The 56,431-nt window shown below is 41.3% G+C and carries 61 protein-coding genes and 1 tRNA gene (1 of these 62 cut by a window edge); 34 read left to right on the top strand and 28 right to left on the bottom strand.

From position 1 onward, the window contains the following. Positions 1-161: 161 nt before the first annotated feature. Positions 162-671: a ribosome biogenesis factor YjgA gene (yjgA, locus tag AB6T38_RS16315; protein ID WP_372548315.1), complete on the bottom strand. Its 510-nt coding sequence runs from the start codon at positions 669-671 to the stop codon at positions 162-164. An 88-nt stretch (positions 672-759) separates the two neighbouring features. Between yjgA and pmbA the strand changes: the two genes are divergently transcribed. Next, positions 760-2,091: a metalloprotease PmbA gene (pmbA, locus tag AB6T38_RS16320; RefSeq protein WP_372548316.1), complete on the top strand. Its 1,332-nt coding sequence runs from the start codon at positions 760-762 to the stop codon at positions 2,089-2,091. Positions 2,092-2,202: 111 nt separating this feature from the next. On the opposite strand, the gene arcA is transcribed toward pmbA, so the two are convergent. The 8 genes from arcA to AB6T38_RS16360 form a co-directional block, all read right to left on the bottom strand. Continuing rightward, positions 2,203-2,907 carry a two-component system response regulator ArcA gene (gene arcA / locus AB6T38_RS16325; RefSeq protein ID WP_348492301.1) on the bottom strand — a complete coding sequence of 235 codons (705 nt, stop codon included), beginning with the start codon at positions 2,905-2,907 and terminating at the stop codon, positions 2,203-2,205. A gap of 62 nt (positions 2,908-2,969) precedes the next feature. Then, entirely contained in the window at positions 2,970-3,497 is a 528-nt protein-coding gene (locus tag AB6T38_RS16330) for a YfiR family protein (protein ID WP_372548317.1), read from the bottom strand. A 3-nt stretch (positions 3,498-3,500) separates the two neighbouring features. Continuing rightward, on the bottom strand, positions 3,501-5,144 hold the full coding sequence (locus AB6T38_RS16335) for an ATP-binding protein (protein WP_372548318.1): 1,644 nt from the start codon (positions 5,142-5,144) through the stop codon (positions 3,501-3,503). 164 nt (positions 5,145-5,308) lie between these two features. Beyond that, positions 5,309-5,671 (bottom strand): hypothetical protein, encoded by a 363-nt coding sequence (locus tag AB6T38_RS16340; protein ID WP_372548319.1) that lies wholly within the window; start codon positions 5,669-5,671, stop codon positions 5,309-5,311. Continuing rightward, positions 5,665-7,083, bottom strand: a complete 1,419-nt coding sequence (gene glgA, locus AB6T38_RS16345) for a glycogen synthase GlgA (protein WP_372548320.1) — start codon at positions 7,081-7,083, stop codon at positions 5,665-5,667. The genes AB6T38_RS16340 and glgA overlap by 7 nt, the downstream gene beginning before the upstream one ends. A 159-nt stretch (positions 7,084-7,242) precedes the next feature. Continuing rightward, positions 7,243-8,283, bottom strand: a complete 1,041-nt coding sequence (locus AB6T38_RS16350) for a methyltransferase (protein ID WP_372548321.1) — start codon at positions 8,281-8,283, stop codon at positions 7,243-7,245. Then, positions 8,283-9,002, bottom strand: a complete 720-nt coding sequence (gene trmB, locus AB6T38_RS16355) for a tRNA (guanosine(46)-N7)-methyltransferase TrmB (RefSeq protein WP_372548322.1) — start codon at positions 9,000-9,002, stop codon at positions 8,283-8,285. The genes AB6T38_RS16350 and trmB overlap by 1 nt, the downstream gene beginning before the upstream one ends. Before the next feature lie 142 nt (positions 9,003-9,144). Continuing rightward, positions 9,145-9,855 (bottom strand): alpha/beta fold hydrolase, encoded by a 711-nt coding sequence (locus tag AB6T38_RS16360; RefSeq protein ID WP_372548323.1) that lies wholly within the window; start codon positions 9,853-9,855, stop codon positions 9,145-9,147. A gap of 77 nt (positions 9,856-9,932) precedes the next feature. Between AB6T38_RS16360 and mutY the strand changes: the two genes are divergently transcribed. The 3 genes from mutY to AB6T38_RS16375 all read left to right on the top strand — a co-directional run bounded on the left by mutY (position 9,933) and on the right by AB6T38_RS16375 (position 11,540). Continuing rightward, positions 9,933-10,994: an A/G-specific adenine glycosylase gene (gene mutY / locus AB6T38_RS16365; RefSeq protein ID WP_372548324.1), complete on the top strand. Its 1,062-nt coding sequence runs from the start codon at positions 9,933-9,935 to the stop codon at positions 10,992-10,994. Between the two features lie 21 nt (positions 10,995-11,015). Beyond that, positions 11,016-11,288 (top strand): oxidative damage protection protein, encoded by a 273-nt coding sequence (locus AB6T38_RS16370; RefSeq protein ID WP_348492310.1) that lies wholly within the window; start codon positions 11,016-11,018, stop codon positions 11,286-11,288. Between the two features lie 176 nt (positions 11,289-11,464). Continuing rightward, positions 11,465-11,540: transfer RNA gene (locus AB6T38_RS16375), tRNA-Phe, on the top strand. A 284-nt stretch (positions 11,541-11,824) separates the two neighbouring features. Here the strand turns inward: AB6T38_RS16375 and AB6T38_RS16380 are convergent. Next, entirely contained in the window at positions 11,825-12,778 is a 954-nt protein-coding gene (locus tag AB6T38_RS16380) for an NAD(P)H-dependent flavin oxidoreductase (RefSeq protein ID WP_372548325.1), read from the bottom strand. Between the two features lie 380 nt (positions 12,779-13,158). Between AB6T38_RS16380 and AB6T38_RS16385 the strand changes: the two genes are divergently transcribed. Next, the gene (locus AB6T38_RS16385; RefSeq protein WP_372548326.1) at positions 13,159-14,148 is read left to right on the top strand and encodes a PEP-CTERM sorting domain-containing protein; all 990 of its coding nucleotides are present in this window, start codon (positions 13,159-13,161) and stop codon (positions 14,146-14,148) included. 173 nt (positions 14,149-14,321) lie between these two features. Next, complete coding sequence (locus AB6T38_RS16390) at positions 14,322-14,879, top strand: DUF5655 domain-containing protein (RefSeq protein ID WP_372548327.1); 558 nt, start codon at positions 14,322-14,324, stop codon at positions 14,877-14,879. 345 nt (positions 14,880-15,224) lie between these two features. On the opposite strand, the gene AB6T38_RS16395 is transcribed toward AB6T38_RS16390, so the two are convergent. From AB6T38_RS16395 to AB6T38_RS16415, 5 genes are all read right to left on the bottom strand, one after another. Then, positions 15,225-17,054 carry an amidohydrolase family protein gene (locus AB6T38_RS16395; RefSeq protein ID WP_372548329.1) on the bottom strand — a complete coding sequence of 610 codons (1,830 nt, stop codon included), beginning with the start codon at positions 17,052-17,054 and terminating at the stop codon, positions 15,225-15,227. A 22-nt stretch (positions 17,055-17,076) separates the two neighbouring features. Beyond that, positions 17,077-17,820: an ABC transporter permease gene (locus AB6T38_RS16400; RefSeq protein ID WP_372548330.1), complete on the bottom strand. Its 744-nt coding sequence runs from the start codon at positions 17,818-17,820 to the stop codon at positions 17,077-17,079. Continuing rightward, a complete protein-coding gene (locus AB6T38_RS16405; RefSeq protein WP_372548332.1) occupies positions 17,817-18,713 on the bottom strand; it encodes an ABC transporter ATP-binding protein in 897 nt (298 codons plus the stop codon). The genes AB6T38_RS16400 and AB6T38_RS16405 overlap by 4 nt, the downstream gene beginning before the upstream one ends. A gap of 110 nt (positions 18,714-18,823) precedes the next feature. Further along, positions 18,824-19,999 (bottom strand): dipeptidase, encoded by a 1,176-nt coding sequence (locus tag AB6T38_RS16410; RefSeq protein ID WP_372548333.1) that lies wholly within the window; start codon positions 19,997-19,999, stop codon positions 18,824-18,826. A gap of 42 nt (positions 20,000-20,041) precedes the next feature. Next, on the bottom strand, positions 20,042-20,707 hold the full coding sequence (locus AB6T38_RS16415) for a glutathione S-transferase family protein (protein WP_372548334.1): 666 nt from the start codon (positions 20,705-20,707) through the stop codon (positions 20,042-20,044). Between the two features lie 218 nt (positions 20,708-20,925). Here AB6T38_RS16415 and AB6T38_RS16420 point away from each other — a divergent pair, with 218 nt between their 5' ends. Continuing rightward, positions 20,926-21,597, top strand: a complete 672-nt coding sequence (locus AB6T38_RS16420) for an SOS response-associated peptidase (protein ID WP_372548335.1) — start codon at positions 20,926-20,928, stop codon at positions 21,595-21,597. A 16-nt stretch (positions 21,598-21,613) separates the two neighbouring features. Here the strand turns inward: AB6T38_RS16420 and AB6T38_RS16425 are convergent, their stop codons facing one another. Beyond that, positions 21,614-22,816 (bottom strand): NnrS family protein, encoded by a 1,203-nt coding sequence (locus AB6T38_RS16425; protein ID WP_372548336.1) that lies wholly within the window; start codon positions 22,814-22,816, stop codon positions 21,614-21,616. Between the two features lie 119 nt (positions 22,817-22,935). Between AB6T38_RS16425 and AB6T38_RS16430 the strand changes: the two genes are divergently transcribed. The 9 genes from AB6T38_RS16430 (at position 22,936) to ppk2 (ending at position 28,480) form a co-directional block, all read left to right on the top strand. After that, on the top strand, positions 22,936-23,364 hold the full coding sequence (locus AB6T38_RS16430) for an Rrf2 family transcriptional regulator (protein ID WP_372548337.1): 429 nt from the start codon (positions 22,936-22,938) through the stop codon (positions 23,362-23,364). 52 nt (positions 23,365-23,416) lie between these two features. After that, entirely contained in the window at positions 23,417-23,875 is a 459-nt protein-coding gene (locus tag AB6T38_RS16435; RefSeq protein ID WP_372548339.1) for an isoprenylcysteine carboxylmethyltransferase family protein, read from the top strand. Between the two features lie 151 nt (positions 23,876-24,026). Further along, a complete protein-coding gene (locus tag AB6T38_RS16440) occupies positions 24,027-24,290 on the top strand; it encodes a hypothetical protein (protein ID WP_372548340.1) in 264 nt (87 codons plus the stop codon). Between the two features lie 291 nt (positions 24,291-24,581). Continuing rightward, on the top strand, positions 24,582-24,872 hold the full coding sequence (locus tag AB6T38_RS16445; RefSeq protein WP_372548341.1) for a hypothetical protein: 291 nt from the start codon (positions 24,582-24,584) through the stop codon (positions 24,870-24,872). A 95-nt stretch (positions 24,873-24,967) separates the two neighbouring features. After that, positions 24,968-25,558, top strand: a complete 591-nt coding sequence (locus tag AB6T38_RS16450; protein WP_372548342.1) for a class I SAM-dependent methyltransferase — start codon at positions 24,968-24,970, stop codon at positions 25,556-25,558. A gap of 70 nt (positions 25,559-25,628) precedes the next feature. Continuing rightward, positions 25,629-26,069 (top strand): OsmC family protein, encoded by a 441-nt coding sequence (locus AB6T38_RS16455; RefSeq protein WP_348492350.1) that lies wholly within the window; start codon positions 25,629-25,631, stop codon positions 26,067-26,069. Between the two features lie 63 nt (positions 26,070-26,132). Continuing rightward, entirely contained in the window at positions 26,133-26,792 is a 660-nt protein-coding gene (locus AB6T38_RS16460) for an NADPH-dependent FMN reductase (RefSeq protein ID WP_372548343.1), read from the top strand. 125 nt (positions 26,793-26,917) lie between these two features. Continuing rightward, entirely contained in the window at positions 26,918-27,334 is a 417-nt protein-coding gene (locus AB6T38_RS16465; protein ID WP_372548411.1) for a GFA family protein, read from the top strand. Positions 27,335-27,706: 372 nt separating this feature from the next. Beyond that, positions 27,707-28,480, top strand: a complete 774-nt coding sequence (gene ppk2, locus AB6T38_RS16470) for a polyphosphate kinase 2 (protein ID WP_372548344.1) — start codon at positions 27,707-27,709, stop codon at positions 28,478-28,480. 26 nt (positions 28,481-28,506) lie between these two features. On the opposite strand, the gene AB6T38_RS16475 is transcribed toward ppk2, so the two are convergent. The 4 genes from AB6T38_RS16475 to AB6T38_RS16490 are packed head-to-tail and all read right to left on the bottom strand — an operon-like array spanning position 28,507 to position 30,802. After that, positions 28,507-28,965: a hypothetical protein gene (locus tag AB6T38_RS16475; protein WP_372548345.1), complete on the bottom strand. Its 459-nt coding sequence runs from the start codon at positions 28,963-28,965 to the stop codon at positions 28,507-28,509. Between the two features lie 5 nt (positions 28,966-28,970). Then, positions 28,971-29,585, bottom strand: a complete 615-nt coding sequence (locus AB6T38_RS16480; protein ID WP_348492356.1) for a hypothetical protein — start codon at positions 29,583-29,585, stop codon at positions 28,971-28,973. Next, positions 29,578-30,138, bottom strand: coding sequence for an RNA polymerase sigma factor (locus AB6T38_RS16485; RefSeq protein WP_372548346.1), 561 nt, complete (start codon positions 30,136-30,138; stop codon positions 29,578-29,580). The genes AB6T38_RS16480 and AB6T38_RS16485 overlap by 8 nt, the downstream gene beginning before the upstream one ends. A gap of 28 nt (positions 30,139-30,166) precedes the next feature. Further along, a complete protein-coding gene (locus AB6T38_RS16490; protein WP_372548347.1) occupies positions 30,167-30,802 on the bottom strand; it encodes a TonB family protein in 636 nt (211 codons plus the stop codon). A gap of 528 nt (positions 30,803-31,330) precedes the next feature. On the opposite strand from AB6T38_RS16490, the gene AB6T38_RS16495 reads away from it, so the two are divergent. From AB6T38_RS16495 to AB6T38_RS16510, 4 genes are all read left to right on the top strand, one after another. Further along, a complete protein-coding gene (locus AB6T38_RS16495) occupies positions 31,331-34,192 on the top strand; it encodes a tetratricopeptide repeat protein (RefSeq protein ID WP_372548349.1) in 2,862 nt (953 codons plus the stop codon). A gap of 27 nt (positions 34,193-34,219) precedes the next feature. Beyond that, positions 34,220-35,104: a DMT family transporter gene (locus tag AB6T38_RS16500; protein ID WP_372548351.1), complete on the top strand. Its 885-nt coding sequence runs from the start codon at positions 34,220-34,222 to the stop codon at positions 35,102-35,104. A 117-nt stretch (positions 35,105-35,221) separates the two neighbouring features. Next, positions 35,222-36,064 carry a hypothetical protein gene (locus AB6T38_RS16505; RefSeq protein ID WP_372548352.1) on the top strand — a complete coding sequence of 281 codons (843 nt, stop codon included), beginning with the start codon at positions 35,222-35,224 and terminating at the stop codon, positions 36,062-36,064. A 70-nt stretch (positions 36,065-36,134) separates the two neighbouring features. Then, entirely contained in the window at positions 36,135-37,064 is a 930-nt protein-coding gene (locus AB6T38_RS16510) for a hypothetical protein (RefSeq protein ID WP_372548353.1), read from the top strand. A gap of 22 nt (positions 37,065-37,086) precedes the next feature. Here AB6T38_RS16510 and AB6T38_RS16515 read toward each other — a convergent pair whose 3' ends face one another. Next, the gene (locus AB6T38_RS16515; RefSeq protein WP_372548354.1) at positions 37,087-38,451 is read right to left on the bottom strand and encodes a S8 family serine peptidase; all 1,365 of its coding nucleotides are present in this window, start codon (positions 38,449-38,451) and stop codon (positions 37,087-37,089) included. Positions 38,452-38,584: 133 nt separating this feature from the next. Between AB6T38_RS16515 and AB6T38_RS16520 the strand changes: the two genes are divergently transcribed. From AB6T38_RS16520 to rplI, 6 genes are all read left to right on the top strand, one after another. After that, positions 38,585-39,082 (top strand): RNA polymerase sigma factor, encoded by a 498-nt coding sequence (locus AB6T38_RS16520; RefSeq protein WP_372548355.1) that lies wholly within the window; start codon positions 38,585-38,587, stop codon positions 39,080-39,082. Further along, positions 39,079-39,822: an anti-sigma factor gene (locus tag AB6T38_RS16525; RefSeq protein WP_372548356.1), complete on the top strand. Its 744-nt coding sequence runs from the start codon at positions 39,079-39,081 to the stop codon at positions 39,820-39,822. Before AB6T38_RS16520 ends, AB6T38_RS16525 begins: the two co-directional genes overlap by 4 nt. Positions 39,823-39,860: 38 nt before the next feature. Beyond that, a complete protein-coding gene (locus AB6T38_RS16530) occupies positions 39,861-40,385 on the top strand; it encodes a hypothetical protein (RefSeq protein ID WP_372548357.1) in 525 nt (174 codons plus the stop codon). Between the two features lie 195 nt (positions 40,386-40,580). Next, positions 40,581-41,003 carry a 30S ribosomal protein S6 gene (gene rpsF, locus AB6T38_RS16535; RefSeq protein WP_348492367.1) on the top strand — a complete coding sequence of 141 codons (423 nt, stop codon included), beginning with the start codon at positions 40,581-40,583 and terminating at the stop codon, positions 41,001-41,003. Between the two features lie 11 nt (positions 41,004-41,014). Continuing rightward, positions 41,015-41,242, top strand: coding sequence for a 30S ribosomal protein S18 (gene rpsR / locus AB6T38_RS16540; protein WP_008843478.1), 228 nt, complete (start codon positions 41,015-41,017; stop codon positions 41,240-41,242). A gap of 28 nt (positions 41,243-41,270) precedes the next feature. Beyond that, positions 41,271-41,723 carry a 50S ribosomal protein L9 gene (rplI, locus tag AB6T38_RS16545; protein ID WP_372548358.1) on the top strand — a complete coding sequence of 151 codons (453 nt, stop codon included), beginning with the start codon at positions 41,271-41,273 and terminating at the stop codon, positions 41,721-41,723. A gap of 538 nt (positions 41,724-42,261) precedes the next feature. Here rplI and AB6T38_RS16550 read toward each other — a convergent pair. Further along, positions 42,262-43,167, bottom strand: a complete 906-nt coding sequence (locus AB6T38_RS16550) for a hypothetical protein (RefSeq protein WP_372548359.1) — start codon at positions 43,165-43,167, stop codon at positions 42,262-42,264. A gap of 270 nt (positions 43,168-43,437) precedes the next feature. Between AB6T38_RS16550 and AB6T38_RS16555 the strand changes: the two genes are divergently transcribed. From AB6T38_RS16555 to dnaB, 4 genes are all read left to right on the top strand, one after another. Then, positions 43,438-44,004 carry an RNA polymerase sigma factor gene (locus AB6T38_RS16555; protein ID WP_372548360.1) on the top strand — a complete coding sequence of 189 codons (567 nt, stop codon included), beginning with the start codon at positions 43,438-43,440 and terminating at the stop codon, positions 44,002-44,004. Then, entirely contained in the window at positions 43,997-44,503 is a 507-nt protein-coding gene (locus AB6T38_RS16560; RefSeq protein ID WP_372548361.1) for a hypothetical protein, read from the top strand. The genes AB6T38_RS16555 and AB6T38_RS16560 overlap by 8 nt, the downstream gene beginning before the upstream one ends. A gap of 80 nt (positions 44,504-44,583) precedes the next feature. Continuing rightward, entirely contained in the window at positions 44,584-45,534 is a 951-nt protein-coding gene (locus AB6T38_RS16565; protein WP_372548362.1) for a DUF4097 domain-containing protein, read from the top strand. A gap of 388 nt (positions 45,535-45,922) precedes the next feature. Further along, on the top strand, positions 45,923-47,311 hold the full coding sequence (gene dnaB / locus AB6T38_RS16570; protein ID WP_372548363.1) for a replicative DNA helicase: 1,389 nt from the start codon (positions 45,923-45,925) through the stop codon (positions 47,309-47,311). Positions 47,312-47,455: 144 nt separating this feature from the next. Here dnaB and AB6T38_RS16575 read toward each other — a convergent pair whose 3' ends face one another. The 5 genes from AB6T38_RS16575 to rsd all read right to left on the bottom strand — a co-directional run bounded on the left by AB6T38_RS16575 (position 47,456) and on the right by rsd (position 50,658). Next, on the bottom strand, positions 47,456-47,647 hold the full coding sequence (locus tag AB6T38_RS16575; RefSeq protein ID WP_372548364.1) for a hypothetical protein: 192 nt from the start codon (positions 47,645-47,647) through the stop codon (positions 47,456-47,458). A 68-nt stretch (positions 47,648-47,715) separates the two neighbouring features. Beyond that, on the bottom strand, positions 47,716-48,897 hold the full coding sequence (locus AB6T38_RS16580) for an OmpA family protein (protein WP_372548365.1): 1,182 nt from the start codon (positions 48,895-48,897) through the stop codon (positions 47,716-47,718). A gap of 83 nt (positions 48,898-48,980) precedes the next feature. Continuing rightward, positions 48,981-49,412: a secondary thiamine-phosphate synthase enzyme YjbQ gene (locus tag AB6T38_RS16585; RefSeq protein ID WP_372548366.1), complete on the bottom strand. Its 432-nt coding sequence runs from the start codon at positions 49,410-49,412 to the stop codon at positions 48,981-48,983. Between the two features lie 332 nt (positions 49,413-49,744). Continuing rightward, positions 49,745-50,176 carry a transcriptional repressor gene (locus AB6T38_RS16590; protein WP_372548367.1) on the bottom strand — a complete coding sequence of 144 codons (432 nt, stop codon included), beginning with the start codon at positions 50,174-50,176 and terminating at the stop codon, positions 49,745-49,747. 20 nt (positions 50,177-50,196) lie between these two features. Further along, positions 50,197-50,658 (bottom strand): sigma D regulator, encoded by a 462-nt coding sequence (gene rsd / locus AB6T38_RS16595; RefSeq protein ID WP_372548368.1) that lies wholly within the window; start codon positions 50,656-50,658, stop codon positions 50,197-50,199. A 224-nt stretch (positions 50,659-50,882) separates the two neighbouring features. On the opposite strand from rsd, the gene nudC reads away from it, so the two are divergent. The 3 genes from nudC to AB6T38_RS16610 all read left to right on the top strand — a co-directional run bounded on the left by nudC (position 50,883) and on the right by AB6T38_RS16610 (position 53,662). Beyond that, on the top strand, positions 50,883-51,704 hold the full coding sequence (gene nudC, locus AB6T38_RS16600) for an NAD(+) diphosphatase (protein ID WP_372548369.1): 822 nt from the start codon (positions 50,883-50,885) through the stop codon (positions 51,702-51,704). Between the two features lie 363 nt (positions 51,705-52,067). Further along, the gene (hemE, locus tag AB6T38_RS16605; protein WP_372548412.1) at positions 52,068-53,141 is read left to right on the top strand and encodes a uroporphyrinogen decarboxylase; all 1,074 of its coding nucleotides are present in this window, start codon (positions 52,068-52,070) and stop codon (positions 53,139-53,141) included. Beyond that, on the top strand, positions 53,141-53,662 hold the full coding sequence (locus tag AB6T38_RS16610) for a hypothetical protein (protein WP_372548370.1): 522 nt from the start codon (positions 53,141-53,143) through the stop codon (positions 53,660-53,662). The genes hemE and AB6T38_RS16610 overlap by 1 nt, the downstream gene beginning before the upstream one ends. Positions 53,663-53,792: 130 nt before the next feature. Here AB6T38_RS16610 and queG read toward each other — a convergent pair whose 3' ends face one another. Beyond that, on the bottom strand, positions 53,793-54,944 hold the full coding sequence (queG, locus tag AB6T38_RS16615) for a tRNA epoxyqueuosine(34) reductase QueG (RefSeq protein WP_372548371.1): 1,152 nt from the start codon (positions 54,942-54,944) through the stop codon (positions 53,793-53,795). Between queG and AB6T38_RS16620 the strand changes: the two genes are divergently transcribed. Then, positions 54,938-56,431, top strand: the 5' portion of a protein-coding gene (locus AB6T38_RS16620; RefSeq protein ID WP_372548372.1) for an NAD(P)H-hydrate dehydratase. The gene runs 24 nt beyond the window's last position; the window shows 1,494 of its 1,518 coding nt (coding positions 1-1,494); its start codon is at positions 54,938-54,940; the stop codon falls past the right edge of the window. The genes queG and AB6T38_RS16620 overlap by 7 nt on opposite strands.

Consider the following 56,431-nt stretch of genomic DNA (forward strand, 5'->3'; position numbering starts at 1 on the left):
TTATCATCAGATTTGTAGCACGGGCTTCAGCCCGTGGGGCCATGCCAATTGCGCGGGGCTAAAGCACCCGCCTACAGGTTGAGATTCCGATTATTGCGCGGGCTAAAGCACCCGCCTACAGGTTGAGATTACCATTGTTGCGTGGGGCTAAAACACCCAGCCTACATAAATTCTTTTAGATATTGAAACAAATCCCGTGCGGCTTTAGGCGGCTTGTTTGTTTCTTGCTGTTTTTTCGCTTGGCGAGACAACTGTCTTAATTTTTGGCGGTCTAACTCTGGGTGTTCGTTCATTAGGGCATCAATGCCTCTATCACCCTGTAGAACTTTATCTCTAGCTTCTTCCACATGATGAAATTTGCTGGTTTGTTGTCGATGAGCCAACTGCAACTGGTCAAGGGCTAATTGAATAGGTTGGGTGTCTCGATGACGCATCAATTTACCAATTAACTGCAATTGACGGCGGTAACCATCTTTTTTCTTATTAATTTTGCGGGCTAACTCAACTGCCTCGGCCAGCTCTTCATCCATGGGGATTTTGGCTAACGAAGCTGCGCCTAGTTCAACGAGTGCTTCCCCCAATTTCTGGATAGCAAGGCTTTCCTGCTTCAATTGGGTTTTGCTCTTAAATTCTTGTTCTGGACCGTTTTCGGTGAAATTCGTATCGCTCATGATAATGTCTTTAATGTTACACTATGCCAATTGTAACCCAGCTAATACCGCACAGCATTAAAAGTTGTGAAAAGAAAGTGAGTCTTATATGCAAATGGAGCAACAATTAGCCCAAATTCAACAAGCAGTTGAAGATGTTTTGGCATTGGCCAAGCAAAAAGGGGCCAGTCATGCGGAAGCTAGCATGTCTAAAGTCGAGGGGATTTCGGTATCGACTCGATTAAAAGAAGTAGAAACGGTTGAGTTTACCAACGACGGTGGATTGGGCATTAGTGTCTATTTTGGTCAGCGTAAAGGCAGTGCGTCCACCGCAGATTTAAGTATTAGTGCGCTAACCCTTGCAGTGGAAAAAGCCTGCGAAATCGCTAAATATACCAGTGAAGACCCTTTTTCTGGTCCTGCGGATGAAGCCCTAATGGCCTATGATTATCCTGACTTGGATATGTATCATCCCATTGAGCTTGATACTCAACACGGCATACAGCAAGCCATTTTAGCTGAAGAAGCTGCCTTAGGCTTTGATCCTCGAATTACCAATTCAGATGGTGCCTCATATAACGCCAATATTGGTATGAAGGTCTATGGTAATAGTCATGGTTTTATTGGTGGTTATCCAAGTAGTCGTTACAGTCTAAGTTGTGTCGTTATTGGAGAAGATAACGGCGATATGCAGCGCGACTATAGTTACACGGTTAATCGCCAAGCCGGCTTGTTGACTCCTGCAGAGCAAGTAGGTAAAGAAGCTGCTGAATTTACCCTTAGCCGATTAAATGCGCGTAAATTGAAAACCGCGAAAATCCCAGTTATTTTCCATCGCGATGTGGCAGCAGGTTTACTTGGACATTTTGTCAGTGCGATAAGCGGCGGTAGTCTATTCCGTAAGTCCTCTTTCTTGCTAGATAGTTTAGGTACTCAAGTTTTACCAAGTTGGTTTGAAATACAAGAGCGTCCACATATTAAGTCAGGGCTTGCCAGCTCACCTTTCGATAACGAAGGTGTGAAAACCGAAGATATGACTATCGTTAATAAAGGTGTGTTAGATCATTATTTGTTAACTAGCTATTCAGCTCGCAAATTAGGTATGAAAACCAATGGTCACGCTGGTGGCATACATAATTGGTTGATTAAACACACCGGTCATAGTGATGAAGCCTTACTAAAAGAAATGGGTACAGGGCTACTAGTAACCGAATTGATGGGGCAAGGCGTAAACATTGTTACCGGCGATTACTCTCGCGGTGCTGCAGGTTTTTGGGTAGAAAATGGCGTGATCCAATATCCGGTTCACGAAATCACTATCGCAGGCAACTTAAAAGATATGTTGATGAACATTTCTGCCATAGGATCAGTGGCTGAAACTCGAGGGAGCATTCATACTGGCTCAATCTTAGTCAGTGAAATGCAACTGGCGGGTAGTTAATAATAAAACAAAGCCGTCATATAGTTGTCGTGCTTTATGGTTAGTTTCTCAGTAAACAATAAAAAAGGGCTAAAAAGCCCTTTTTTGTTTATATATTATTAGCTAAGCTAATTACATGTCTACAGAACCACAGAAACGGTAACCTTCACCGTGAATGGTAACAATCAAGTCTTCAGAGTTCACTTCTGATTCGAAATGTTTACGTATACGACGAATTGTTACATCAACAGTACGGTCATTAGGACGCAGTTCACGACCTGTCATTTCCATAATCAACTGCTCTCTGGTTAAGATCTTTCCTGGATTACTAAGGAACAAATGTAACGCGCGGAATTCACTACGAGGAAGACGGAATTCGTTTTGACTAGGTGAAATTAAGCTACGGCTGTCGCCATCCAAAATCCAACCATTAAAGCTAACACGACTTGGTAAATCGTCATCTTCATTATTGCTTAAGGTTCTATTTAAAAGATTTCGTGCACGAATAGTCAGCTCTCTAGGGTTGAACGGCTTAGTTAGATAATCATCTGCACCAATTTCCAATCCTAAAATGCGATCAACATCGTTGTCTCTACCAGTTAAGAATATTAAACCAACATTTTTACGGTCTCTAACTTCGCGAGCGAGAATTAGGCCATTTTTTCCTGGCAAATTAATATCCATAACCACTAGGTTAATGTTGTTATTTTCGAAAAAGTCATGCATTTCGCTGCCATCTTCAGCTTCGAATACATTGTAACCTTCCGCTTCAAATAAGCTTTTTAAAGTAGTCCTTGTTACTACTTCATCTTCAACGATTAGTATATTGGGCGTCATTGTTTTTATCCGTTTTATTTCAATATAATTAGTTTAACAGAAAATATCTATTAATCAGGCTATTATCCAGTGAAATTTGTATACTTTAGTAGTCTAGCGCTAAATTTTACAGGTGAATTAGCATACTGCTGTTTATTAATGTAGATTTTTATCTTGCCATCCTCTTCTACAAGGCTAACCAACCCCCCATTGTTGAGAAAATTGATAGTTTCCCCAATAGTGACAATAGATAAGCTGGTTTGTTTCAAATCTTCTTCTAAAATTTTTGATTCACGAGTTTTATCCACAAATATGTAGTTACAACGTTGCTCAAGTGCCGAAGACAAACTGTCTACGGGTTGTAAATCTATTTGTTTTTTGTCGCGGGTTAATAACTCTGATTTTTGTAGCATTAAATAGTGCTTCTGTGGGGCTTGCTCAATCAAGCAAAACTTCAAACTGGTATATCTTTGTTGCCATTCCGAGTAATTAACAACATGCAAAAAGAAGGTCGATCGTATGGACGTTGGCGAAACATCAAAGTCATTATTTTGTGCGTAGACAATCGTACTCCAGGTAACAATAATGAAAATGATTATTCTGCTGATCATAAACTAAAATCCTTTTGGCAAAGCTGCGGAGTCGATTCTTTTCACTGGGAAAAGGATTATAAATTCAACGCCTTTGTCTTCTTCATTGGTGATGGTGATAGAGCCATTCAATGCTTGGGTTATTAAGTTATAAACTAAATGCATGCCTAAACCACTGCCTCCTTGGCCTCGTTTAGTGGTTACAAAAGGATCAAAAATACGTTTTTTAAGGGGTTCCGGAATACCTTTTCCGTCATCTAAATAACGAATTCTAATTTTATTTTCTGAGGCCATATCGATATAGATATCAATTCTACCTTTATCGGTAAATTCAAAGCCATGAATGATTGAATTCATCACTAAGTTCATAATAATCTGGTTTATTGGGCCCGCTTTGGTTTCTATATATAGATCTGTAGGACAATGAATATCAATTACGTGATTGTATTTTTTTAGCTTCGGACGCATAGACATCAATATTTCATCGATTAACTTTGCCACCGAAAATATTCGATTATTTTCGCTTGACTGATCAACCGCCACTTGTTTAAAGCTGGAAATCAGTTCAGCTGCTCGGTTTAAATTACGATAAATGATATTAAGGTTTTCTTGCCCCTCAGTTATGAACTTCGACAGGGTGCTGGCTTTTAAGGTTTTAGCTTCGAACTCAGTTTCAATATGATTAAGCCGATCTAACATCATTGTAGAAGCTGTAACACCTAAACCAATTGGCGTGTTAACTTCGTGGGCAACACCTGCAACCATATCTCCAAGGGATGCCATTTTTTCATTTTGGACCATCTGCCTCTGGAATTGATGCAGTTTTTCTAATGTTTCAATAAGCTCTTGATTGGCCTTTTTCAACGCCACTGTTCGTAGTTGTACCTTTTCTTCTAGGCTGGCATGCAGTTTCTGTTGTTCTTCTTCAGCAAAGTCCCTTTCTTTCAAATAGTGCTGGGTGCGATCGAGCATATCATTGAAAGCAGAGCCCAATATATCCAGCTCTTTAATGTTGGTTACCTCTGCACGCCCTTTGTAATCTCGTTGCCTGGATACCCGTTGTACTATTGCTGCAAGGTTAATTATTGGTGTGGCTAAGGTTTTTTGTAGACGTAATGTCAGTAAATAACAAATTACCAGTATGACTACCAGTGCCGCACAGGTAGTTAATATTGAGCTGGCAATTAAGTCGTTCAATATTTTTGCGGATACACGTAGATAAACATATCCCACTACATCATTATCTATTTCGATTGATTTTACATACTCAAATGCATCTTTTGTTTGAGTGGGCGTTGTTAAAGCGTCAAACCTATCCCACATCATAGGAGTAGGAGCTTGATCGGGACGGTTGTAGCTGGTGAAATAGGTAGGTTCTTGCCCCTCTACTTTTTTGTATATGTAAACAGCCTCAACAAAGTCTGCAGCTTTTAAAATTTGTAAATTTTCTTTCTCAATTGACTCGTCATCGAACTCTAAACTAGTCATTGCATTGTTACTGATAATTTCAGCGTAAAGTACAACCTGCTGAATGAGTTCATTTTTGTAATTAGTGATTTGATTAATTAAAGAAATACTAGAGGTAACAACGAGGGCTAACGTTGTGATGGCCATAACCACCCAAACAATCAGGGTTTTTAAAGATAAGTTTTTTCCGCCAGTTAGCATAAAGATAATCAGTCTTAGTTTGTGGCAATTTTATCACTAAGGATTATAGTGATATAAATTGTTTTAAAAGAAAACACTTAGTCCAATAAAAGTGGAAAGATTTAAATAGCTTGGGCTAAACATGTATTTTTATCAGTTATTTCTCCATAACTGTACTTAACTAACTACTTCCGAATTACTTCAAGTAGCGTTTTTTCATCGATATTTAATTTTACGGATGCTCTAGTTAGTGCGACCATTTGATCCACTTTGCCTGCATCATCACTTGCGGCTATGCGTAATGAGTTAAAATCAGCCATACAAATACACAGCATTTCTCCCTCTTTTACCTCAAATTGTGGGATATCAACGGGAGATCGCTTATACAAAATGTTAGGGCACACGCTAGAACGTTCAGGCAGTTGAATACACTGATCAGGCATGTTTTCTTGTGCATTAACCGTAAAAATCAAGCAACAAGAAAACGAAATCGCCAGTAAAAGACGGTTTAACTTACCCACTAGACAGAGGCTAATATTTCTCAGCATGACTTATAAAGCGCCTCATATTCCAAAGCGGCTTGATGCCAAGTAAATCGTGTGTTCATCCCTCTTAATTTCATTTGATTGAAGCCATCAGGGTATTCATAAAAATGGAGTAGTGCCCGATATATACAACCAAGCAAAGCAGAACTATCTGGGTGTTCAAATACGAATCCAGTGGCAACATCTGGTTGATGAATAACATCAATCACCGTATCTTTTAAACCGCCCACAGCGCGAACAATAGGAATAGTCCCATATGCCAAACTGTACATTTGATTTAAGCCGCAAGGCTCAAACAGTGACGGCATAAGGAAGAAATCACTGCCTGCTTCTAATAGATGTGCCAACTCAACACTGAATGTTTCGATGAAAATGAACTTATCAGGGTGTATTTGCGCGTGTCTATGCAGCACTTCACTTATAGAAGGGTCACCTGTTCCAACAATGAGGAGTTGTACATTGTGTTGTAATAGATCTTCTAGAATGGGCAATATATAACCGAAGCCCTTTTGTTCGGTCAAACGGCAAACCATACCAATTAAAGGCACGTTGGCTTTTTCAGCAAAACCTGCGGTTTCTTGTAATTTGCGTTTACATTCAGCTTTTCCAGCCGGGTTGTTAACATCGAAATTAGCTGGAAGATATTGGTCTGTAGCAGGATCCCACTGACTGTAATCACAGCCATTTAATATCCCTGAAACATCGTTTCGTCGAGCCGAGAATTCGTTATACAACATGTGACTGCCCAAGGTTGTAAGTAGTTCCTGTGCATAGTTGGGACTCACAGTATTAATTTTATCCGCGTAACGGATGCCAATTCGAAGAAAGTTTAGCGCATCTCCATCTAATTGGCTGTGCAGCGCATCATGATGGCTAACATAAGGGATTTCATCCAAGCGATGAGTACCGTGAAAAGCACCATTGTGGATAGTTAACACCGATTTACTGTGGGCAAAAAATCCACTGTTATCGGTTTTCAAAAAGTATGGAGTTAAGGCTGTGTGCCAATCATTACAATGCACAATATCCGGTTGGAAATGGATCGCGCGACTGGTTGCTAACGCGGCATCAGCAAAAAACGCGAAACGTTGTGCGTTGTCGGCAAAAGCATGATAACCGTCAGTATAAAAACCGTCTCGATGAAAATACTCAGGAAAATCTACACAAAAAACAGGTACATCTTGAATATGTATTTGGCGAACATTAAATGAATACGTTTTGTTACTGGAAACAATACCTTCGGAGGCAATTATTGGCGCATCAAATTTATCAGCTAATAACTTATAATAAGGCATCACTATGACGACATCATGCCCTAATTTTTTTAATTCTATGGGCAATGCTTTTGCCACATCAGCCAAGCCACCTGTTTTAGCTAAATCTTCTACTTCTGAAACAACAAAAAGAATCTTCAATATTTATTTCTCCAATTCGTAAACTTGTGAACAACGCTAGTGTTATTTTAGCTCAGATAGCAGGTTACATGGCCACCTAACTGTGTAGCAAGGGACAAGCCAGTATCGGGTCGTCACCTCAGTTGCTCTAGATAATTAGTTTATACTAATAACTGTATTCTATTTTTGCACTCTGTAAAGGTTAAATTTTGATGTTTGTGCCACTGTGGAAAGCGTCGGTAGCGAATCTTTAATGATATCTGGGTAGGGTAAGAAGCGATTGGCTACCAACATCAATGTGCCTTTAGGAAGCAAAGCAAACTTCACTTCTTTAATAAATTTGTCAGTGACGCTGTAATCAGTTTTTATCCCAGTATGAAAAGGTGGATTAGTTAACACAGTATCAAATTTGTGACTTACCTCTGCTAAACCATTGGAGGCGATCACAGTACCTTTAAGATTATTAGCTTCCAAACTGAGTTGGCTACAATAAATTGCTAAGGCGCTTACGTCGCTTAATGTAAGGGTTATCTCAGGGTTATTCTTTGCCGCAAAACAGCCTATTACTCCTGAACCACATGCAAAATCTAACACTTTTCCCGAGAGCTTTTCAGGTAAGTTTTCAATTAACAGTTTGCTGGCTGGATCTAGTGCTCCTGCGTTAAAGATGCCGGGCAGGAAAGCAATTTTGCATTGAGTGTTGTTGACTTGAATTTCTTTGTATTGAACAAAGTTTTCAACATCGAAACTGTGACTATCTTCTATGAGTGCGCAGTACAAACTGCAATGGCGAGCTGAGTCGATTTTGTTTATGCGTTGAGAAACTTTGGCAAACAACTTATCGGCACTCTTAATACCGGATTTATTTTCTCCAACTAAATAGATATTCCCACCAGCTTTAACGCATGCCGCCATGTTGGCAATTAAAAATGCCGCCTGTTCTTTCGACTTAGGCATGTAAATCACTGCGCCATCAAAGGGTTCGTTATTTGACCCTTGCTTATTTAATGCAGTTGCAACAACGGGGTAGTGTGCCGAAAATAGGTGCTTGTTATTTTTGGGGCATTGCTGAAATACATCATAAAACTGATGGAAGCCCAATATGTCTGGATTATCTAAGGCTGCAAAAATATCAGCTTCAGGTGGGTTAACAAATACCCATTTCCCTTGCTCGAATATTTCTTTGTTACGCACCAATACTTGGCTGGTGGGAGATAACATTAGTTTACCCTCGCAAACATCAGATCCCACACACCATGGCCAAGACGATGACCACGTTGCTCAAATTTGGTTAGTGGTCGGTTATCAGGTCGAGGCACATAATCTTGATTTTCTGACAAGTTTTTAAAACCCTCGGCAGCCTGCATCACTTCAAGCATGTGCTCAGCGTAGTTTTCCCAATCCGTAGCCATATGGAAAACACCATCGAGTTTCAATTTGGTACGTAGTTTTTGGACAAATTCAGGTTGAACTATTCTGCGCTTGTGATGACGTTTTTTGTGCCAAGGGTCAGGAAAGAAAAGCTGCAATCTATCAAGGCTTTCATCGGCAATACAATCGGCGAGTACCTCGACCGCGTCATGTTCGAATACCCGTAAGTTTGTGACACCCTGCTCATTGGCTTCTGCCATACAAGTGCCCACACCAGGCCGGTGAACTTCAATGCCAATAAAATCCTTGTCTGGTTCATTGGCCGCCATTTCAACCAAGGACTTGCCCATACCAAAGCCAATTTCTAGCACAACAGGCGCACTGCGACTAAAGACTTCGGTAAAATCGAGTTTCCCATCTGCATGCATCAACCCCATGGTGGGCCAAAACTCTTCAAGGGATTTAGCTTGCCCCTTAGTCAAACGACCTTCTCGTTTAACAAAGCTGCGTACTTTTTGAACGTATACGCCTGCTGCTTCGGCTTCTTCTTGAGTTTTAAATTGGCTCATGCAAATGTTATCTCTTATCTATAAAATGATTATCTAAAAAGTGTGTGCTAAAAACGCGCGGTATTTTACCTCAGAATCAACATCTGCACTAGCTGAAACCTTGTCATTACAAAGGTTGAGGCAAATTACTGGCTTATCAATTTTAGCCTAGTAGTTTGCTCAACTGTTTTGCCACCTCATCGGGTTGAGCAATAAGCATCATATGCCCAGTAGCGTCGATCTGATTATAATCCGCCTTTGATATTGAAGTTGCTAATTCTTGTATTGGTTTCACGGGGGCTACTTGATCCAATTCCCCAGCAATAAAGTGTAGTGGAAAGCGACTAGATTGCAGTTGTGTAGATAAATCAGGTCGTGGCGTTGTGGATTGTATGTGGGCTTTTAACACGCTAGGGCCGAGATCGCTCTCCATCTCTTTTACTATATTGACTAAATCGGAATTTTGCATTTCGGTTGGCGTAAAAAAATGAGCCAGTCTAGCGCTGTTCATGGCAACTGGCTTTTTGTTCTCTATGGTTTTAATCAGCCTTTTACGTTGCTGAATTTCCTGAGCACTGAGCCCGTTTGGACAGTATCCAACGAGTGTTAGCGACGCGATTTTATCTGGGAATTGCAAGGCTGTTAAGGCGGCAATGTAGCCACCCATAGAATAGCCGACCAAATGTACTTTGGATTCAAAGCTATTGATACGATCAGCACTCAAGGCTTGCATCTGCTCTAACGTATCAGCCCACTGCAAGGGCACATAGCTACGCTGGGCGATACTCAGTTGTTTCCACACCGGCATCCAAATCCGTTCATCGCATAAAGTACCGGGAAAAAATATAGTGGGAGTGGTTATTTCAAGCATCATTAATCTATTTCAATAAAATTCTAGTATGATCATAACAAAACCAGTGCGTGAAAACCGCTAAATCAATCAAAGGTAATATGCAAAGTTCAACAATTGACTCGACGTTTAGTCAAAAACTGCTTACTTGGTACCATCAACATGGTAGGAAGGACCTACCTTGGCAACAGGATAAAACCCCGTATCGAGTTTGGGTGTCTGAAATTATGCTGCAGCAAACTCAAGTGAAAACGGTCATTCCGTTTTACCAACGTTTCATGCAAAGGTTTCCCGATGTGCTAGCACTTGCGAATGCACCTGTTGATGATGTTTTACATCTGTGGACAGGGTTAGGTTATTACGCACGGGCTAGGAATTTACACAAGGCCGCGCAGACTGTTCGCGATCTCTATTCCGGTGAATTTCCAGACACCTTAGAGGGCATGGTATCTCTGTCTGGAATAGGACGTTCCACCGCAGGCGCTGTGTTGTCGATAGCCAGTGGCAAACCTATCAGTATTCTCGACGGTAACGTTAAGCGTGTACTTACCCGTTATTTCGGGATCCATGGATGGCCAGGCAGCAAGGCAATCGAGCAACAGCTATGGCAATACGCAGATGATTTAACACCGAACACGGACACTGGGCTGTATACGCAAGCCATCATGGATTTGGGCGCAACTTTGTGTACCCGTTCTAAACCTAACTGCGATGCCTGTCCGGTGCAAACAACCTGTTTGGCTTTTGCCCAAGGTGCTCAAGCTGAGTTACCCACTAAAAAGCCGAAGAAAACTACGCCGGTGCGAACCACAGTTATGCTATTACCCATCTGGCAGGGGCAGGTACTTATATATAAACGTCCCGCTTCGGGAATTTGGGGAGGGCTATTTGGCTTATATGAAGCAGAATCTTTACAAGATGCCCAAAGCAAAGCCCAAAACTTAGCCTTAGGCGATATCCAGATTGAACCACTTGAAGAATTTCGTCATACCTTTAGCCATTTTCACCTTGATATTACACCAGTATTGATGCACCTAAATAAACCACCCGCTGGAAGAGTTGAAGAACAAGAAACCCTTTGGTATGACTTAAATTCACCCGCAAAAGTGGGATTAGCTGCGCCAACCCTTAAACTTTTTAGTACACTACGGAAAAATCTTTAATAGAAATTTTGGAATAGCATTATGAGTAGAACAGTTTTCTGTCAAAAACTTCAAAAAGAAAGTGATGGGTTGGATTTCCAACTATATCCCGGCGAAATCGGTAAAAAAATATTCGATAACATTAGCAAAGAAGCTTGGGCTGAATGGCAAAAAAAACAGACTATGCTGATCAACGAAAATAAGTTGAATATGATGGAACCCCAAGCTAGAAAGTTTTTAGAAGAGCAAATGGTTGGCTATTTGTTCGAAGGAAAAGAACCTGATATCGAAGGGTACGTTCCACCTTCAGCGTAAATTAAACTAAAATACTGATTAAATAGAGGCCTATTTGCTGGGTTTTCGAGCAAACAGACCATAAAACTAAAAATTTATTAAAAATCGGTTGACTTGATAGCCAAGAATCCGTTTAATACGCACCCACGGCGCTACCAAGTATACTTTTTAGTGCTGTGATTTGACGTAAAGTCAGTGCCTCGATAGCTCAGTTGGTAGAGCAGCGGATTGAAAATCCGCGTGTCCCTGGTTCGATCCCGGGTCGAGGCACCATTTATTCCAAGAGCCCTGCATGAAAATGCGGGGCTTTTTCGTTTCAGGGGAAGAGTCGAACCAGTGCCACGCGTCGTGTCCCGCTGCTGCGCGTGCGTATCGATCCCGGGTCGAGGCACCATTTATTCCAAGAGCCCTGCATGAAAATGCGGGGCTTTTTCGTTTCAGGGGAAGAGTCGAACCAGGGCCACGCGTCGTGTCCCGCTGCTGCGCGTGCGTATCGATCCTGGGTCGAGGCACCATTTATTCCAAGAGCCCTGCATGAAAATGCGGGGCTTTTTCGTTTAACCGCTTTTTACAAGAGCTGCTAAACGGCCTGTGACTTCACCATACTCAGCAAGAGTTTCATCGAATATTTGTTTTATGGATTTTGTTTCTTTAATGCGTCCTGCAACTTGTCCTGTCAAGGCTATTCCGGCCTCTAGATCGCCACCAAAATATACCGCTTGTGTGTCTTGGAATTCGCTGAAAATACTTGGTGAACCTTCTTTTAAAATCCGGGTTGAACGCTCGGTGCGCAGTGCTCTTAACGCGGGACCAGGTCCTTTGCGGTTTAAAAACAGAGTGTCAGTTGAATCAGCTGCAATAATCGCGTCTTTCCAGTTTTGATGAACAGGGCTTTCTGTTGCGCTTAAGATTCGGGTGCCCATAAGCACACCATCTGCGCCAAGGGCTAGAGCGGCTGCCATGCTGCGTCCGTCCATAATACCGCCAGCCGCGACTATAGGTACGTTTACCGCCTCACAAACTTGCGGTATCAATACCATGCTCGATACATCGTCAGCGTTTTTGAAGCCGCCACCTTCTCCCCCCTCGACGATGAGCCCGTCAACACCGGCTTCCACCGCTTTTAACGCACCTTTGAAGTTGGGAACAACATGAAATACAGTTAATCCAGCTTCTTTAAGTTGGTTGGTATACTTGGTGGGGTCACCTGCTGATGTGGTAACAAATTTAATACCTTGATCAATAATGAAGTCGAGAATCTTGGGGTCCCGAACAAAGGCTTGGGCAATGTTTACACCGAATGGTTTGTCTGTAAGGTCGCGCATTTTTATAATTTCTTCACGAATTACATCTAGTTCACCTGAACTGGTTTCAATAATGCCCATTCCGCCGGCATTCGACACTGCAGATGACAGCTGTGAACGTGCTATCCAGCCCATGGCTGCTTGTATGATCGGTTTTTCAATTCCGAGCATATCTGTGATGCGGGTATTGACTGTAAAATTTGTCATATCTTTCCTCAGAAATGAATCACGACTAGGGTAGTTGGCGTTATTGTTATAGATTTGTATGTGGTTTTGGTACTTTTTTTCATGAATAGAACGTCTATCAATTGGTTTATTAATGGCTGTAAAGTAGTTTGAATATGTCATTTTCGACGACTCTGCTTTCGAATGTAGTGAGATTATTAGGTTGTCAGTTTTTTTTACAATTTGATGTTTTGGTTAGGGTAAAAATTTTAAACTAATATGGATAACTAATTGAAAATAATTAAAAAAATTAATCTGGCCTAAACTATGCTTATAAGAAGACTGGTGCATAATTTGAGTGAGCATCGGAAGCTTCGGTAGGATTGAAGCGTTACTGAAAAAAATAAACAGGAAGTCAAAATATGATTAAAGTGAAAAAAATAGCATTAGCTGGGATTACATTAACTGCTATGTTGGGTGCGTCTGCTGCAACGGCCGCACCTATATTCATGCAAGGTAATTTCCTATGGACCCAAGTTTCAGATGATGGCACTTTGGGGAACGGAAATGCCATTCCAGGTTTAATTCATGATCCCACTGGAACAGGTACTTTTGATACAGCTAGAGGTGATTACCTCCGACCGGGTACTCCGTTTGAAGGATTTGGTGTTTCGGCTGACCAATTTAGTACTGTAGGTAATAGAAACTCTTCAAGCGATAGCGTAAGTCAGGTGTCTATTGAAGACTTAAGTGGTGGCGCATTTGATAACCACGTTCGTTGGACTGGATCGGCTAACAACGGATTTTTCGATATCGTTCATAACTTTTTCTTCGACGATGACGATGAAAACGTCAATATGACAACCACTATTACTGCAAATAGCGATTTAACTAATTTAGCATTCTCTAGAGCCATTGATCCTGACCCAGATAATTATGCTGGAGGTTCTGCTGCCACAAATAATGAACGTGGGTTGGACTTAAATAATGATGGCGATTACGATGATGCTGGCGAATTGGCGCAAACTGATTTCGTCAGTGCCTCTGGTGTTATCAGTGGTTTAACTATGGGTATGTTTACCGATAGTGATTATGAACATAATACAGGTATAGAGTCTGCTTGTTGTACACAAATCAACCCTGCCGATTACTTAATTGGTGGTGATTTTGCACCAGTAGCGTTTGGTTTCGACTCTTCTAATGACAATGGTATCGGGCTTGGCTTTATGATTGGGGACTTGAATGAAGGGGAGTCAGCAACTCTTAATTATTCTTATGTTTTCGGTGATACAGTAGGTACTGTAGATATTCCAGGAGATGACGATCCTACAGCAGTTCCGGTCCCAGCAACAATTTTATTGTTCGGTATTGGACTTATGGGTATTAATTTACGTAGACGTAACGTTAAATAGAGTACTCAACATCAGATTTTGAGTCTATTTACTCAATTATTGAAAGCCCTAAACAGATTTGTTTGGGGCTTTTTTATTGTTGCTACAATAATAATACTAAAGCTGGGTATACAATTAAAACAAAACCTAAGCATCAGAAAGTTAACCAATAATAACAATACAAAGGCGGAGCTATGGCAACTCCAGAAGAAATGGCACAGACCATGAGGAATAACGTGGAATCGAAAACCGGAAAAACCATGAATGCTTGGTTTGAGGTGATTTCAAAAGGTCAGCAAGAGAAGCACGGGCAAATTGTTAAAATGTTAAAAAGTGAGTATGGGGTTACCCATGGTTTCGCTAATCTAATTGCCAACGATTTTTTAAAGCCTAATGCTGAGTCCTCCGATGACTCAGGGTTGATAGACATTCAATATAGTGGTCCTAAACAAGATTTGAAAGTAATTTACGATAGCATAATTGGAGGGCTGGAAAGTTTTTCAGAAATGCAAATATCCCCTAAAAAATCCTATGTAAGTCTAAGACGAAATAAGCAGTTTGCGTTGATTCAACCCTCTACTAAAACCCGTGTTGATGTAGGTATTAATCTTAAAGGTGTTGAACCTCAAGGTCAGTTGGAAGCTTCTGGTAGCTTTAATTCGATGGTTACTCATCGTGTTAAAATCACTGATATTGCTCAAGTCAATCAAACCCTTTTTGACTGGTTAAAAATGGCCTATGAACAAAGCTAAGATGGCATCTAGCCTATAAGCCTAGTCCAATCTTACACCAAAAGGATTATCGTATCGCTTGTGTTGGTTTTCCACCAATGAATCATGCGCTTATTTTTGTGAAATATCCCAAAAGTGGCTATGGAGGTTGGGTTTTCAGTGTTTGGGCCGACAAAATTAGAATCCATGTAACATCAATCAAACTGTAGCCACGCTGGAGCTTCATATTCAATTCGTATATCGCCTTTGTGGTTCTTCCCTGTGCTGATAGAGCTACTTCTGGCCGTCTAACACCCCTTTTCCTGAAGCGCTGGAGCTCACCGTGGCTCACCTTATGCAGGTTAATGAGGCCTCACAATATAATCATTATTCTAAACCCACGTTATCTAGCACAAATTCAAACTTTCCAAGTGCTGGGCCTGCTACAAATGCAAATCCAGAAAGCTGACTATGATCCAACCCTTTAAACGCGGACAGTGGTAAACGTATACGCTGCCATTGTTGGCTTACTTTAAAGGACTGCGACGGTGGAATACTGGTAGCAGTGGCTGTAAACGACATAACTCTATAATCTCCTTGTGTACCTTTCACATCAAATGCGATATGGGAGTAAGCGGAAATATCTACTCCTATTACTGGCGGCGAAAAATCGCCTACAGCGGCTCCTGCCCAAGGGTAAGGAAAACCAGACTTAACATTTGCTATAACTTTTAAACCGCCGCTGCCAGCAACACCAATATTACCTATCTGGGTAATGGTTGCTTTGGAGTTACCATTGGCATATCCATCGTGGGTATGACCCCAACTGAAGCCTTCGTTAGCTTGTAACGCGCCCTGATTTTCAAAGTCTCCTAATAGTGCGCTTTTAATCGCAATACCATGATTGCTTTGAGCTAGTTTTTGTTGAATTCGAAAGCCGTTTTTCAGTACGTACTTCAGATTAAAAATAGTATCTATATCTAGATTTGGGTCGCCTTCGATAACCACAAGATCAGCGCGTTTTCCCACTTCAATAGTGCCGCGATCTTCTAGGCCAAACTGAGTGGCAGTATCTTGAGTTGCTGCAGCTAAGGCTTCACTGTTGCTTAACCCGGACTCGCTGAGTAAAATAATTTCATGGTAAGCACTTACTCCGTATGCGGTGCCTGGGTTCGGCGAGTCTGAACCTGAAAGTATGGTGACTCCTGCCTGTTTAAATAATTCAACATTTTGTTTGGCAATGGCGAAATCAAACCCACTAGCTGAATGCTCAAAACTAGCTCCCAAGCTTTGTTTTTGTTGCGCAGAAAGCACTCCAGAAATACGCTCATCGGTTATCAATTGACTATTGAAATTTTGCTGATCTGCAGAAGCGATTACCCCTAAGGTTGGAATAATAAATATATCTTTTTCAGCGGCTAAATTTAACACCTCTTCAGAGACTACTTGGTCTGCAAAAATATGTACTAAGCCATCAATGTCCGCTTCAATCAGGTCTTTAGCTGCCTGATAAGTGGAAATATGTGCCAAAACTTTTAGCCCTAATAAATGCCCCTGTTTTATCACTTCTTTCGCGGTTTGCTTGTCTAGACTTGGTACCTCCTGCTGGTTCGGCATGTACACTAATTTGATATAGTCCGCACCTGCTTGTTGTCGCCTTGTGACCCAAGCCGCCACCTCGTCTATGTTTTTAATTGTATCAATGGCGAAGCCATATTGAGTACCATGTCCACCGTCGACTGTAGCTAGAGTACCTGAGCTAAATAAATCCGCCTTGTCGGTTTGCTGTAAATTTTGCCGTTGCTGGATGCTGTCCAATAAGCCTAGTTCACTGGTAAACATATCTAAGTGGGTGGTTACACCAAGACGCAATGCATCTTCAAGGGCGTTGCCATAAGAGTGAGTGTGGGCATCTATTATGCCAGGCAATACTGTGAGGTTTTGCCCTTCTATCAGATCTATATCACCTAGTTTTTGCATATCAATAGAGGAGGATATTTGCGCAATTAAGCCCTCTTTGAGCAAAACATTGGTGTTTTCGATAAATTTTGAACCATCAAATACTCTTATATTTTTTAACAGCAGGGTATTGCCTGAGGTTGCTGCAGAGGGCGCTTGTTGGTTGTCACTGTCTTTATTGGTGGGTAGTATGAATACCAAAGTGATAAGCATAACGATAACAACGGCACTAACGATACTGAATATATATTTAATCATGACTTTTGCTTCCTTTACTGCATTAATGACTGCGTTGTTTCGACCAAGCTATGGCGGTAAATATCAATAAACCAATACTCATCATGCCGACACACATTAAGTTGTAAACGATGTTTCTTTCTCCTGTTGCACCGAGTACAAACAAAGCAATTTCACTTAGATGAAAGGTCGGTAAAAATTGTGCAAATGTTTGCATGCTTTGAGGGAATAACATCATCGGGATCCACAAACCTCCTAGGGCGGCAAGTGCCAAAAATATAATATTGGATATGGCCATGGCAGCGTTTCCGCTGCAAGTAAACCCAATGCTCAAACCAATTAAGATAAACGGAAAAGTGGCTAACAAATGTACGCATAGCATCATTGCCCAAGTGCTTTGGGGAAGGGCAACACCTGCACCAAAGCCGGCGACTAAATATATAATAATCAGCGAAATACTCGAAAAAAGCAGGGTGCTAAATACCTTAGCGCCAATATAACTAAAACCTTGGCTAGGAGCGGCTAACTTTAAGTCTAACCAACCTTTATCTCGTTCATTCGCAACGCTAATTCCAAAACCAAATATGGCTGGCCCCATTACCGCAAACACACCGTAGGTGGCCAGCAAGCCTGCTGCATTTTCATTGCTGCCGGGAAGCATGATGGCAAACAAGGCATAAAACGCCACCGGCATTCCTAGGGTTGGAAATATAAATTCCGGGGCGCGGAAGGCTTTTAGCAATTCGGCGCCAGTTTCTAAAACAAAAGAGTGCAAAATTCTGTTCATGCTTGGTCTCCTTGGCTCAAGGCGCTAAACACATCTTCTAATTTGGGTTGTGCCACAGTTAAGTCACTAAGTTGTGGGTCGAGGTTTAACATTTCCTTGAGTGACTGATTGACATCGACACTGCGTATCTCACTAAATCTCCCCGCGTTTACCACTGAACTCACACCCGTTATGGTCTGCAACACATCCGCGGATATTTGTGTTTCACAGCGGATAACTGAGCCTGTGGTTTGCTTTTTGATATCATTTGGAGAAGCATCGGCGACAATTAAACCCGAATTCATAATCATAATCCGGTCTGCTAAGTTTTCAGCTTCTTCCAAATAATGAGTGGTTAACACTATAGTTTTACCTTGTTCGGCAAACTGTCGAATGATAGCCCACATATTTCGTCTGGCTTCAATGTCTAACCCCGTGGTGGGCTCGTCTAAAAAGATTAATTGCGGGTTACCAACTATGGCTAAGGCAAACTGAGCTCGTCTTTTTTGGCCTCCAGACAATTTTTTATAACGCTTATCTGCGAAGGTTTGCAGTTCACACATGTCGATGGTTTGCTGCACTGAAAAGGGCTTAGGGTAGTAACTGGCAAATAAGGTGATTTGCTCACGAACGGTGAGTAGATCAGGTAAATCAGAATCTTGGAGGATCACACCCACTTGGCGTTTAGCCTGCAAACTACCTGGAGGGTGTCCGATTACCTGTAGATTTCCAGACGAAACTTTCTCTAACCCCAAGGCACATTTAATCAGGGACGTTTTACCCGCACCGTTTTGCCCAAGAATGGCAAACACACCGGCTCCTTGCAGGCTGAAGTTAATTCCTTTTATGGCCGCCACTGGGCCGTAGGACTTTTTAAGATCTTGAGCTAATAATATGGGGGGAGAGTTATCCATTTATACTTCCTGCAAAACAAAATAGTCCATAAACTTTATCGAATTTGCTGTTGCAAACAAGTGACAAAAGTCACGTTTTGTTTTGCAGGAGTAAAAATAGAAATTAAAAGTTAGTTAGCTGGCAATTGCTTTTGCAAAAATGCCAGCATATTGCCGCCCATGACTTTGGCAATACTTTGTTTAGGTACATTTTTTTGTAGTAAAGCCTGGGTGATCACGCTTAATTCACTGCTATCAAAGCTTGTGGTAACGCCTCCATCAAAATCAGAGCCAAGGGAAACATGCTCATCGCCCACCAAATTTATGCCATAAATGATAGCGTCTGCCACGTCGTTTGCGGTAATTTTGCAAATAGCGCCATCCCAATAACCCACAGCTATTAGGCCGCCTCCATCTGCTATCTGTTGCATTAAACTGTCATCTATATTGCGTTTTGATTGGCAGTGACCGTTAAAACCTGTGTGACTGATCACCAAAGGAGCTTGACTGATTGCCAACACGTCTTTCACTGTTTGCTCTGATGAATGGGACACGTCGACAATGATGTCGAGTGCTTGCATTTTTTGCACCGCTTGCTGACCAAATTCAGACAATCCCTTTTGACTAGTGCCATGTAGCGAGCCACCTAGTTTATTGTCAAAAAAGTGCTGCAAGCTCATCATTCTAAAGCCTTTATCATATAACACTTGAATGTTTTCCAACTTACCGTCTAAGGCGTGGGAGCCCTCGGTGCCGAGTAATCCACCTAGTAGTTTGGGAATGCTTTCACGCTTGGCCAAAAATGTCGCCAACGATGACTGTGATGTGACTAACATCAAATCGTCGGGATGTTGATTGGCCATTTGGCTGAGTTTATCTGCCTGATGTATCGCCCGTGCCGTTAAACTTGTCCAAGTTGCCACGGGCCAGCCTTGCACTAAGGACAATTTAGTGATGCTATCGGGCGCATCTGTGGCATTTTCTTCGTAATTGAGTCCTTCGGGGGACTTGGTCACAGTAGTGAACATTTGCAGGGCAACATTGCCTTTTTGTAACCGAGGAATGTCTACATGCCCTAGTTCTGCCTGTTCTGAAATATCCCTATCCCACAACAAGGTATCGGCATGCCAATCACCTACAATCAGTGAGTTGTGAAAGGCTAAAGCACTCGCATCTACACTATTAATAGGGTCTCGTTGTACTTGATTCATCTGCCCTTCAATTACGCCTGGAACAAAAGTCCTTACGCCTGCATAAGCTATTACTACAATCGCTGCCAGGGCAACAACAATCCTTGTTTTTTTCATAAATACTCCGAGTCGAAAATGAGAGGGTTGAACTAATATACGTTACTTCTGAAATACTTTTTGTAAATAAGCATTAAACGCAGGCGTTGCTTCGACGCGCGCCTGAGCAATAACTTTAGCTTCGGGCATCTCATTTAATTTGGCAAGTAATTCTTTAGCACCGGGGGCTTCAGATAGTAAATCAATATCAAATAGCTTTGCGGCGACTTTTGAGGCCAAATCGGCGGAATATAAAAAGAAGATATCTGCTGCGGTTATTTGCTCACCGGCAATATACGGAGAAAACGACGCTGTTCTAGAGATCGCCTGCATGCCATTTAACAATGCACGTTTAACTTCCTTTTTGGTAATTTCTTCACCAGGGACTCCCCAAAATGCTTCGGCATGACAGCGTCTGGAGGGCAACTCAATATAAAGTTCGATCATTTTAACCAGCTCTTTTACCCTGGCTTTTTGATAAGAGTCTTTTGGGTATAAAGCGATGCCAGGATAGTTTTCGTCTAAATATTCTAAAATTACATTGGTTTCAACTAACACTCCATCATCGGTTTGTAATGCTGGGACTTTACCGGTGGGAGCAATTGCCAAATATTCGGGAGTTTGATTAGGGTAGGTGATCACATCTTCACATTCGATGCCTTTTAGGGCGGTTAGCATCTTCACCATATTAAAATAATTGCTTACTGCAAAACCATATAATTTAAGCATAACTTTCTCCAAGCTAATTCATAAAACACCAATGTGACTTTTAATTAATCTAAACTCAACATATCTATATTTATTCATAATCATAAGGGATTCAATGGTATCGCCGAGTGAGGGCTGAGAATTGAGGGTCGAACACCGGAAGTTTACAGGCAAGTCACAACTTTTAATCAGCGCTGCCATTTGCCATACTTAACTGGGATTCATTAAGAGTAAGCTCAATGTGCGGTAGATTCGCAAATCATATTGGTGCAATGCATGGCTGGGCAGATATTTTAGCTGATTGGCCTGCCCAAGCCGAGTTGGGGTTTAACATTGCCCCGACGCAAATGGCGCCTATCATTACCCCAGATGGCTGCGAAGTGTTTCGCTGGGGATTGCTGCCTAGTTGGGTGAAAACAGCCAACACGGAGTTTTCTACCTTCAATGCCAGATTAAAAACCTTGGCAGGAAAACCGTCATTTCAACATGCTTGGCAAACAGGACAACGCTGTATTGTGCCTGCGCTAGGGTATTATGAGTGGCGACAGGAAAATGGTCACAAGCAGGCATACTTTGTGTGTCGAAAAGACGGTAATCCCATATTGTTTGGTGGACTGTATGAAAGTCCAAGGCAAGATGCGCCAGGTTCATTTACGATTATCACTCGCCCATCTGAAGGTCATTTAACTCCGCTTCATCACGCTATGCCACTGATGTTTGATGAGCAACTGGCTCGTCAGTGGTTTACCGCCGAGCAGCAACAAAGTGAAGAAATTGCTTGGCTTCCCTATGCCGATGATTATCAATACTACCCCGTATCTAGCAAAGTCAATAAAGCCAGCAACCAAGGTCCAGAACTGATTCAAGAAGTTGCTCCAGAAAGTCAAATTCAACAAGGGTTTGGTTTTTAAATTGGCCCATTAAAGGTTAGCCTAGGCGACCATCAGGTCGAGGGCTAGTCAAAATTTTCCAATAGCCAAGCACGTAAATCAAATAGGCAAACACCCAAAATATCGCTGCAACTAAATACATATTTACACTGGTGTATGCTTGTAGGTATTGAACTGCTAGGCGACTGAGCCCAGCCAAAATAATCAATACAAATGCAATCTTCATACTCCAGTGGGGTTGTAGTGATCGGCCTGTGTGGCCTAAGGAAATTCGCGCGATCATAGCTAATATAATTGAACTAATCGCCCCAGCGGTTAAACCGTGTAAAGCGGTTGATGCAGATATATTGCCACCGGCAAAATACAGGGCAAACAAAGCCAAACTAATAGGTACAAACCAATAGGCCAAATGTAACGACCAAACTAAAGGAGTGCCAAAGGTTACCTGAGGGCGCCAGCGTATTGCACGAATGCTATGGCAAAGCGCAGCAAATCCAAATACCCATGCGATAATTGTTTTAGGCAAATAGCTGGATAGGTTAGTTAGATATAATAAGGCTATCGTTAATGTAACGCCAATTACCGCTTTTTCCAGCCAAGCTAGGTTGGCGACTTTTTCAGTTTTTGTACCATTTGCAGTGAACATAGGAAACACGCGCCCAGCGATAATGCTAATGATAAGGGTAATCGTCATCACAGTGCTATGGGCGCCCCATCGATAATATTCAGGTTGTTGAGCTAACACCGACCAATGGGTGAGAAGGTTACCGGCCACCAGTAATATCAACACGGGGACGAAGATCAGGTTTCTATATTGTTTTACCTTTAATACTAATTGCCCCATAAATATGGCGGCTAAAACTAAAAAGCTGATGTCTACAATAGCCGTTAACCACTGATAGGATGTTGGGTTAATGAAAAGCAACAAGCGGCCTGCTAACCACAATGTAAACAGTGCGATTAACGACTTTCCATGGGTAGCTCGTAGCCCCGTCCAGTTTTGCACCGCGGTTAATAGAAAACCAACAATAATGGCAGCGACAAAACCAAATAGCATTTCATGGGCATGCCAAAAATACACACCGCCGTAAGGTGAAATCGAAAGGTTTCCAGTTAACACTAATGCCCAAATCACCATACTAAAGATGGCAAAAATACTTCCCATTAAAAATAACGGTCTAAATGCTTGTCGCCAAATGGCGGGTATGGCTTGTTCAGCTTTAGGTTCGGAAATATTCATTGTTGGCAGTTAACCTTATAAGGTACTTTTAAAATGTATCTTTTATAAGGTGCATATTAAAAGTATCATATGGGTGTGTCAATTCTATACTTACTCTAATCATTTTTAGGCAAGCAAAAATGCAATTAACTCGATATACCGACTATGGCTTACGTACACTTATTTATTTAGCCTTGTTACCCGCCGGTCGCAAGGCAAGTATTGATGAAATTAGTCAAACCTATGCTATTTCTCGAAATAATCTAAATAAAATTGTGCATCAGTTGGGTAAAGCAAAAGTCATTCAAACTCAAAGAGGAAAGGGGGGCGGTATGTTTTTAAATCTGCCTGCAGACAAAATAAATATTGCTGAAATGGTACTGCTATTGGAAAACACCATGCAAGTGGTTGAGTGCAATAAACCCACTTGCTGTATTTCCCCTGCTTGCAAATTAAAGGGCATATTTGCTGATGCCACTCAAGCCTTTGTCACTAGCTTACGGGGCTATTATTTAAGTGACCTATTAGTCGACGAACAAAAATCCTTGTTGAAAATATCGGTTTCGTAAACCTAATTTATAATAGTTATCGGGCTTATTTTGCGCCACAGGAATTAACTGAATGAAATTAACAGTACCTCCTCTAATAGTTGTAATTTCAACAGGCAGCTTAATGCAAGTTAGCGCTATTGTATGGCCATTTGCTCAGTTCAATATTACCAATAGTATCCATTTAATTCTGACTGCTTTACTCGGTTTGGGCGGGGCATGCATTGCTTTATTCGGGGTTTTTGAGTTTCGCAAAGCCAACACTACTGTGGATCCTCGAAACCCGCATAAATCTCAACGTTTAGTTGATACTGGGATTTATAAATTTAGCCGCAATCCCATGTATTTAGGATTTTTATGTCTAATCCTATGCTGGTGGCTGTTGATAAAAAATTTTACCTCTTTTATATTTATCCCAATATTTATTATTTATATAAATCAGTACCAGATTAAGCCCGAAGAAGATGCCCTTAACAAAAAGTTTGGACGGCTTTACTCAGAATATTGTAAGCGGGTTCGTCGATGGATTTAGTCGCGACATGGGATGATTAAATCAATCAAGGGATGATCTAATATAGTTTTTTGCCAAGCTCTTTATTGATTTTCCTGGTTTGTCACCTAAGCTAAATGACTAGACTTAGGTAAGTCATATATTTCAAACATAGTTAAAAGGATTTTCATTATTGCTAACAGTGCGTTTACTCGGCACCATCGGCAACCTCGCTTTTATTGCCACTATCGGCCTGCTTATTTTTAGTATTTTTGCCGGTCCGCAAACCGTTGAAGGAGACCCTGACGGCCTAATTGTTTCTATGACAATGCCCGGATACCGTGGGTGGGTTTGGACCTTAAGTGGTATTAGTTTCGGAGTCGGTGTGCTTAGTGCGGTTTTAAGTGGTCTGTGCGCTGCAGTGGTGTCTTGGGAATACCAAATCAGCAAGGATTAAACGCCGAGCTACTGCCCAAAATGTAGTGGCTGATAGCAATCTAATTACAGACGAATTACTGGCGAATTGAATACGGAATTGCCATTTGATTTTAATGATCTTCAGGTAAATCTCTTAACAAAGGGGGCTTGCATTTCTGCGGCAAGCTCTCTTTTGGCGTAAATGAATAATCTGATAGTTAGATTTCTGCTAAACGCTAAAAAGCTTAAATAATCATCTATAACCCCTTTAATTTTACCTACTTACACCCATTTATATTTTATCTAGATTAGGAATTAGAAATTTACATAAATGGAAATACTCAGTGAGCTCGGGAGTTATCGCAAAGAAGTTATTGGACTTATTGCGTTGCTGTTATTTCCTCTGCTTTTCATTGTGTTAAGTAAACTGATTCGGTGGGCAAAAAGAAATTCCAAGGGGGCCTTTGTTTTTTTAGCGGTATTTCCGCTGATTTCCCTATTTCCTATTCCCCCTTCAGCAACAGAAAGTTTAGATAAACAAAAACGTGAGCAAATAAAACGCAGTGAAGAATCTGGTGATCCACCCGATGCAGATGATGAAAACCTGAACAAGCAAAGTTGATGACATAGCCAAGCCCATTTGTTGGCTAGTGTTAACAGACAAAGGATAAGAGTCCATTGGTTTCTTTCCGTTTATTGTGAATAACGAGGTGTCTAATGTGGGATGAAAGATACGCTGACAAAGACTATGCTTATGGCAAACAACCAAATAGTTTTTTAGCTGAGCAATACCGAGTAATGCCAAAAGGTAAGATTTTAAGCCTAGCCGAAGGTGAGGGACGAAATGCAGTGTTTCTGGCCAAACAAGGCTATTCGGTAACGGCGGTTGATGGTTCTGCGGTAGGGTTGGAAAAAGCGTCGATTCTGGCGGCAGAGAATGGAGTTGAAATCGAACTTATTCATGCCGATTTAGCCGAATTTGAAATCTGCGAAGGTACATGGGATGGCATTATTTCCATTTTCTGTCCTTTACCCACTGAATTGCGAAGCAGTGTCTATAAAAGTGCAGTGCAAGGGCTTAAAACTGGCGGCGTATTTTTGTTAGAAGCCTACACGCCCGAGCAATTGCAACATGGGACTGGAGGTGGAAAGTCCATTGACTCAATGACGACCAAAGAATCAATATTCTCGGATCTAGAAGGTCTGAATTTCAACTACTTGAAAGAGGTTGAACGAGACGTTATTGAAGGCAAATATCATACTGGGAAAGGCGCTGTGATACAGGTAATAGCGACTAAACAAGGCTAACAAGTCACATTGATATTCCCAATACTGATTGGCTTCGATAGCTATTTCAAACAATTAGGAGACTAACTAAATGCAAGACTTCCCTCATCGTTATACTGTCGTTGCTCAAGGCAATGTGTCTGGCAGTTTAAATGCTAAATGTGAAAACTTAGTCGATATACCGGTTGCGCCACCGTCACAGTTTGGTGGCCCGGGCGACAAATGGTCGCCAGAAGATCTTTTTATGGCCTCAATTGCAAACTGCTTTGTATTATCATTTCGAGCCATAGCTAGAGCATCAAAATTGGAATGGCATTCTATTGAGTGTTCTTCAGCAGGGGAATTGGACAAAGTTGATGGAAAAATTCAATTCACTAAGGTCAAATCAACAATTAAGTTGGTGATCCCGGCCACTGAAAACAAAGACAATGCAGAAAGGTTGCTGTTTAAATCAGATGAAAAGTGCTTAATTCGTAACTCCATTTCTTGTAGCACCAGTATCGATTGCGAAATTGTCCTAAGCGATGAATAAACAAAAGTAAAAAGACTTTAAGCATTTAAGCCGCTTTATCTTTTTATTTTGGGAGCTTGTGCTATGAAATTTTTAGTTTTTTTAGGAACCGTTCGCGATAGTACGCCACCTAAACCCGCTCGCCTTGGTGAGCGCGTAAGCAAAGCCTGCTTGGCCTGTTTAAATAGCCGCTACACTGAACATGAATTTGAGTTGGTGGATGCGTTGGATTATCCGTTGGAGCCTGTTTTCAAACCTCAGTTTGCCTACTTGAGGAACAAAGCACCGGTTAAGCTGAATGAACTAGCAGATAAAATCCAATCTTCTGATGGGTATATCATGGTGAGCCCTGAATATAACCACTCCATGAGCCCTGCATTAGCTAACTTACTCAACCACTTTGGAAGCTCTTTGTTTTCCTATAAACCCAGTGCAATAGTGACCTACTCTGCTGGGCAATGGGGAGGAATGCGAGCTGCAGTGGGCATGCGTACTTTTCTTTCCGAGCTTGGTTGTCTTCCGGTTTCGGCAATGATTCATGTACCTAAAGCCCAAGAGGTCTTTGCAGATGATGGCTCCCCACAAGACGGTGAAGACCAGTCGTCATGGTTCAATTATTTCGCGCGTACCTTTAACCAATTAGTTTGGTGGGCAGAAGCTGCGAAAAAGCATCAAGTTGCAGTGGATCCTCATAAGATGGTGAAGGATTTCAAAACCAATCCGTCCCAGCGAAATGCACCTTGATTTGAGCATTTTTGCAATTGATAATTGCTTGTGAAGCATGGTTATCCCTTTTAGACTGACTCTTAATTAGTATGTTAATGGGCTTTTCAACAGTCCAGAAAATCAATTAATAAGGATAATTAATGATGTTAAGCTCAACAGCAAGCTGTCTTTGCAAGGCAGTGACTATTACCGCACGTGAAATTAATCCTAAGTTTACCGTTTGTCATTGTGATTCATGTCGAGGCTGGGGTGGTGGGCCATTTTTTGCTGTGCAATGCGGACAAAACGTCAGTATTGATGGTGAAGATAAAGTGAAAATGTATGCATCTTCACCTTGGGCATCCCGTGGATTTTGCAGCGAATGCGGAACCCATCTGTTTTTTAAGTTTAAACAAAGCGGTGACTACAATATGCCAATTGGCATCTTTGAAAAGCTCGACGGGTTAGTCATGGATATGCAGTATTTCAGTGATCAGCGCCCAGACTATTATTGTTTTTCAAATCAGACAAAAGAACTCAGCAGAGCTGAAATAATGAGTTATTTTGCTAAAAAGCTATAGAAATACAGATAGCTTGCGTATTGTGTTTGAATCCATTACACGAGTTTTCTATTCTAGCAAAGGACTTCATTGTTTTAGTTTTTAAAGGGACATAAAAATGAATATAAATATAAGTTTTCTCGGGGAAATTGTTTTTGGTTTTGCCCTTATTATGGGGGCTATTTGTTATTATCTTGGAAAACAAAAGGGTCAGAACCCTTATACAACGGCTTTATTGGACATCTAATCCGGTTTAATTCCAGTTGTCGCCTTTATATATTTGCTTGTTTTAATTAATAAACTTTCGGTTACCTCGCAAAAAAACTCTGGATAAGGGTTCTAGTCCAATTAACTCACTATAATTAAAGTGTTCTTAGCCAAAACGGATCCCACATGAATGTTTCTAGCTTAAGCCAAAAAGAGTATAAAAGTACGCTGCGTGATCTTCAGATTCAACTGGTAAAACTGCAAAATCATATTATTCAAAATAATTTGCGACTATTAGTTATTTTTGAGGGGCGAGACTCGGCAGGCAAAGATGGCATTATTAAACGAATTACTGAGCATTTAAGTCCCCGTGATACTCGAGTGGTTGCTTTAGGGAAACCTTCGGATCGCGAAGCGAACTCATGGTACTTCCAACGTTATGTGAGTCACCTTCCCAGTGCCCAAGAAATGGTTTTGATGAATCGAAGTTGGTATAACCGTGCTGGCGTTGAGCGGGTGATGGGATTTTGTAGTGAAGCTGAGTATCAACATTTTATGCAAATGGTCATTCAGTTTGAGCGCATGTTGATAGAGTCTGGGATTCACATTGTGAAATATTATTTGGATATTTCTAAAAAAGAACAAATTGCTCGCTTAGAAGATAGGCGCACTAACCCATTAAAACAATGGAAAATTAGCCCTATTGACGAAGTAGCCATTGCTAAATGGAATGATTACAGCCAAGCACGTAATGAGATGTTAAATCGAAGCCATAGTGATACCACCCCTTGGCATGTGGTGAGTGCCGATGATAAAAAACAGGCGAGAATAAACGTAATTCGTCATTTATTGTCAGTAATCGACTACCAAAACAACTTGAATAAGCATAACGATGTTGATCAAAACGTGGTGTTTCAGTTTACCCCGCAAAACTTACATAATGGTAAAATCAGTAACTAAAAAGTGGCATTGATATTTGCCATTGTTTAACTCATAAACTCGATACTTTGGGCTGGAAAATCTAGGGTAATTTGATCTCCGTAGTAAATATTGTCGATGGGAGGCGCTAATATTTCGATTAGGTTACTTTGTTGGAAGTGCAGGGTTTTGGTTTCTGGATGAGGGTAATAAACCCATGCACTATAGTTTTGACCTTGAAATGTAATTTGGCATTTAACAAATGAAAATGTTTCTGGGTTAAAGCCCTGTGCCCAAGTTACGTTTTCAAAACAAAAGCTAGGGTGAAGAATTTTGAACCCAGAAACGGCAAGTTGCACATTTAGGGTGCCATTGAAACACTGGCTTAGATCTAAACCTAAGTCCTTAAAAAACGGCTTCTGCATTTCAATTGTGCCTGTGGGGTAGGTAGAGTCAGTGCCGCTTCCCGAGGCAACCTGGTGTCCCTTTATGACTGTGCCAGAAACACTGATAGGAGCAGAAGGCATTGTGCTTAACACTTCAACAAGGTTTTATTAGGGTGGATCCCCACAATCAAACCCGAAATATTAAAGGCTATTTCTACACTATCACCGGTTTTAAAATTGCCATTGATAAGGTTCATTTGCTCTAAAGTATCAATGAGTTGCTTTGATATTTTTACCAGTTCCTGGTCACAGGTTCTGAGTTCCCAGCCATTTTCAAATTGGGTAAGTATCGCTGATTTTTGATGGTGGCTTGCCAGCAGCGCCTTTTGTTGCAGATAATCTTGATAATGTTGTTGATATTGTTGGCTAATATGCTGGTAATCCTGCGACTGTTGTTCATCTATATTATGTATTTCCACAGAGGTATATCGCAGGGTATCTGATGATTGTTTCCATTCATAAGATTGCCATGCTACTAAGCCTATTAATAAAATGGTTGCGGCAGCAAAGGTTCCATGTTGAAAGTTGTGGAACCAAGCATATAGACTTGATTGGGTCTGGGTGCTTTGCATCAATTGACGCTTCATGCTGGCAGTACCTTGGATCTTAGATTTTCGGTGCTGATATAGGTCAGATATCCGAGTTTCAAAGTGTTCTGCTTTTTTTGACGACCCTTGATCGTGTTCGTTGGGCTTAGTCATGATATTTCTCTAATTTGTCGCGAAGGGAATTCTTCGCATATCTAACTCTACTTTTAACCGTCTCTACACCACATCCGGTTATATCGGCGATTTCCTGTAACCCAAAGCCTTCCTGCTGTAGGCAGAAGCTTTCTCGTTGTTCAAAGGGCAAAGACATTAAGGTTTTATCAAAAATAGTTTCAATAGGATCCGTAAAGTCAAAGGCGGTTTTTAACTGTTCCATCGGCTTATCAGTTAATGACTCACAACGATTTGTGCGCCTAAACTCGTCAACTAAAATGTTTCTAGCAACCGTAAATAGCCATGCATTAAATCGTCCAGACTCTTTATATAAGTGAGGTTTTTCAAAAACTTTTAACCAGGTGCGTTGGCTAATATCTTTTGCTAAATGTATGTCTGATTGAGTGACTAAAAAGTGATAAAGGTCATCTCCACAGTTATCATAAAGCTGCTCAAAGAGTTTTTTATCACCGCTTTGGGCAAAGCGTACTATTAGCCATTCGTTTGAATGGCTAATTGAGAACAAAGATTTAATCGCTAAAGTGAGACTCACACAACATCCTTTGTGGCTGTGAAAAAAGTTAGCTTTCTAATTTAAAGTCTAACACAACTTCTAAACCTGTCTGCTCAGTGGGTTTACCATCAACTATTTGTGGTCTGTATTTCCACTTTTTTAACGCCTTCCGAGCTTCTCGATCAAAGGTTCGTTTAGGCTGGGCATCAATAATTTGTATGTTTTGCACCGCACCACTTGCATCAATATTAAATTGTAGTTTTACCCAACCTTCAATACCGTCCCTTGCTGCATGGGTAGGGTATTTCGGTGAAATTCGCACCATAGGCGTGGTTTCAGCATCTTGAATGGATAAAAATTGATTGTCTTGGGCGATTTCCTGAGTAGGGACTTCAACTTTAAAGTCGGCGATTAGGTTGTCCTCATTAGGCTCTAACATTTCCTTAGGCTGAATTGTTTGTGGCATCAACTTAGGAGGTTCAATGGGCTTTAACTTGGTTTTTTCTATGGATTGACTGTCTTGGGTGTTAAAAACCGGATCCACAAAAACACCTGCTGTTGGCGGTGCAATGTAATCCGCATTTTGTGCTATTAGTTTTTGCATTATTACAAATAAACTAAAAGTAATAATGGCAGCAATTACCACACAAGCGGATATTTTAAGATGTGAGTGATTGGGTCTATAAAGCATAACACTTTGCATATTTCTTCCTGTTATTTGATAGGTTTAAAGACTAAACGAATCAGAAATAGCAACGGGGTTAAAAATTTAAAAAAATATGTTTAGGAAGACGTTTCAACCTCTGCAATAAGGTAGTTTTAAATTGTACTTCCCAGCAAATGCATTTACATTAAACTTACATCTGAGGATGATATTGGTGAAAATGAAATTGACGACTTCGCTTTGGTCGCGGTTGAAGTAGTCAATGATGGCTTGTCTGTAATAGTAGTTTCTTCAATCTAGTGGACTGGTTTAGAGGGGAGATAAATTTTACGTTTTTCAGGGGCTTAGTTTGATAATTTAATGATGATAAAACAGACAATAAATGCTAACTTTGTTGTTCTATATAGTAGACATCGTTTTTATCTATATTTAGACCAGCAGACTATGTATTTATTTTAATTTTTGATGGTATTAGGGAACTTTAGGCACAGCCATAAAGTGAGTAGCAGTTAAGCGTGCACGCCAGTACGAAACTGCAAAAATTTTTGCTAGATTAGGATGTCGATTTTGGAATCAAATCACCGTAACAATGATAACCCGTTCGTTGGATTAAATGCCTTTGAGATTGAGGATGCTGATAACTTTCAAGGAAGAGAGGATGGAATTCAACAAGCACTGTCAAAACTTCAGCATAAAGCTCAATCATCCCACCCCTTTCTATTGCTGCTCGGAAAAAGCGGAGCTGGTAAGGCGAGTCTTTTACAAGCTGGTATTTTTCCAAAATTAGACGAACTGCAGTTCGCTGGCGGTAAAGTAGAGTTTCGTTCTACTATTATTACCCCTTGCAACTTGAGTATCGATCCGTTTAAGTCTCTTATCTCGGCTTTATCCGATAGTTCTGAACAATCAATTGTAGCTAACGAAGAAATTAATGCGTTAGTTAAAATGTGCAAGCAGCAGCCTGATAAATTCTTGCAGTTGATGAAACAAAAAGTGGAGTCTTGGCCTGCAGATAAAAAACTAGCAATTGGTATCTTGCAACTCGAGCGGTTATTTTTAACTGATTCTTTAGGGTACACGGAACGTCGATATTTCACTGACATCTTGGCCGGATTGGTTATCCATTGCGGTATTCTTGTGGTAGCGACATTACGCAGTGATTTTTACCATACTCTATCCGATTATCCCGCGCTGCTCAGGTTAAAACAAAATGGGGGACAACTTGATGTTTTGCCTCCTACATTAAATCAACTTAAAAAAATGGTGTCTCCAGAGCCTGCCAAACATTTGAAATTTGAGCAGGCAAGTGGCGAGCAAGTTAGTTTAGATGAATACATTGCTCAGCGAGCCTATGAATTTCCCGATAGCTTACCGTTATTACAATTCGTTTTATTTCACCTCCATGAAAACCGTTCGCAAAATGGTCTGATTAATTATTCAACCTATCGTAATTTAGGAGGTCTAGAGCGAGCTATAGCAAAAATGACCGAGCAAACCTACGAAAGCTTGGTTCGTTCTAATAAAAGACACTTTCAACGGATAATAAGTCGCCTAGCTGTATTAAGTTCAAAAGACCAATATGAAAGGATTTGGGTCAAAACTGACGATTTATATAAAAGTCATAATGGCAAAGAGCTTGTCGATGCCTTTGAAGCAATTGGCATTATGACGAGTGAAAAGGCTATTGATGGAAACATCTATATTAGTTTAGTACATGATTGTTTATTTTCTAATTGGCCTCGATTGAGTGAAACCCTAGATAATTATCAAAAAAAGCTCAAGTTAAAAAACAAGTTAGAAGCTCAAGCTTCAGAGTGGAAAAGTGCTACTAGGCCTTCAGCTTATTTACTTGCGCCGGGTAAGTCATTAGAAGAAGGGAAGTCGGTTCTTAAACAAGGTGGAGCCATAAGCTCAACATTGAGAGCGATGATCCACGCCTCGGTTAAACGCGCAAGTCTCAAATATCGGGTTGGATTTGGCTTGGCAATTGTTCTTTTAATGGTTTTTGGTTTTATGGTGAACAACGCGTATGACGCTAAAGTAAAACAAAAAATTGCGGAAGCTAAATTGGTTGAAAGTCATGAATTAATAGAGTTTCTTATTGATGAAAGCGCAAAATTAGAGGCGATTGGAAGATTAGATTTAATCCAAGATAGTTCAGAACGGTCTTTGGAATATTTAAGTACTGTAGCGCCTAAAGATGACTCCACTGCTGCTAAATTGAGTCGTAGCCAAACTTTTTTCCAATTAGGAAAGGTTTATCTGGAGAACAGACAGTATTCAGGTGCCTTAGATGCATTTAATAAAACTCTAGAATTGGATACTGAACTGGTAGAGATCCATCCAAATGGATTTACTTATGTATTAGAGTTGGCTCATGCTAACTACTGGATTGCGATGACACATTTGCGTGCTGGCGATGTGCAAAAAGCTGAGCAGTATTTTTTATTCTACCAAGCGAATGCTTTTGACTTAGTTGAGTTGCAGCCAGATAGTCCAATCGCCAAAATAGAGCTTTCTAGAGCGTATGCAAACTTAGCTAAAATCGCAGCCCAACGAGGACAGTTAGAAAGTGCTAGTCAAAGCTTTTTTGAAGCAGTGAAATTTACCGAAAAAGGCAGAACAGCCGCTCATGTGAACGATCTCTTAGAGGCAGCTAGCGCCTATACATGGTTGGCTAATAAGTATTATTCGGAATTAAAAATCGCAGAATCCCTAGAGATGATTAAAGGCGAACAAAGATTAAGAGTTTTAATTAATAAAAAGCAAAACTCCCCTGCCAATGCAATGGCGTCTGCATATTCCTTATGGAAATTGGCGAATGAAAACATGTTAGTTGGTCAGTATAAACAGGCTGAAGCCGTACTCAACGACCTTAAGGTAGCTTGTGCTAAAGGGATGGGAGCTGAAAATGCTGATATTCAATGGCGTTATCTATACGCATTTAGTGATGCAGGATTAGCCAAAATAGCAATGTTAACGGGTAATTCACACAAGGCTAATGCACTATTTGAAGCAAGCTATAGGAAAGTTGCAGATACCTCTGCGGGTTTAATGGGGCAGTGGCAAAATGCCTTCTTCGAACGCCAATATTGGTTAGCTAGATTGCACCATGAGAATGGCAATCAGCAGGGCTTTGTATCTGCAAGCCAAGTCGTGACCAATGCTAATGACGATGCTGCGATTAAGTGGAAAGTTCGTTTAGCGACTTTGTCTGGCAAAGAGGTGAGTTTTGATATTATGCAATCTGACGAATTATTGAAACCACAACTGTTGATCGCAGCACTAGAGTATTATAGTTTTCACCGTCATTTAGAAAAATTAGAGCGATTATGGCAACAAGTACCCCAAGAAATGTGGTTAAATAAAGATCTTGATGGGTTGCGTGACACTGTGCGCAAACAAATTCGAGAATTCACGTCACAATAAATAATCAATTAGAAGTACTCCAAAAATATGATGATAGGTGAAATTGCTGCTCTTAGCACCGCTTTGTGCTGGGCCGTTGCAGCGCGTATGTTTCGAATATTAGGCAAAAACTTTTCGCCTTTAGCACTAAATCTATGGAAAGGCTTGGCTGCGATTGGCATTTTGCTGGTCATTACGCAGTTCTTTCTTCCGCAAGTCTCAGTTTCCAACGCGACCATGTTATGGCTGCTATTTAGTGGTGTTATAGGCATCGGCTTGGGGGATACTTTCTTCTTTCAAGCATTAAATAAAATTGGTGATAGCCAGTCTATCTTGGTTGCTGAAACCTTAGCGCCTATTTTTACTGCGTTACTGGCCATGGCTTGGATTGCCGAGTGGCTGACGTGGCAACAGTGGTGTGGTATTGCTTTAGTCTTATTCTCAGTAGATATGATCATTAAGATTCAAAAACGTTCCAGTTTCGATAAGTTTGAACTGAGTGGTTATATTTACGCCGGTTTTGCCGCCTTATGCCAAGCCGTTGGGGCGGTTATCAGCCGAGATATTCTTACCTCCACCGGAATTGATGCCTTTAATGCCAGTCAAATTCGATTAATTGGTGGTTTGGGGATCATCGTTATATTGATGTTCATAACCAAACAAAAGTGGTTGCCTACTACCGACAATGTTAAACGCACTTGGTTATTTTTTAGCGGTGCTACTGTAATAGGCACATTCGCCGCTTTGTATTTACAAATGGTTGCCTTCACGTATACCAAGGCGGCGGTGGTGCAAACCTTGTTTGCTATGAGTGTGATTTTATCCTTGGTCGTGGCTAAAATACTGGGGGAAAAAGTGAGTGGCAAGACAACTATTTGGTCAATCATCGCATTAATAGGTGTCGGTGTATTAGTGGGTTTAGAGCATCTGTAGAACGGGCCTTATTAGGTCCGTTGAATACTTTATTTAAATTAATTTATATTTTTATGGAATAATTTCGTTTCCTATTCGTTATCCAAGTGTCATTAACATAAACACGAGGAAACGAAGATGACTAAGCTAAATAAAATTTTAAACCTAATGGTACTTGTTGGTGCGGCTCACGTAAGCACTGTTACTTTGGCTGCCGATGTACAAGTTAGCCATGACATTCAGTTATCTAATCAAACTCAAGTTGCTCAACAAACTGATACCGACGAAGGTTCAACAGATGTCTCAGCTGAATCAAACACGTCAGCTGATGGCAGTGCTACGGTTCAAGCCGATAGCGATACGACCTCAGAACAACAACAAGCCGAATCTAGTGCTCAAAGCAGCGCAGATATGCTTGCTACTCAAAGTGCCAATCTCAATACCACACTAGTTAGTACCACTGAAGGGCTAAGCTCTACTGTGGGTAATTCCAGTGCTATCGCACTTAATCAATCCTTATCAGCAGTATCTACCTTAGCCCTTTTGGGAAGCTCAGAAGTGGAAAACGCCGAACTTGAAACCACTGACTCAGTAAATGACAGTGCAGAATTACAAGAAACGGCAACTGACGATGGAACATTGTTAGCTGAACCTGCTTTAGCATCGGAATTTGATGCCGTGTCAACGGTTGAAAACACGGTTGCATTGAGCAGTGCATCTGAATTGGCCACAAGCCTTGGAAGCAGTGCGCAACAAGTTGCGATAATCGATGTTGCCAGCCAAACCTCTCAAGTGATTGGTCAAACTGTGAATACGACTATTGCAGATAATATTGCGAGTAATGCGCAAAGTTCAGTCGCGCAAACAGTGAATGGTCAAATCAGCGCGCTTGTAACTGAGCAAATTAATACTGAAGTGGCCACTGCGGCAACTAGCGAAGTGCTTAACACTATCAGCAATGATTTAGATCTAGGTATTTAACCTTTCCTAACCCTGCAAGTATACGCCGGCGATTTGCCGGCGTCCTTTATGTATTATCGGTGGTCAAAATATGAAAATATCAATTCGAAATATTACCTGCGTATTAGTTTGTGCAACCAGCTCTTTGGTTTTCGCTGACAATCAGTCCGAGTTTAACCTAAGCGGTGAAGTTGAAGCTGGTCTGACTCACAATTCTGCATTAAGTGTGGATGAATTGGACGATGTATCTAACCAAAGCGATAGCGGGCATACACTGGGTGGGATGTTACAAGGAAAGTGGCAGATAAACCCAAAAGCACAAATCACAAGTCGCTATGCTTACAATCAACAACGTTACAATGAGTATTCACAATATGACTTGGATTTGCATCAATTCAGCCTAGATAGCAGCTATAAGTTTAGCCAAGTTGAACTTGGATTGCGTTTAGACGGCGCTAAGGCCCGTTTACAAGCTGACACCTTCTTAGACTTTCAACAGCTGAGTGTGTATGTGGGTAAGTTCCTGCAACCAGAGACGTTTCTGCGTGGGAGTTTGAACCTGAAAAATAAAGCATTTACTGAACTTACGGAAAGGGACGCCACTGGATTTAATGCATCAGCTGATCTATTTCACTTTATGAATAACGCTAAAACAATGTTGCTGATTGGACTAAGTGCTGAAAAAGAAAATGCTGAAGATAGCCAGTTTAATTACTGGGGAATGGGTTTGAATACTAAGCTAACCCATAAATTCGATATCTTTGGGTTGTCGTCTAAAGTCGGTCTAGGTTGGCGATATCAATATAAAGACTATGACACTGTGGAAGTGTCTGAATTCCAGGCCCGTTATAGTTTAGAACGAGACGAAATCAGACAAGTTATACAAGCTAACTGGGAAATGTTTATTTTCGACAATTTATCTATTGTGACCGAGTTAGAGCATGGTAATTATAAATCGAAAATGGAAAACCTAAGTTACCAACAAAATGTTGCCAGTTTAGGTTTAAATTATAGCTTCTAAGATGGGTGAGCATATCCTTAACTTAATTGCTTTCCCCAAGATTGCGTACAATCCCGCCAATTCCATAGATGGGATCCCTGCCTTTTGGACCTAAATCAACCGCTAGGTCTGAAAGGGAGGTTAGAATTGCTTGACGATCAACTGAGTTTCGATGGCCTGATTCTGTTAACAAACAGCTTAACGCCGCCGAGACCACAGGGGCAGCCATGGATGTCCCAGACTCTTTGCCTAACCCTCGCTTTACTTGCGCTGTTACTACATTCACGCCCAAAGCCGAATAATCTACATAGTCACCGCGATTTGACCAGCGGTAAGGTTGTTGTTGCTTATCAAAAGCGCTCACCGCAATCACTTCTGGATACCCCGCAGGATAAAGCTCCGGTGCAGCGGGACCTTGATTACCTGCAGCGGCTACAATTATGGTTCCCTGCTGACTGGCGGCTTTAATAATGGTGGCTAACATTTTATTGGGAGGGCCGGCCAAACTCATATTGACAACCTTTATTTGTTCTTCCACTAACCAGTTCAAGGCTGTAATCATGGCATCTAAAGTTGCCCCTTGGGAATAATCAGATTGTCGATAAAATACTTCAGCAGAATAGACTTTTCCGTGGCTAAGTAAGGGGGTCAAAGGACCTAAGTCGCCCACCAGTACACTGGCCACAGCTGTACCATGTGCCTGGGGCGAGGATAAATCATCAACTAAGAATGATTTTGCGATGATGATGGCGTCGGCGAATGCGCCATGCTGTTGGTCAATCCCACTGTCTATCATGCCTATTTTGACCGGGGTGTCGCACAAGGCTTTACTTGCGCTGTTTTCTAGATTTTGACCGGTGACAGACGATTGTGCTTGTGGGGCGGCAGTTTGCGCTTGATAAATATGATTACGATCTAAGCTTTCTAAGGTCTGTTCTGGCAAGTGTTTCGCCAGCGCCTGTTTAGAGTCTAAAGATTCAGGCACAGTGAAACGCAACAATGAAAGTCCAAGCCCAGAGTAATTCGTTTCAGAATTGATGAAGGCACCTAAAGCTATTAGGTGTTGTTTAGTTTGTGGATTGGCTAATACCACCCATTGATTCTGAATCGCGCGCCAACCATCCTCTGTTTCCACTTCCACAAAGAGAGGTTTCCCCAGGTTTTCCCCTATGGCTAAGGTTTTTGGAAGTAACGTAAGAGGCTCGGTAAGCAGTTCGTCAATTGGGGGCAGGGTACTTAACGCAAAGGGTCGATCGGTAACCTTTTGGCTTACTTGGCTCTCAATCCGCTCAACGCTTCGTTCAAGACTATCAATTTGCTTTACAATACCTTTGGTATTAATAATTTGTGCGGATGTTAGATGGCTAAAAGCCAGTAAACTAACTAAAGTGAATTTTTGCAGTGTCATGCAGACCTCTTACTGAAAAGACTAAACTTGAACAGTTAACGTTTCAGCTAAAAATAAATTTCATTTTTTTTTGGAATAAAATCCTAGCTCATCCGTCTTCTTTATAAATGAGAGAGAAAACAAGAGAAAAACTATGAATGAATCCTTTGAAAATATCATACCCATGTTAAGGCGTTTTGCCTATTCATTGACTGGTAGTAGTGCCGACGCGGATGATTTAGTACAAGCAACGTTCGAACGAATCTTAAGCAAAGGTGTACCCGAAGATGTGGAAACTCTCAAATGGGCGTTTAAAGTCTGTCGTAACGTTTGGATCGATGAATATCGCTCACGTAAAGTGAGACAAAATGCGACCCAAGTACCAGAGTTGCAGGAACAAACAGAAGAATATCACAAGCAACAAAAGCAACATGAAGCTCAAGAGTTGTTGACTCAAGTGAATTCTGCAATGGATACCTTGCCCACCGACCAACGCTCGATTTTGTCATTAGTGGCATTACAGGGCATGTCATATAAGGATGTGGCGTCGACAATGGAAATTCCCGTCGGTACGGTAATGAGTCGATTATCTAGGGCTCGAAATACCTTACTAAATTTAGTTAAACCGCAAACGTTAGGGGAAAATGCATGATTATCAGCGACGAAAAATTAACTGGTTTTTTGGATGCCGAGCTGAACCAGCAAGAAATGGAACAGGTTCGTCAAGCCCTCGAAACCGATGATGAGTTAGTCATGCGTTTGGCACAATTATCCCAAGTTGATCAGTGGGTAGTTGAAAATGCTCAGCAAATTGACCAGCAGCCAGTGCCGCAAAGGTTAACTGAACTGGCCCAGCAAATAGATGCGAAACAAGGTTCTGGAGCGCAACCGGTGCAAGACAATGTGGTTCAGATGTCTAAATGGAAAAAGCATAAACCCGCTTTCAAATTACCTTATTCGATTGCTGCTGGGGTGGCCTTGGTTGCCGCTGTGGGTTTATTAACCCTGAATCAACAAGCGCCAAATTCAAGTGTTTCAACGGAGATTGCTGGTATTTTAGATACCACAGTCAGTGGCCAAACCACGTTTACTGAGAATGGCTCTGCGGTGAAAGCTCAACTTAGTTTTGCTAATCACCAAGGGCAGTTGTGTCGTCAATATCAAATGGCTACTGATGAAAATAGCAGTACCAGTATCGCCTGCAAACAAGCTACTGGTTGGCATATCGAAGCGAAACATTCTAATTCTGGGCAAGGGAATAGCGAGGATTATCAAACTGCCTCAAGCGCGCAGGAGTTAGATGTAGTAATTGATCAACTTATTGACGGTGCAGCTATGGACAAAACCCAAGAGCAGCAAGCTATTGCCAATAATTGGTTAGTAAACAAATAAATATAGACAAAATTGGTTTAATCTAAAAGAGGTGAAATATGAAATCTATCATGATGTTTTTATCAATCGTTCTTTTGTTGTCAGGCTGTGCTTCAAAACCTGATTATCGTGCCGCACAAAATGGTTCAGTTGGTTACAGTGAACAAAAAATTACAGATGATCGATACCGAGTGCAGTTCAAAAGCTATTCAAGAAGTGTTGCCGATGCGTCAGACTTTGCGCTACTGAGATCTGCTCAATTAACTCAGCAGCAAGGTTATGATTGGTTTGTGGTAACCAGCAAAGAGACCTTTGTAGAGTCTGAAGCCTACCAACCATCATCGTCGTTGGGAGTGAGTCATCAACGACAGCTAGAGCGTGACTGTGGATTAATCACCTGTAATAGCTACCGTCGACCTTCAACGGAGGTTGATATGACTATCGCTGCTGGGTCTGGTAATGAACGTAAAGAAGTTCACACTATTTTAGATATTCGCATGGGTAAAGGGGTGAAACTCAACGAAGAAGCCTATAGTGCACAGGATGTCATCGACAACTTAATAGACAAATCGCAAAGGGACTAATTGCACCCTAAATGAATCGGTTTTATGGACAAAAGTGATGGCGGCATAAGCCCCATCACTTTCTTAAGAAATAAGTGTTGCCTTAAGTGTCGGCTTTATATACAATTCGCGCGCTTAAATCAGCTATCACCTTTAGTTCCTTGTCTCAACACAGTTTAGCTGAGCTGTAAGAGGCTACAACCGTAAGGAGCAACAATGCGTCATTACGAAATCGTGTTTATGGTCCACCCTGACCAAAGTGAACAAGTTCCAGGTATGATTGAACGTTATACCGGAATCATCACGAACGACGGCGGAACAATCCACCGTTTAGAAGACTGGGGCCGCCGTCAATTGGCATACCCAATCGAAAAATTGCATAAAGCTCACTACGTACTAATCAATGCTGAAGCGACTGCAGAAGCAATTGAAGAGCTAGAAACTGCTTTCCGTTTTAATGATATTGTTCTTCGTAACCTTGTTATGCGTACCAAAGGAGCTGAAACTGAACAGTCTCCAATGGCGAAAGAAGAGCGTCGTGATGATCGTCGTGACGACCGTCGTCAGGAACGCACTGAAAAGCAAGAAGAAGCACCTGCTGCAGCTGTAGAGTCTGCTAGCACTGAAGACAAAGCATAAGGAGACAGACAATGGCTCGTTTTTTTAGACGTCGTAAATTTTGCCGTTTCTCAGCTGAAGGTGTTGTCCAGATCGATTATAAAGACATCGCTTTGCTGAAAAACTATATCACTGAAAGTGGTAAAATCGTACCAAGCCGTATCACTGGAACTAGCGCTAAATATCAGCGTCAGTTGTCAACTGCTATCAAGCGCGCGCGCTTCCTAGCATTGCTTCCATATACTGATTCTCACAAGTAATCGTTGGCGTAATTAAGAGGTAGCAAAGATGGAAATCATTCTACTAGACAAGATCGCCAACCTGGGCGGCTTGGGTGACACTGTCACTGTAAAATCAGGATATGCACGTAACTTCCTTTTTCCTCAGAAAAAAGCAGTTCCTGCAACTAAAGCAAATGTAGAAAAGTTTGAAGCACAACGTGCTGAACTTGAAGCAAACATTGCAGCAACTTTAGCTACTGCTGAAGCTCGTGCTGCTAAAATCGCTGAGCTAGGTGAAGTAACTATTGCTTCTCCAGCTGGCGAAGAAGGTAAGCTTTTCGGTTCAGTTGGTACTCGTGATATTGCTGATGCAATCACAGCTGCTGGCGTTGAAGTTGCTAAATCTGAAGTGAAATTGCCTACTGGTACTTTGCGTGAAACTGGTGAGTTTGAAATTGACTTACAGTTGCACTCAGATGTAATGACCACTGTTAAATTGGTTATCATCCAAGAAGCATAAATCTTAGATTTATAGACTTAAAAACCTCGCTCCGGCGAGGTTTTTTTATGCCCGAAGAAAAGTTCCCCCAACGGGCTAAAGCCCGTCCTACAGGTGATTCTTCAGCAAGATAGGTCTGGTGTAGCATGGGCTTCAGCCCATGGATGATGATGCGCTTCCAACGGACTAAAGCCCGTTCTACAGGTATTTTCCAGCAAGATAGGTCTGGTGTAGCATGGGCTTCAGCCCATGGATGATGCGCTTCTAACGGGCTAAAGCCCGCCCTACAGGTATTTTCCAGCAAGATAGGTCTGGTGTAGCATGGGCTTCAGCCCATGGATGATGATGCGCTTCCAACGGACTAAAGCCCGTCCTACAGGTGATTCTTCAGCAAGATAGGTCTGGTGTAGCATGGGCTTCAGCCCATGGATGATGATGCGCATCCAACGGACTAAAGCCCGTCCTACAGGTGTTTTCCAGCGAGATAGGTCTGGTGTAGCATGGGCTTCAGCCCATGGATGATGATGCGCATCTAACGGGCTAAAGCCCGTTCTACAGGTTAATCTGGCTTCAAAACCAAAATATCACAGGGCATGGATTCTGTCAGTGCCATTGCAGTATCGCCAAACATCTTGTCGAAAAAGTGCTTGTCTTCATTATTTCCAATCACCGCCACTTCGGCATTTAAAAGAGCTGCCTTTTCGGGAACGACTTCATCTGGAATACCTTCAACGGAATGAAGGACATCCTCGGCTAGGGAATATTCTTGGATATAGAGTTTTAGTTTTTCCTGATGTTTCTGTTTCAAAGTTGCTTCTCGTTTAAAGCCTCGCTGTTTATTAAAGTCGATATGTAATGTACCTATTTCTCCGTCGTAACAATCGATTACGTGCATTTGTGCACCAATAGCTTGAGTTAGTCTGTCACTAATCGCCAAAATTTTGCGGTTTAGTAAGTGATTGTCGAAATCATCATCTTTAATATCTACACAGGCTAGAACTTCAAGCTGTTTGTCCCAAAGTCTTGGTTTAACCATCCACACAGGCAACGGACAGTTTGCTACAAAATAATGGTCCAACCCACTTAAAAATAGACGTTTAAAGTCACTTTGTAGATAAGGTGCTTTTAATATTATGTTAAAGGTTTTTTGTGTTAATAATTTCTCAATTGCTAAAGACGGTTTCTGCTGCCAAGACAAAAAGATATCCTCAACAAACTCAGTGGCTTCCCAACTTGTCAATATATCGATAATCGTACTCTGCTGGTTATCGACAATTTCTTGCAAATTGTCAGCTAAGTCAAAATTGGCCTTAGGATAAAAAAGGTTATGGAGGGAAATAAACACACTCATCTTCCCAGCGTAGGCTCTGCACAATCGTGTTGCTCTAGCTAAGGGGATTGATGGATCTTCATTGGCGTGCAGCACAACTAAAATGTGTTTAAAGGGGCTTATTTCCATATTCATTATTGATTTACCTTTTTACCCTATTTATATGAATTAAAATTGTAGTCGACTATTTTACGAATGGTTAGAAAATTAATTCTTGAGCAGTAAATACCTTTGATAAACAAGTTAATGTAAGAATATTCGGATTTATTTTGAAAATAATCATATAAATATCAGTTGTTTGAGGGAGTGTTTGCAAGGGATTAAAAATTTAAAATTGGTGGTTTAAACCTTTCTGATCTACTCTGCGACTAACTCTTTAACACAATATGAAAACCGATAAAAATATTGAATACACATGGAAACGTTGTTTCTGCACAGCGCACGTTTGAAGATAAATCAGAACGTGACCTGATAAAAGCAGTACAACAGGGCGACAAAAATGCATATCAGCGTCTATATCAAACCTATATTGGTCAGGTATATGGGCTGTGCTATCGGCTCACTAGTGATCAGTCATTAGCAGAAGATGCTGCACAAGAAGTCTTCATTCAGCTGTGGCGTAAAATTGGTAATTACAAAGGAGATAGTAAGTTTTCAACTTGGTTACATACTGTCACTTCTAACATTACCATTTCATATTTACGTAAGCAGCGAGGCTGGGTCAAGCGAATGTTTAATATTGAAGACTCAGAAGCAAACTTATATGCAGCTGAGCAATCTACTGACCTAAGTGAATTGGAGCGGCATGTGGCGAGATTGCCAGAACGGGCAAGAATTGTTTTTGTATTGCATGCAATAGAAGGTTACCGCCATGAGGATATTGCAAGCATCATGAATATGGCAGTTGGCTCCAGTAAAGCACAGTTTCACCGTGCTAAACATTTGTTAAAGGAGTGGATGGGTTATGAATAAAAGAGATTTTGATAAAGACTTGCGTGTGCAAATAGATGCCCTGAGTAATGAAAAACAACCTGAACGGGATTTGTGGGCGGGTATTGAAATTGCGTTAGCCGAAGAGGCGGCACCTAATGAGCAGAATAAAAAAAACAATACTGAGTCAAGTTTCAAGATGATTGCAATTGCCGCTTCTTTTGCCCTTGTCTGCGTTCTTAGTTGGTTTTCCTTACAGCCGGCTACCGAACAAATAACAGGACAAGATTTGGTTGCGGCTTTGAGTAGTCAGCATAAAGCCCAAAAAGACGCATTGTTGGTAAAGTTTCAGGATCAGCCAGCTTTGACGGAAAACTGGCAGAAGCAGTTAACTGAACTGGATGAAGCTGCGGATGCCATTAAAGCTGCGCTGAAGCATGATTCAAACAACATAGCCTTGTTGAAAATGTTGCAAAATGTTCATCAACAACAGATTGATTTAATTGAACGGGTTCACTCTCCTAAATGGAGACAAATTTAATGAAAATACCTTTGAGTAAAAATTCGAAAGTTAAAAAATACCACCAATTCGCTTTAGCGAATGTCATTAAGGGTAAGAAAATGAAACGACTATTTTTTAGTGTCGGGTTGTGCATGCTAAGCTCCTTTACCTTCGCAGGTGAGAAAGTTGACCAAACATTGAAAGCAGATAACAACGGTTATGTGCAAATAGAGCATCTTGGCGGCTACGCAAACATTACTGGCTGGGCGAATAATGAGGTTAAAGTCGTTGGCGAACTCGGGGAGCGTACAGAGAAATTTATTTTTGAACGTGATGGAAATGAAGTCATCATCAAAATAAAGGTTAATAGTAAACGAAATGGTTGGAATTGGAACTCCGATGATGGTGACGATTTGGAAATATACGTCCCTTTCAACAGTCATGTGAATTACAACTCAACCAATGCAAATGTAGAGGTCAAAGAGGTTCGAGGTAGTGCTGATATCGACACGGTTAACGGTGGAATTGATGTTTCGAATCTTTCTGGGCGCTTGAGAATCGAGGCAGTCAATGGCGATGTGGAAGCCCACTCGTTGCAAGGGAATATCAAAATTCAAACAGTAAATGGTGATATTAAAGACCGTGATTCAACGGCTAGCGAAGCCACTTATGAATCTGTTAACGGAGACATTAATGTTTCATTAGATGCTCCTGAAGTGAAAGCTGAGACAGTCAATGGAGATATTGAGTTAACCTTAGGAAAAGTTGAGCATTTAAACTTAAACACAGTAAATGGAAGTGTAGATGCCAGTTTAGAGCTCGCTCCTCAAGGAGATGTGCGGGCCACCAGTGTTGGCGGTAGTATAAGTTTATATTTTCAGTCAGATATTTCTGCACGCTTCGACTTGCAAGGACATGCAGGTGGAAAAATAACAAATAAAATTAGCAAAGATAAAGAACATAAAGCCAAATATGGCCCAAGCCGTTGGCTTGAGTTTTCCCACAATGGCGGAAATGGCCAAGTTAAGGTATCCACCGTTAGCGGTAGAATTAAAGTCGACAAAAAATAACCTTTGTCCTTCAGGATATGGATGTCCAGGATAAATTGCGGGGCTAAAGCCACCGCCTACAGGTTAAGGGGGTTATTCGTAGCCTGGCCTTCAGGCCATGGATGTCTGTGATCAATCACGGGGCTAAAGCCACCGTCTACAGGTTAAGGGGGTTATTCGTAGCATGGCCTTCAGGCCATGGATGTCCGGGATAAATCACGGGGCTACGCGTTTGTTACTGTAGCATGGGCTTCAGCCCATGGAGAAAAACAATCTTTAAGCCCCAAAACGTGTTACCCAGTACAATTAAAAAAACCTAAGTTTACCAATAATTTTTTTACGATAGACTTTGATGCAATATCAATCTTAGCGCATAATACTTGACCCATTATTAAAAGATTTAAGTGTTGTGAAAGCCGTTCCGGATAAAAATAGAGACGATAAAGTTGAGAAACTGAAAATTCCACCACATTCCATGGAAGCTGAGCAATCAGTACTAGGGAGTATGTTGATTGCCCCTGATTCCTGGGACAAGGTGGCAGAAGTGGTAGTAGAAGAAGATTTTTACAACCGCTCTCACCGTACTATTTTTCGTAGTATTGTACGATTATTATCTGCTAACAAACCTGTTGATATTATTACTGTTTCTGAAGAGTTAGAGAGTCATGACGAACTCGAGGAAGCCGGCGGTTTCACCTATTTGGGGGAACTAGCACAAAACACTCCCAGTGCTGCTAACGTAGTAGCTTATGCAGAAATTATTAAAGAACGGGCAATTACTCGAGAATTGATCGGTGTTGCTCATTCAATTGCCGATGTGGGATATAACCCTGAAGGTCGTGACAGTAGTGAAATCCTCGATCTTGCGGAAACACAAGTTTTCCAAATTGCTGAAAAGCGCATGGGGAACAACGAGGGACCTAAAGATGTTGAATCTGTCTTAGGACAAACAATAGATCGTCTTGAAGCTTTAATTAAAACCAACAAAGAAGTGACTGGAGTATCCACTGGTTACACTGATTTAGATAAAAAAACCAGCGGACTTCAAGGTTCTGATTTAATTATTGTCGCGGCTCGTCCTTCCATGGGAAAAACAACCTTTGCCATGAACCTGTGCGAAAATGCCATGTTGTTGGAAGAAAAGCCGGTATTGGTATTTTCCCTAGAGATGCCTGCTGAACAAATCATGATGAGGATGTTAGCATCCTTGAGTCGTGTTGATCAGACCAAGATTCGTACCGCACAGCTCGACGATGAAGACTGGGCCAGAATCTCCAACACAATGGCAATGTTGAAAGATAAAGATAACCTTTTTGTTGATGATTCTTCCGGTCTTACTCCAATGGAAGTGCGCACTCGTGCTCGTAAATTAGCTCGGGAACGTGATGGTATCAGTATGATAATGATTGATTACCTTCAGCTAATGCGAGTGCCATCTTTAAGCGATAACCGTACCTTAGAGATAGCTGAAATCTCTCGTTCACTAAAAGCCCTTGCCAAAGAATTGAATGTACCAGTAGTTGCTCTTTCGCAGCTAAACCGTAGTTTGGAACAACGGGCAGACAAACGTCCAATTAACTCAGACTTACGTGAATCCGGTTCTATCGAGCAGGATGCAGATTTGATTATGTTTATTTACCGCGATGAAGTGTATAACGAAAACACCGATCTAAAAGGCGTCTCTGAGATTATTCTAGGTAAACAACGTAATGGCCCAATCGGCACAGTACGGCTGACATTCCAAGGTCAATTTTCCCGCTTCGACAATTATGCTGGTCCTGCTTATTCCGACGAGTAGTAGCTGGAGTCGGTTATTCACGGGGTAAGTCTCGTGGCGCATCTTATTTTATTTTCAGGTTTTTCCACGGGCTAAAGCCCATGCTACGGGGGGATTTTCTTGTGGTTTTCCATGGGGCGATTTGTCTTGTGGTTTTTCCATGGGCTAAAGCCCATGCTGCGGGAGGGATTTTCTTGTGGTTTTCCATGGGTCGATTTGTCTTGTGGTTTTTCCATGGGCTAAAGCCCATGCTACGGGGGGATGTTCTTGTGGTTTTCCATGGGCCGATTTGTCTTGTGGTTTTTCCATGGTTTCTTTGTAGGCGGGTGCTTTAGCCCCGGGGGTTGACAGTATCATCTCAAATTATTGAATTTCAGGTATAAAAAAACGGCCCTAAGGCCGTTTTTCAATATAACTATTACTTATTAACGTAATACTTTTTCTTTCTTGATAGCTGTTACTACAGCTTCAATACGACGGTTTACTTTATGTGCCGCTGCTGTATTGCTTGTGTCTAACAATTGAGTTTCACCGAAACCTTCAGCGCTCAATCTGTCAGCTGCAATACCGTACTTTTCGATAAGTAAAGTTCTTACGGCTTTAGCACGCTTAAGAGAAATCATCATGTTGTAGTCAGCTTTACCTGGAGCTGAAGCATGACCTTCAATTGCAGTTTGTGTATTCGGGAAACGTTTCATGAAGTCAGCAAATTCTTGGAATTTAGCAGAATCAGGATTTTGAATAACACTACTATTATTTGCGAACAACACTTCTAAAGTTTCACGTACTTCTACTTCTTCAAAAATACTACAGCCAGTTGAATCAACTTTATCTGTAAGTGGCGTGTTTGCACATTGATCTACGTTATCAAGCACACCATCTTGGTCACTATCAAGTGCTAAACTACAACCTTTAGCGCCTACTGGCGTGCCTGCTGGAGTATTTGGGCATTGGTCGATGTCGTTTAATACGCCGTCAGCGTCAGTGTCGATGCTACAACCTGTGCTATCTACGCGAGCACCAATTGCTGTATCAGGACATTGGTCAAGGTTATCATTTACGCCATCTTGGTCAGCATCGCCAGGAGCTTTAGGTGCAGTTGAACCAAATGTATAAGCCAAACCTAATTTAGCGCTTACGTCATTATATGCTTCTCCAAAATCATGGTAAGCAGCAATTTCAGTAACTAATTTAACTTTTTCAGAAAGATCCCAGTGTTTACCAAGACCAAGGTTAGCCATGCTACCAGAGTCAACCATATCGATGTGCTTAAGACCACCGAAGATATACATTAAGTCATCTTCTAGGAAGTACATAGCATCAATACCGAAACGAGTTGCGCTATCATCTACAAGGTCTGCATCGTTTTCTAAGCTAACTTTAGCAATTTCAAAGCGGCCACCCCAGTGCTCACTTTCTCTTACACCAACTTCAGCACCAAGTCCTAGGCCAGCATCGAATGAAGTAAAGTCGAAACTCTTCTCTTCATCTGGCTTATAAATCTCAGTAAAGCCGCCGACCCAATATTTGTCTGAAGAATCTTCAGCTGCGAAAGCGTTACTTGAAATAGCAGCTAAAAGACTTGCTGCAATCAATGATTTTTTCATGTTTCCATCCCGTGTGTAGTGGTTATCTAAATTAAAAGTAAAATATTCAAATTTTTTCATTTTTACGTGTAAAACAGTCGTTTTTACACGCTTTTATCGAGTCCTTGAAGTGTCGCCACTATAACTCTTTGTGTACCATGGTCTCGGTGCTCGCCTAAGTATATGCCTTGCCAAGTCCCTGTTGCTAGCTTGCCAGCGTCAATCGGAATATTTAAATTGTTACCAAAAATACTCGCTTTAATATGTGCCGGCATATCATCGTCACCTTCGATATTATGCAAATAGTGTTCCGAGCCTTCAGGGATCATACGATTTATTTGAGTTTCAAGATCAATTCTTACCGTAGGGTCTGCATTTTCATTAATGGTTAAGCTTGCACTGGTGTGTTGAATGAATAAATTCAGCATACCTATCTCCACTTCTCTTATTTCAGGAAGTTGATCGAGAATTTCCTTTGTAATCAAATGAAACCCTCTAGCTTTAACTCTTATTGTTATTCTTTTCTGTATCCACATTGCGACACTAATTATTAAAACATACGTTTAAATATGTCTTTATTTGCCTAGCGTATTCGACTATTCTAGTTGATGTCTCCTGCTAGGCGGCTAATTGTATGGATTTTAACACAAACTACAATAGGTGAGGGCAAAGCAAACCTACCGAATTTTTTTACCGGCGGGATTTTACCGCTAGCGTTTAGCACTTTCAAACCCATACTTAAAAACTTTGTATCCTAAACTTGTCGGTTGTATTTTTAATTTTACAATCATTGCTGATGGCTCAACAAATTCAGCCTTATCTATCTAACTAAGTTGCAAGCTAAACTAAAAGTGATTGGAACGGATATCTATTGGCAGAGTGCACAGGTTCCATGGGCTTCAATTGTTTGTTTACTGACTTTGAACCCTACAGACTTAGCTTGTTTGTCTAATGTCTCTTTCAATCCTTCTGACTGAATCTCTTTCACCAACCCACAATTGTCACAAATTAAGAATTGTACCGGGTGGCTACAATCAAAATGATGACAAGCTACAAATGCATTGGTTGATTCTAGTCTATGAACAAGACCAAATTCGAGTAGAAAGTCCAAACTACGATAAACAGTAGCAGGTTTGGCTCCGCTTTCAGTTACTTTAAGCTCGTCTAATAATTCATAAGCCCCGACTGAACTACTTTTACTTAACAGCAATTCATATACTTTTTCTCTAAGGTTTGTGAATCGAGCACCTTTCCCTTCACAGTATTCTCTAGCTCTAGATAATTGCACGTCGATATTCATTATTGCTAAATATTTCCTTTTCAACTCTGGTTATTCAGAGAATGAAGCAACTGATCTTCCAATTCAAATCGTGCTTCTAGTTGTTGACCCAGCAACGAAAGTTTTTCGTCAAAATTAGCCAAATCGTTATCTGAAGAAACTTCTGCAAATAAATCGTTAAAGGCTAGAGCCTCTTCTGTTGTTTCTGATATGCGAGGAAAAACAGATTTTTCAAGGCTTTGGTCATCATTATTCTGTTTAGGGTCAGACGCTAATTTGTCGTAAACCTCAAAATGACCAGTTGACACATAGTCTACTAAGGTTTCACAAAACAATCTAATTTCACTTACTTCCGGCAAACCAGAGGATTTTTTCTCGAAAGGAGGTAAACCCGCTAATTGACAATATTGAACCAACAATTTTTGTCGCTCTAGCAACCAAATATCAACAGATTTGTGGTAGCCACTCCATTTTTGTTTGGCGAGTTCGACTTTGGTTAACATTGCGAATCCTTAAAAGAGCGCTTTTCGTATCATATTCAGCTTAGTATATCATCACCAATAGTTTAACTAAACTATGCTTTAGTCTATTGACGTAGATCAATAGTAACATTCGCCGTTCAGGAACAATGATAAATCGTGTTAAACTAATTTAATCAATCTGACCTCAAATACTGGAACTCAATACCGTGTTTTGGTGTCTCTTATGGACGACATATGTGTGACTTATGCTAATAAATATAAAAGAAATCGGCGTTAATACTGAAGTTCAGTGGATCATTTTTATGGGGGATAGGATTGTCGCGAATAAGAAACAGCAGGAGTTGCTTAGGGCAACTTGGCAGGATCTGGCGATGATTCACCACTATGATGATCAAATCATTTCATTAGGTGAATTTGACGGTATCCCATGTTTAGCTGTTGATGTGGGAAATGAACAATTGGTTATTGATGATTACGAAACAATGAGTCTGCGTGGAATTTACCTAGGCAGTAATTTCCCGCTGTTTCAGACAGTCGCCCGTGCGTGGCAGTGGATACTGTTTCGACGCACTCATCGTTACTGCGGGCAATGCGGAAGCACCATGCAGCAAGTAAAGTGGGAAATGGCTACCCACTGCTATAACTGTAACCATCGCTGCTATCCTCGAGTTTCGCCATGTATCATTGTTGCTATACGCAAAGGCAACAAGATTCTATTGGCACAAGGTAGGGCACATAAAGACCGTAAAATGTTTTCTACTCTGGCGGGATTTGTAGAAAGTGGCGAAAGCCTCGAGCAAGCCGTTCACCGAGAGGTTTTCGAGGAAGTCGGGGTTAAAATAAAAAATCTTGAGTACTTTGGCAGCCAACCTTGGCCATTCCCACATTCTTTAATGATGGGCTATTTAGCGGAGCATGACAGTGGCGAGATTGAGGTTGATGGAGATGAAATTATAGAGGCTCATTGGTATGAACCGAATAATTTACCCGTCATTCCACCGAAAATATCTATTGCTGGCCAATTGATTGAAGAAACTTTGCGACAGATATCACAGCAAGAAAAATAAACTACAAGCAATAAAAAACCCTGCTGGAGCAGGGTTACAATGTTTAGCGTAGAGGTCTCGTCAAACGAGCTTCTTAATTTTTATAAGTTTTAAAGCTATTGTTTTATACCAAATTGCGATAACGTAAATCAAGCGTTTTTTTCAAAAAACGTTATAACAAATAATTGTTAAAAACTAAAAACTAAAAACTAAAAACTAAAAACTAAAAACTAAAAACTAAAAACTAAAAACTAAAAACTAATAAATATACCCTCCAGACCACTTTTTTACTAAACTAAGCCGCAATTTTAAAATTAGTGGGTTATTCACCGACTTAATATAGATGCTGGTCGGTATATATAAACTCCTTTATACAACGGATAAATCATGCAGTTAAAAAACGATCGCTATTTACGCGCCTTGCTTCGTCAACCCGTCGACGTCACCCCCGTATGGATGATGCGTCAAGCAGGTCGCTATTTACCTGAATATAAAGCGACTCGTGCAGAGGCTGGCGATTTCATGTCACTTTGTAAAAACGCAGAGTTGGCTTGCGAAGTAACCTTACAGCCTTTACGTCGCTTCGATTTAGATGCCGCTATTTTGTTTTCTGATATTCTAACGATTCCAGATGCCATGGGCTTGGGTTTGTATTTTGAAGCGGGAGAGGGGCCTAAATTTAAGCATCCGTTGTCAAGTTACGCGGAAATTAAGGCGTTACCCATCCTAGACCCAGAAGATGAATTGGGATATGTGATGAATGCGGTACGCACTATTCGACGCAACCTGAAAGGAGAAGTACCTTTAATAGGTTTTTCTGGCAGTCCCTGGACACTAGCAACCTATATGGTCGAAGGCGGAGCGAGCAAAGCATTTACTAAGATTAAGAAAATGGCTTTTGCGGATCCTAAATCATTGCACTTGTTGTTAGATAAACTCGCAGACTCGGTAATTTTGTACCTTAATGCGCAAATTAAAGCAGGTGCACAATCGGTTATGGTGTTCGATACTTGGGGAGGTGTGCTTACGCCAAGAGATTACCAATTGTTTTCATTACAATATATGCACAAAATTGTTGATGGCTTGATCCGTGAACATGATGGACAGCGAATTCCTGTTACATTATTCACCAAAAACGGTGGAGCTTGGATAGAGAAAATTGCTGACACTGGGTGTGATGGTGTTGGACTTGATTGGACCATTGATATTGCTGATGCAAAACGTCGAGTTGGGGACAGAGTCGCCCTTCAAGGCAATATGGATCCTTCTATTCTTTATGCACCAGCGCCGCGTATTGAAGAAGAAGTACAAAGTATCTTGGCTGGATTTGGTGAAGGCCCTGGTCATGTATTTAACCTTGGCCATGGTATTCATTTAGATGTACCGCCTGAAAATGCCGGTGTATTCGTGGAAGCTGTACACAAATTCAGTAAGCCTTATCACCAAACATCAAAATAGTGAAAACGCCGCTAGTTTTGTCCTTGGGCGCAGTATTGATATTCGTAGTTGGATATTGGTTTGGCGCTCTTCAGGCTGAAAGTAACGGCAATCAACTACAAACCGATGGTATAACCAAAAAAGTGATTATTGAAATCGACGGTGACAGCTCCAAGTCCAGCATTGATGCCAATAAAATAAACGCTATTCAAGCCAAACCTGAAAACCTCGAAATACAGGCTGAAACTTACTCAAGTGCCGCTTCAACACAGCAAAGTTGGCTGCAACAACAGGCAAAGGAGTTAGCTGAGTTGGGCGAGGCATTTCAGCACTCGAAATTAACCCGTCAACAACAGCAAACTAAAGAAACCGAGTTTGAGAAAGGTTACACCGTCAATAAGGCAAACTTAACCGCACAAAATCAAATCAGTGATTTTTTGGCGCTACACCAAGAAGCTGATTTAATTAATCTGCATCGCCTTGATTGCGATGACAGTCGTTGTCAGATGATAGGTGAATATGCCGGTGAGCACCAAAATTGAGGAAGGATTTTTTCTACAATGCGTGACTCTGATTGGTGGCAATATGCGGGGACGTCATCGTCAACAACGAGTAAAGACGGCAAAACCTTTTTTCATGTTTTTTTAGATAAATAGTCTCTCAAGTTATTCCCTATGCGTCTCGCGGCAGACCCTTTTCTACACTCCTAATTAAACGTTGTTTCAGTCTTAAGGTTTGGGTGGGGGATGACAGCTTTTGTTGTCGTTCACATTGTTGCTCAATGGCCCATTGAATGTGTTCTGCAACCATTTCACTGCTATTGTTCAATGCTGCTTGCAGCACATCTAAAATGCGTTGGTCAAATTCGGCATTACCCATGGCAATGGCTAAATTTCTCTGCCACTTTTGAAAACCAATTCGGCGGATGGCTGAGCCTTCGGTGTTAGCCAGGAATTGAGTTTCATCCCATAAAAACAAATTAACTAAGTCTTCTCCTTTGATCATTTTACGACCATAAAAGTCTTTTTCCTCAGTCAATTGGGCATAACGATTCCAAGGGCAAATTAATTGGCAATCATCACAACCGTAAATACGATTGCCCATAGCGACTCGCAGCTCTTCAGATATCACTCCATCATATTCAATGGTTAAGTATGAAATACAGCGTCGTGCGTCAACAACATAGGGTTCGACAATGGCTTGGGTAGGGCATATGGTCAAACAAGCGTTGCAACTGCCGCAATTTTCTTCCACTGGTTGGTCGATGGGCAGCGGAATGTTGACGAATAATTCTCCTAAGAAAAACCAAGAGCCAGCTTCTTTATTGATGGTTAATGAATGTTTACCCGTCCAACCAATTCCGGCTTTTTCCGCAACAGCATGTTCTAACACTGGTGCTGAGTCTACGAATGGACGAAATTCCAAATCAATAAACTGTTGCTGTATTTTTTCTCCAAGTTTTTTAAGTCGATTACGCACCAATTTATGATAATCACGTCCCACGGCGTAACGACTTATATAAGCGGTTTTAGACCGTTTTAAGTCCTTTGCAAAACTAGCGTCAGGGGGCAAATAGTCCATGCGCACACTAATTAATCGCAAAGTGCCTTCTACTAACTTAGCGGGATCTGCTCGTTTTTCCTGGTTACGTTGGAAAAACTGCATCTCACCGTTAAAGCCTTTATCTAACCAGCTTTCAAGGTGAGCTTGATGTTGAGACAAGTCTGTATCCGCAATTCCTACTTGTTGAAAACCTAGCGCTTTGCCCCACTCCTTGATATTTTTGGCTAAAGTATTGAGAAAATGAGGAGATAATTGTGTCACAGCGGTCCTTAAAAGCAGAATTGTCGGAACAAAGGTTATCACAAAATCTATATACAGCGCAGTGTGTAAGAGAAGGAGAGTTAGAAGCTGCTAAGCAGATGTCGATTCCCCTTTATGAGGTAATGCAGGTAGCTGGAGAAACGTTATTTGACTGGATCCAGACTCATTTTGATCATCAAACCAATATTCTAGTTGCTGTGGGAACCGGCAATAATGGTGGTGACGGTTATGTTGCTGCCAGTCTGTTACTTGCAGATGGCTACAGGGTGTCCTTAGCCTCAGTTGATCCGGCTCGGCAGTTATCAGGGGATGCATTACTAGCGCAACAAAGTTGGTTGGCCAATGGCGGAGAAGTAGCTGATATTCGGCTGGTGGATACCGAACATTTTGAGCTGATTGTGGATGGTTTGTTAGGCACGGGTTTGTCAGGCGCAGTTTCATCCTCTTATCAATCTGTTATTCAGCGTATTAACCAATCCAGTGCACATAAATTATCTATTGATATTCCATCGGGTCTTGATGCTAATACTGGGGTAACACTAGGGGCTTGTGTTAATGCTGATACTACTATTACTTTTGTTGGCATTAAAACCGGACTTGTTACCGGCAATGGCAAACAAAGGTGTGGCAATCTAATTTTCAAACAGCTGAATATCGGTGAAAGCTTTGCTCACCTAATGAAAGCACGAGCACGCTTAATTGAATATACTGACTTTGCCCCCTTAGCTTCGCGAGCTTTGAATAGTCACAAAGGCAACAATGGTAAATTACTTTGCATTGGCGGAAATAATGGAATGGCTGGGGCTATTCGTATGACAGCCGAAGCTGCAATGCGCACTGGAGCTGGATTAGTGAAAGTTTATTGCCATGCCAATTCAAGCTCTTCAATTGTACAAGGCCGACCGGAAATAATGGCCAGCAGTGAAAACTTATTACAGATGTTAGAGTGGGCAGATTGTATCGTCTTTGGGCCTGGCTTAGGGCAGACTTCCTGGAGCCAGGAAACCTTTAATCAATTATTTAGTTATCTCATCCACCAAGATAAACCGCTTATAATTGATGCCGATGGGTTAAATTTGCTGAGTCATCAATTACACGCTTTAAATTTATCCTATTTGATAATGTCACCCCATAGTGCAGAAGCAGCAAGGCTACTGGATACTAGTATCGAAAGCGTAGAAAATGATCGTTATGCTGCCGCGACTAAGTTGGTAGAAAATTATGGCGGTAATTGCATTCTCAAAGGGGCAGGCAGTATCGTACATAGTCAGGTGGCCACTTATGTTTGTGCAAATGGAAACCCCGGTATGTCGACGGCTGGAATGGGAGATGTATTGTCGGGTGTTTTGGGCTCGTTAGCAGCACAAGGTATGACAGCGCCTGAGGCTAGCTTATTTGGTACTTGTATACATTCTGCTGCAGCAGATTTAGTGGCGGATAACTTTGGTCAACGTGGTATGATTGCCAGCGATTTATTTGATTATTTA

This window comes from Aliiglaciecola sp. SL4, from assembly GCF_041538045.1.
Classification (GTDB): Bacteria; Pseudomonadota; Gammaproteobacteria; order Enterobacterales; family Alteromonadaceae; genus Aliiglaciecola.

What these genes read in the sequence shown, in the direction of transcription:
- yjgA (WP_372548315.1), bottom strand. Translation starts at nt 671, where the DNA reads ATGAGCGATACGAATTTCACCGAAAACGGTCCAGAACAAGAATTTAAG.
- pmbA (WP_372548316.1), top strand. Translation starts at nt 760, where the DNA reads ATGCAAATGGAGCAACAATTAGCCCAAATTCAACAAGCAGTTGAAGAT.
- arcA (WP_348492301.1), bottom strand. Translation starts at nt 2,907, where the DNA reads ATGACGCCCAATATACTAATCGTTGAAGATGAAGTAGTAACAAGGACT.
- AB6T38_RS16330 (WP_372548317.1), bottom strand. Translation starts at nt 3,497, where the DNA reads ATGATCAGCAGAATAATCATTTTCATTATTGTTACCTGGAGTACGATT.
- AB6T38_RS16335 (WP_372548318.1), bottom strand. Translation starts at nt 5,144, where the DNA reads ATGCTAACTGGCGGAAAAAACTTATCTTTAAAAACCCTGATTGTTTGG.
- AB6T38_RS16340 (WP_372548319.1), bottom strand. Translation starts at nt 5,671, where the DNA reads ATGCTGAGAAATATTAGCCTCTGTCTAGTGGGTAAGTTAAACCGTCTT.
- AB6T38_RS16350 (WP_372548321.1), bottom strand. Translation starts at nt 8,283, where the DNA reads ATGTTATCTCCCACCAGCCAAGTATTGGTGCGTAACAAAGAAATATTC.
- trmB (WP_372548322.1), bottom strand. Translation starts at nt 9,002, where the DNA reads ATGAGCCAATTTAAAACTCAAGAAGAAGCCGAAGCAGCAGGCGTATAC.
- AB6T38_RS16360 (WP_372548323.1), bottom strand. Translation starts at nt 9,855, where the DNA reads ATGATGCTTGAAATAACCACTCCCACTATATTTTTTCCCGGTACTTTA.
- mutY (WP_372548324.1), top strand. Translation starts at nt 9,933, where the DNA reads ATGCAAAGTTCAACAATTGACTCGACGTTTAGTCAAAAACTGCTTACT.
- AB6T38_RS16370 (WP_348492310.1), top strand. Translation starts at nt 11,016, where the DNA reads ATGAGTAGAACAGTTTTCTGTCAAAAACTTCAAAAAGAAAGTGATGGG.
- AB6T38_RS16380 (WP_372548325.1), bottom strand. Translation starts at nt 12,778, where the DNA reads ATGACAAATTTTACAGTCAATACCCGCATCACAGATATGCTCGGAATT.
- AB6T38_RS16385 (WP_372548326.1), top strand. Translation starts at nt 13,159, where the DNA reads ATGATTAAAGTGAAAAAAATAGCATTAGCTGGGATTACATTAACTGCT.
- AB6T38_RS16390 (WP_372548327.1), top strand. Translation starts at nt 14,322, where the DNA reads ATGGCAACTCCAGAAGAAATGGCACAGACCATGAGGAATAACGTGGAA.
- AB6T38_RS16395 (WP_372548329.1), bottom strand. Translation starts at nt 17,054, where the DNA reads ATGATTAAATATATATTCAGTATCGTTAGTGCCGTTGTTATCGTTATG.
- AB6T38_RS16400 (WP_372548330.1), bottom strand. Translation starts at nt 17,820, where the DNA reads ATGAACAGAATTTTGCACTCTTTTGTTTTAGAAACTGGCGCCGAATTG.
- AB6T38_RS16405 (WP_372548332.1), bottom strand. Translation starts at nt 18,713, where the DNA reads ATGGATAACTCTCCCCCCATATTATTAGCTCAAGATCTTAAAAAGTCC.
- AB6T38_RS16410 (WP_372548333.1), bottom strand. Translation starts at nt 19,999, where the DNA reads ATGAAAAAAACAAGGATTGTTGTTGCCCTGGCAGCGATTGTAGTAATA.
- AB6T38_RS16415 (WP_372548334.1), bottom strand. Translation starts at nt 20,707, where the DNA reads ATGCTTAAATTATATGGTTTTGCAGTAAGCAATTATTTTAATATGGTG.
- AB6T38_RS16420 (WP_372548335.1), top strand. Translation starts at nt 20,926, where the DNA reads ATGTGCGGTAGATTCGCAAATCATATTGGTGCAATGCATGGCTGGGCA.
- AB6T38_RS16425 (WP_372548336.1), bottom strand. Translation starts at nt 22,816, where the DNA reads ATGAATATTTCCGAACCTAAAGCTGAACAAGCCATACCCGCCATTTGG.
- AB6T38_RS16430 (WP_372548337.1), top strand. Translation starts at nt 22,936, where the DNA reads ATGCAATTAACTCGATATACCGACTATGGCTTACGTACACTTATTTAT.
- AB6T38_RS16435 (WP_372548339.1), top strand. Translation starts at nt 23,417, where the DNA reads ATGAAATTAACAGTACCTCCTCTAATAGTTGTAATTTCAACAGGCAGC.
- AB6T38_RS16445 (WP_372548341.1), top strand. Translation starts at nt 24,582, where the DNA reads ATGGAAATACTCAGTGAGCTCGGGAGTTATCGCAAAGAAGTTATTGGA.
- AB6T38_RS16450 (WP_372548342.1), top strand. Translation starts at nt 24,968, where the DNA reads ATGTGGGATGAAAGATACGCTGACAAAGACTATGCTTATGGCAAACAA.
- AB6T38_RS16455 (WP_348492350.1), top strand. Translation starts at nt 25,629, where the DNA reads ATGCAAGACTTCCCTCATCGTTATACTGTCGTTGCTCAAGGCAATGTG.
- AB6T38_RS16460 (WP_372548343.1), top strand. Translation starts at nt 26,133, where the DNA reads ATGAAATTTTTAGTTTTTTTAGGAACCGTTCGCGATAGTACGCCACCT.
- AB6T38_RS16465 (WP_372548411.1), top strand. Translation starts at nt 26,918, where the DNA reads ATGTTAAGCTCAACAGCAAGCTGTCTTTGCAAGGCAGTGACTATTACC.
- ppk2 (WP_372548344.1), top strand. Translation starts at nt 27,707, where the DNA reads ATGAATGTTTCTAGCTTAAGCCAAAAAGAGTATAAAAGTACGCTGCGT.
- AB6T38_RS16475 (WP_372548345.1), bottom strand. Translation starts at nt 28,965, where the DNA reads ATGCCTTCTGCTCCTATCAGTGTTTCTGGCACAGTCATAAAGGGACAC.
- AB6T38_RS16480 (WP_348492356.1), bottom strand. Translation starts at nt 29,585, where the DNA reads ATGACTAAGCCCAACGAACACGATCAAGGGTCGTCAAAAAAAGCAGAA.
- AB6T38_RS16490 (WP_372548347.1), bottom strand. Translation starts at nt 30,802, where the DNA reads ATGCAAAGTGTTATGCTTTATAGACCCAATCACTCACATCTTAAAATA.
- AB6T38_RS16500 (WP_372548351.1), top strand. Translation starts at nt 34,220, where the DNA reads ATGATGATAGGTGAAATTGCTGCTCTTAGCACCGCTTTGTGCTGGGCC.
- AB6T38_RS16505 (WP_372548352.1), top strand. Translation starts at nt 35,222, where the DNA reads ATGACTAAGCTAAATAAAATTTTAAACCTAATGGTACTTGTTGGTGCG.
- AB6T38_RS16510 (WP_372548353.1), top strand. Translation starts at nt 36,135, where the DNA reads ATGAAAATATCAATTCGAAATATTACCTGCGTATTAGTTTGTGCAACC.
- AB6T38_RS16515 (WP_372548354.1), bottom strand. Translation starts at nt 38,451, where the DNA reads ATGACACTGCAAAAATTCACTTTAGTTAGTTTACTGGCTTTTAGCCAT.
- AB6T38_RS16520 (WP_372548355.1), top strand. Translation starts at nt 38,585, where the DNA reads ATGAATGAATCCTTTGAAAATATCATACCCATGTTAAGGCGTTTTGCC.
- AB6T38_RS16525 (WP_372548356.1), top strand. Translation starts at nt 39,079, where the DNA reads ATGATTATCAGCGACGAAAAATTAACTGGTTTTTTGGATGCCGAGCTG.
- AB6T38_RS16530 (WP_372548357.1), top strand. Translation starts at nt 39,861, where the DNA reads ATGAAATCTATCATGATGTTTTTATCAATCGTTCTTTTGTTGTCAGGC.
- rpsF (WP_348492367.1), top strand. Translation starts at nt 40,581, where the DNA reads ATGCGTCATTACGAAATCGTGTTTATGGTCCACCCTGACCAAAGTGAA.
- rpsR (WP_008843478.1), top strand. Translation starts at nt 41,015, where the DNA reads ATGGCTCGTTTTTTTAGACGTCGTAAATTTTGCCGTTTCTCAGCTGAA.
- rplI (WP_372548358.1), top strand. Translation starts at nt 41,271, where the DNA reads ATGGAAATCATTCTACTAGACAAGATCGCCAACCTGGGCGGCTTGGGT.
- AB6T38_RS16550 (WP_372548359.1), bottom strand. Translation starts at nt 43,167, where the DNA reads ATGAATATGGAAATAAGCCCCTTTAAACACATTTTAGTTGTGCTGCAC.
- AB6T38_RS16560 (WP_372548361.1), top strand. Translation starts at nt 43,997, where the DNA reads ATGAATAAAAGAGATTTTGATAAAGACTTGCGTGTGCAAATAGATGCC.
- AB6T38_RS16565 (WP_372548362.1), top strand. Translation starts at nt 44,584, where the DNA reads ATGAAACGACTATTTTTTAGTGTCGGGTTGTGCATGCTAAGCTCCTTT.
- AB6T38_RS16575 (WP_372548364.1), bottom strand. Translation starts at nt 47,647, where the DNA reads ATGATACTGTCAACCCCCGGGGCTAAAGCACCCGCCTACAAAGAAACC.
- AB6T38_RS16580 (WP_372548365.1), bottom strand. Translation starts at nt 48,897, where the DNA reads ATGAAAAAATCATTGATTGCAGCAAGTCTTTTAGCTGCTATTTCAAGT.
- AB6T38_RS16585 (WP_372548366.1), bottom strand. Translation starts at nt 49,412, where the DNA reads ATGTGGATACAGAAAAGAATAACAATAAGAGTTAAAGCTAGAGGGTTT.
- AB6T38_RS16590 (WP_372548367.1), bottom strand. Translation starts at nt 50,176, where the DNA reads ATGAATATCGACGTGCAATTATCTAGAGCTAGAGAATACTGTGAAGGG.
- rsd (WP_372548368.1), bottom strand. Translation starts at nt 50,658, where the DNA reads ATGTTAACCAAAGTCGAACTCGCCAAACAAAAATGGAGTGGCTACCAC.
- nudC (WP_372548369.1), top strand. Translation starts at nt 50,883, where the DNA reads ATGCTAATAAATATAAAAGAAATCGGCGTTAATACTGAAGTTCAGTGG.